We start from the raw sequence: 57671 nt of genomic DNA, 5'->3' as shown, positions 1-57671 counted from the left end.
AAACATGGGCAATACGTCACCCCGCGTTGCTTTTTAACGACGGCGGGTGCGGACTTAGCGATAAGTCCGCACCCGCCGTCGTCCTTTAACCCTCACTCACACCCCACCCCCTACCACCCAACCCTCACTCACATCCCCTTGACGCTTCGATATTCACCGATATATCGTTAAGTATCGCCGATACTCCATTGGTGAAAACTATCGAAAGGACGATGCTGTTATGAAAGGCATCCACAATCACGAAGAACATCCCTTCCCGGAACACAGCGAAGGACCCCACGCTCACGGTCGCTTCAACCGAGGCAAAGGTCGTCGTGGTCCCGGCGGACATGGCGGGTTCGGACCGGGCCGCGGCCCAGGCTTCGGCCCGGGATTCGGCCCCGGCGGCTTTGGCCCTGGCGGATTCGGCCCCCGCGGCTTCGGCCCCGGCGGCCCGCGCCGCAACCGCGGCGATGTCCGCGCGGCGATCCTCTCGCTGCTCGCCGAAGCTCCATCAAACGGCTATGGACTGATCAAGACCATCGCGGAGAAGACCTCCGGCGCATGGCGGCCCAGCCCCGGATCCGTTTACCCCACCCTGCAGCAGCTGGTTGATGAAGAACTCATCACAGCCGTGGGAGAAGGACGTCGCACGGAATTCACACTGACCGACGACGGCCGCGCCTACGTAGCTGAGCATGAAGAGGAACTCGCCAACGCCTGGAACACCGAGGCTGACGGAAACATGCAGGAATTCCACCAAAGCATCGGCAAGCTGATGGGCGTGATCCACCAGTTCCGTGGCGCGGCAACCGACGAACAACGCCGGGCCGCCATCGAGAAGCTCGACGAGACACGCCGCGCTCTCTACCTGATCCTGGCCGACTAATGGCTCCCGCCTTCCCCTTGACCTTGACGTAACGTCAACCTTTACTGTCGAAGAACAAGCAAAGGGACGGAGGACGGATGGACTGGTCAATCCAGGAAATCGCAAGGATCGCGGGAACCACCAGCCGCACACTGCGTCACTATGACGACATTGGGCTGCTCAAACCGAGCCGGACCGGTCATAACGGCTATCGCTACTATGACGGTCCGGCACTGGTTCAGCTCCAGCGCATCCTCCTGCTCCGCGAACTGGGGCTCGGCCTCCCGGCAATCGCCGAGGTGCTCCACCGCGAGACCGACACCGTCAAAGCCCTGAAAAGCCACTTGGAGTGGCTTGCGCATGAACAGGACCGGCTGGCCCGGCAAATCGCCTCTGTTCGGCAAACAATCGACACAATGCAAGGGGATGGAAAGTACATGGCACAGGACATGTTCGATGGCTTCGACCACACGCAGTACAAGGACGAGGTCGAGGAGCGCTGGGGCAAGGACGCCTACGCCGCCGGCGACTCCTGGTGGCGCGGCATGAGCGCCGATGAAAAGCAGCAATGGAAGGAACGCGTCCAGAAGCTGGGCGCCGACTGGATCGCGGCCGCAGAATCCGGCGCCGCCCCTGACAGCGCCGAGGCGCAAGACCTCGCGAAACGTCACGTCGAGTGGCTCCGCGGCATCCCGGGAACGCCGACGGCGGCACCTGGCGGAGACGTCAAAGGTTACGTCACGGGACTCGGCGACATGTACGTGGCGGACCCACGCTTCGCCGCGAATTACGGCGGGAAGTCAGGGGCCACCTTTGTGCGCGACGCCCTGAGGATCTACGCGGAAGGAAACCTCTAGGCAGCCAAGATGCGCTGGCCTTGGTTTGGCAATAGTCTGGCCAAATGGGTACAAGCACCGCTAAAACCGGCGAACAGGCTGACAGGCAAACACGCATTCTCGAAGCGGCCCTGGAACTTCTGTCCCGCCACGGAATCTCGGGCATCAATATGCGTGCAGTGGCCCGCGAAGCCGGCGTTGCACTGGGGCTCGTGAACTACTACTACGAAGACAAACCCAGCCTGATCCGCGCGGTGCTGCACCAAATCGAAGAGCATGACCTCCTGCTGGTGGAGCCGTCCCCCTCCATGGGTCCCGACGAACGACTCCGGGAATCCCTGCGGCGCGTCGCCGACCCCGGCCTCCTGACCACCCCGTACCTCTCCCTTCGCCTCCATTTGTGGGCCCTGGCTCAGGCAAATGAGGAATTCGCAGAAATCAATGCCGCAGCCTTTGACCGGTACCTTCAGGGACTCGCGGCTCTGATCGGGAATGCCGTCCCTGGGCTCTCGCCCGAAGAGTGCAAGGATCGGGCGGCCGACGTCGTGGTCGTGCAAAACGGCATGTGGCTCACCACCCTCCTCGGCATCGACAAGGCAGCCATCGAGCGGGGTATCGCCCGTACGGAACAGATTGCGTTTGGCCAGACACCGGACGGAGACCGCTAAGGCACACCCGGGCCGTTCAAGAGGGCTTTGTCAGAAATTTCAGGCCCTCTGCAACACACTTGGATACTTGGCGGACAAGTACAGGTTATGAACTACCTTTCGAGAGCCCCTGACCGGGCAGAGGCCTTTCGGGCGCTGTACGAGTCCGCGTATTCGGACTTGTTGAAATTCGTTCAGCGACGCAGCGAACCGGGAATAGCCGAGGACGTGGTGGCCGAGGCGTTCCTCACTGTCTGGCGGCGATTTTCCGAAGCGCCGCCGCACGAGGACGATGCCCGCGCCTGGGTTTTTGGCATCACTCGAAACCTCATGTTGAATGCCCGCCGTGGAGAACAACGGCGCCTGGCTCTGGGCGTCCGCTTGGCCGACGCGACTGACGTACCCCACTATCCGTCCCACGCCGATCTGGTCACCAGTCGCGTTGATTTGGGCAGGGCTTGGGCGCTTCTTTCCGAAGTCCACCAGGAAACGCTGGGACTCGCGATCTTCGAGAACCTGTCCGCGCCGCAAGCAGCAACGGTTGTGGGGATTTCTCCAGTCGCCTTCCGCCTCCGCCTGGTCCGTGCGAGGCGATCCCTGCGGCTGCTGCTGGACCACATTCCCCCGAACAAGTCTGCCGTGCCAACAGCAGCTCCTGGAAAGGCCTCCACACCATGAACAGCAACAGGAACCTTGACGCGCTTCTGAGATCCATGGACGCAGCCGGGAAAAGTCCAGCTCCTGCCATGAACCGTGCTCAAAAGGATCTGGAGCGGATCCTCCGTACCCACCCCATGGCAGCTACCACTGACCAACAACTCCCCGCCCCTGGGAATGCCAGACCCGCCCCCAGCCGTCGCCGTCGAACCGTCATCCTGGGAGCCGTGGCCCTGGCAGCCACAGCCGGGTTCCTCGTCGTACCAGCTTTCTCCGGCGGAGATCCTGCCTTCGCCACGTGGACGGCCGCTCCGGCAGAACTGACCGGCGCCGATCGTGACAATGCAGTCTCCGACTGCACCCGCTCCAGTCAACGCGTAGGCAGCGGCATGTACAAAGATGAGCTGGCAAGCGCGGACGTGGCGATTGCAGAGAGGCGTGGCGCGTGGACGACCATAGTCCTGATTGGAAGTGGAGGCTTTACAGCCACTTGCACCACCGATTCCACCGCCCCCTGGTTCAAGAAGGGGTCCTTTGGCTCGGTTGGAAACTCCGAGGCTGGACAGGCGCCCGCAGCCCAGGACATCAGGGCCACGCAACTCGGGACGGGAGTCATTTCAGATAACGCCCTGTCCATGGCGTCCGGCCAGGTTGGCTCGGAAGTCACCGCCGTCACCTACACCAAGGCTGACGGCGAACGGGTCAAGGCCACCGTCTCCAAAGGCCAGTTCGCGTTGTGGTTCCCCGGGGCTGAAATCAGCAATTCTTCCGGCCAAGCCGTTCCCGTTGAAGTGACCTACAGTGACGGGACGTCCGCAATCCGTCATCTCAGCCTCTGACGCGCTGCACTCACTCCACCGTCACCATCACCGACGGCCATCCCGAGGCACCATCCGGCACAGGATCGGCCCGCTTTTCCGTTTGGACTTCGCCGGTGCCATCGGTGGCCCTGGCCTTGACGTAGTGGATGCCGGGCGTGGCGTCCCATTCAAAGGACCACTGGCGCCACGTGATGGTGGACGCTTCGTCGGAGAGGGTTGCTTCCATCCATTCGCCGTCGTCGATCTGGACTTCCACCTTGGTGATGCCCCGCGTTTGCGCCCAAGCGGTGCCGCCGACGGCAACCTTCCCGGGAGGGAACTTCGCGAAGGATTTCGGGACATCCACGCGCGCCATGGTCTTGATGGGGCCGCGTTCGGACCAACCGCGTTCAGTCCAGTAGGCCTTGGCGTCCGCGAAGCGGGTGACCTCGAGTTCCACCACCCATTTGGTGGCTGAGACGAACCCGTACAGCCCGGGAACCACCATGCGCACTGGGTAGCCGTGCTCCACAGGGAGCGGCTCACCGTTCATGCCGATTGCCAGCATGGCGTCGCGGTCATCCTGCAGGACTTCAAGCGGCGTGGAGGCGCTGAAGCCGTCGATGGACTTGGAGAGCACCATGTCGGCCCCCTCCTTCGGCTTGGCCTTGGCAAGGACTTCCCGGATGGGCAGGCCGAGCCATTTGGCGTTGCCCGCCAGTTTTCCACCCACCGGGTTGGACACGCAGGTGAGGGTCACGTGCGACTCGATCAGCTCGGCGTCGAGAAGGTCCTGGAAGTTCATGGTGACTTCCTGCTCAACCATGCCGTGCACGCGCAGTTCCCAGTCGTTGACGTTGATTTCGGGGACGCTGAGGGCCGTGTCAATGCGGTAGAACTCGCTGTTCGGCGTCAGCCAGGGAAAGACGCCCGGCACAGGAGACTGGACGCCCGCCGGTACGGGGGCCGCCGCCTTCACGGGGGAGGGCAAGCGGAGCGCATCCCTTGCCTGGGCCACGTTGTTTCGCGCCGAACTCAGCAGCCGCCCACCAGTTGCCGCGATTCCCGCGGCCACCGCAGTAATGCCGGCAGCAGCAAAAAAACGACGGCGGCTGGTACCAACAGTTCCGGCGTCGGCGCTCCCGAGGTGGTCGCCGGCGTCGGCCGCTTGATCGGCGGGAGCCTCAGGCCATGGCTTCAGCCCCCACAACGGAACCATCAGGCGGCGCAGGACGAACAAGCCGGCAAGGGTTCCCAAAATGGACGGGATGGCGTTGAGGGGTCCCACGCCGGCACGGGTCAGGACGCAGGCCACAATCACCGCACCCATGAAGAGCACGCCCAGCACGCCCAAAGCCCATTTGCGGTAGGCCACGATGCCCAGTACGCAGGCAAGAACGGCGATCGTCACGCCCATCCCGACAAACAGGGCAGCTTTGTCGTTGGTACCGAACGTCGCGATCGCAAAGTCCTTCAGCCACGGCGGCGTGAAGTCGATGAACGTCGATCCCAGCGCAAAAAAGGGCGTTGCCCTGGCAGTAAAGAACGCGCCGATCAGCTCCGCTACGGCGAGCACGACGCCTGCCGACACCACTCCTGCCAGCGCCGCCATGCTGTGGGTACCTCTGGTCCGGGATCCAAGCTTTTCCATGCAACTGATTCGGAGCCGCCGGGAGCAGGGATGGGTGCCACACGTCCGCCACATAAAGCGAGATTTGAACATCTGTTCATAATTTTCCTTGAACAGATGTTCAAGATGAACTACTCTGCTTCGTATGACCCAAGCCACATTTTCCGACTCCGCTGCCACGCTTTTCATCAACGGCTCCTGGGAGCCGTCCGCGTCCGGCACGGTCCGCCACATCCACAACCCGGCCGACGGCGAGCTGGTCGCCACAGTGTCCGAGGCCGGCCCAGAGGACGCCGAACGCGCCATCGCCGCTGCCCGCGCAGCCTTCGACTCCGGCGTATGGGCCTCGGTGCCTGCGCCCGAGCGTGGCGCGTTCCTGCTCAAGGTTGCCGCCGGGCTGCGTGAACGCCGCGAGAAGTTCGCCCGCGCAGAATCCCTCGACACCGGCAAGCGCATCGTCGAAAGCCGGATCGACATCGACGACATCGCCGCCTGCTTCGAATACTTCGGCAGGCTCGCAGGCCAGCAACCGGGCCGCGTCGTCGACGCCGGCAACCCCGACGTCGTCAGCCGTATCGTCTACGAACCCGTTGGCGTTTGCGGCCTCATCACCCCGTGGAACTACCCGCTGCTGCAGGCAGCCTGGAAGATCGCCCCCGCACTGGCCGCAGGCTGCTCCTTCGTCCTCAAACCCGCCGAGCTGACACCATCCACCGCCATCCTCGCGATGCAGCTCCTGAAGGATCTCGGCCTGCCCGACGGCGTCGCGAACCTTCTCACCGGCCCCGGCCGGAAGGTGGGCGCACCGCTCACGGAACATCCCGACGTCGACCTCGTCTCCTTCACCGGCGGCCTGGAAACCGGCAAGAGCATCGCGGCAGCCGCTGCCGCCACCGTCAAGAAGGTGGCGCTGGAACTGGGCGGCAAGAACCCCAACGTTATCTTCGCCGACGCCGACTTCGATGCCGCCGTCGACAACGCCCTCAACGGCGCCTTCCTCCACTCCGGCCAGGTCTGCTCGGCAGGTGCCCGCCTTGTGGTGGAGGAGTCCATCGCCGAGCGTTTCGTCGATGAGCTGGTCCGCCGCGCCGAAGCCATCCGCCTGGGCGGCCCCTTCGATGAGGACGCCGAAACCGGCCCGCTGATCTCCGCAGAGCACCGCGCCAAGGTCCACGAGTACGTCCAGCGCGGCATCGCCGAGGGCGCGCGACTGCGGACCGGCGGTTCGGCACCTGAAGGCGGAAAGTACGACGCCGGCTTCTACTACCAGCCGACCATCCTGGACCGCGTCACCCGCGGGATGTCCGTGGTCACCGACGAGGCCTTCGGTCCGGTGGTGACGGTGGAAACGTTCAGCACCGAGGACGAAGCCGTGGCCATTGCCAACGACACCATCTACGGCCTGGCCGGAGCTGTCTGGACCCAGGACGCAGGCAAGGCACAGCGCGTGGCGGGCCGGCTCCGCCACGGCACCATCTGGATCAACGACTACCACCCCTACCTCCCGCAGGCGGAGTGGGGCGGGTTCGGCGCATCGGGAGTGGGCCGGGAGCTCGGCCCCACAGGACTGGCCGAGTACCAGGAAGCCAAGCACATCTACCAGAACACCAACCCCCAGGTCACTGGTTGGTTCGCTGACCACGGCAAGGAGAACTAGATGCACTTCGACAACATTGAGGACCTCGGCGAGCGCGCCTTCGACTACGTCGTCATTGGCGGCGGGTCCGCGGGCGCAGCCGTAGCCGCCCGGTTGAGCGAGGATCCGGATGTCACGGTCGCGCTCGTTGAAGCAGGCCCGGATGACCGCAACCTGCCCGAAATCCTGCAGCTGGACCGCTGGATGGAACTGCTGGAATCCGGCTACGACTGGGACTACCCCATCGAACCGCAGGAAAACGGCAATTCCTTCATGCGTCACGCCCGCGCAAAAGTCATGGGCGGCTGCTCCAGCCACAACTCCTGCATTGCCTTCTGGGCGCCCCGTGAGGACCTGGACGAGTGGGAATCAAAGTACGGTGCAGCAGGATGGAACGCCGATGCCGCCTGGCCGCTGTACAAGCGTCTGGAGACCAACGAAGACGCCGGCCCGGACGCTCCGCACCATGGCGACTCGGGTCCCGTGCACCTCATGAACGTGCCCCCGGCCGACCCCGCCGGCGTCGCACTGCTGGACGCCTGCGAACAGTCGGGCATTCCGCGGGCGAAGTTCAACACGGGCACCACGGTTGTCAATGGCGCGAACTTCTTCCAGATCAACCGGCGCGCGGACGGCACCCGTTCCTCCAGCTCGGTGTCCTACATCCACCCCATCGTTGATCGCCCGAACTTCACGCTCCTGACGGGCCTGAGGGCCCGCCAACTGGTGTTCGACGCCGACAAACGCTGCACCGGCGTCGACGTCGTCGATTCGGCCTTCGGCCGCACCCACCGCCTGTCCGCCCGCCACGAGGTCATCCTCTCCACGGGCGCCATCGATTCGCCGAAGCTGCTCATGCTGTCCGGCATCGGCCCGGCAGCCCACCTCGCGGAGCACGGCATCGAGGCGATTGTCGACTCACCCGGCGTGGGTGAGAACCTGCAGGACCACCCCGAGGGCGTGGTGCAGTTCGAGGCCAAGCAGCCGATGGTCCAGTCATCCACCCAGTGGTGGGAGATCGGCATCTTCACCCCCACCGAGGACGGCCTGGACCGCCCGGACCTGATGATGCACTACGGCTCGGTCCCCTTCGACATGAACACGCTCCGGCACGGCTACCCCACCACCGAGAACGGCTTCAGCCTCACGCCGAACGTCACGCACGCCCGCTCCCGGGGCACGGTGCGCCTGCGCAGCCGCGACTTCCGCGACAAGCCCATGGTGGACCCGCGCTACTTCACGGATCCGGAGGGCCACGACATGCGCGTCATGGTGGCAGGCATCCGCAAGGCCCGCGAGATCGCCGCACAACCTGCCATGGCTGAGTGGACGGGCCGGGAGCTCTCCCCCGGCATCGAGGCCCAGACGGACGAAGAACTGCGGGAGTACATCCGCAAAACCCACAACACGGTCTACCACCCGGTGGGAACAGTCCGGATGGGAGCGCTCGACGACGGGATGTCGCCTTTGGATCCGGAGTTGCGGGTCAAGGGAGTCACCGGCCTGCGGGTCGCCGATGCGTCCGTCATGCCGGAGCACGTCACGGTCAACCCGAACATCACTGTCATGATGATCGGTGAGCGTTGCGCTGACCTCATCCGCGCCAGCCGTCAGGAAGAGACCACGACGGCGGATGCGGACTTCAGCTTGTCGCTTGCCTGAGCCGTAACACCGGAAACTTTTGAACATTTGTTCATGCAAACTCTTGAACGGCTGTTCAAACTGAACTAACCTGCTTTTCATGACCCACGCCACACCTACAGGGTGCTGGCCTGGCGGACCTGGCCCGGGCGCCGACTACATCGAGCGCCCGGCCAGCCACGCAACATCAACGGGGGAAACAGCCGGAGGCACACCGTGGTGCCCGGCCTTTTGATTCGACTGCGACCAATGGTGGCCGCAAGTCATCACCATTCGTGCATGTCTGAGTTAGGAGTTCGAATGTCAGAACCCAGCAAATCAGGACCCAGCAAGAGCGATACGAGCGGAATGGACGAGTTTGGCTATGCCCAAACCCTCGACCGCAGCATCGGTAAGTTTGCCAGCTTCGCGGCCGGCGTCAGCTACATCTCCATCCTCACCGGCGTTTTTCAACTGTTTTACTTCGGCTTCTCCACGGCCGGCCCTGCGTATGCGTGGTCCTGGCCCATTGTCTTTGTCGGCCAGCTGATGGTCGCGCTGTGTTTTGCGGAACTCGCAGGACGCTACCCGGTGGCCGGTTCGGTCTACAACTGGGCCAAGCGACTCTCCACGGGAACGTGGGCATGGCTGGCGGGATGGCTGTTGCTGCTGTCCTCCATCATGGCCCTGGGCTCCGTGGCCCTGGCCCTCCAGATCACCCTGCCGCAGATTTGGAGCGGCTTCCAAATGGTTGGCGATGGAACTGGTCCATACGACTTCGCCGTCAACGGCGTCATCCTGGCCAGCATCATGATCGCCATCTCCACCCTCATCAACGCTTTCGGCGTGAAGCTCATGACCATGATCAACAGCGTGGGCGTTTTCGTCGAACTGGTTGCGGCCGTCCTGCTCATCGTGGCACTCATTTGGCACGCAGTGCGCGGACCGGAAGTCCTCCTGGATACCGCAGGCTTCGGCGAAGGACACCCACTCGGCTTCTTCGGCGTCTTCCTCATCGCCGCCATGGCCTCCGGCTACGTCATGTACGGGTTCGACACCGCAAGCTCTCTGGGGGAAGAAACCAAGGACCCCAAGCGCACAGCTCCCAAGGCGATCCTGCGTGCAGTGACAGCGTCCTTCCTGCTGGGCGGCCTGCTCCTGCTGGGCGGAATCCTGGCCGCTCCGGACCTGTCCGATCCCAAAATCGGAGCTGCCGACGGCGGGCTGCAGTACATCGTGCTCTCCGTACTCGGCGGACCCTTCGGCAAGGCCTTCCTGGTCTGCATCGTGGTGGCCGTCGTCGTCTGCACCCTGGCCGTCCACGCGGCCGCCATCCGCATGATGTTTGCCATGGCGAGGGACAACAACCTTCCTTTCAGCCGCCAGCTCAGCAAAGTGCACCCCACCCGGAAAACGCCCACGGTGGCCGCAATCGTCATCGGCGTCGTCGCTGTCATTCCACTCATCGTCAACATCTCCCAGCCTGCAATCTTCACCATCCTCTCCAGCATCAGCATCGTGTTGATCTACCTCTCCTACCTGCTGGTCACGGTACCGATGCTGCGGCGCCGGTTCCTCAAGAAGTGGCCCCTGAAGGACGACGGCTCCGAAGCCGGATTCAGCCTTGGCAAGTGGGGCCTGCCCATCAACATCCTTGCGGTCCTCTGGGGCGGAGCCATGACACTGAACCTGGTGTGGCCACGGCCGGAGATCTACAACTCCGTCCCGCCGTTCGAGTGGTACCTGCAGTGGGGTGGCGTGATCTTTGTTGCCGCCGTCGTGGTGGGTGGCACGCTGCTCTACCGCCTGCGCATCAGGCACAACACAGGAGTACTCGCCGAACACGCTGCAGCACCTGCTCCGTCCGCCACCGCGGAACCGGCCGACCCCAGCACCTCGGCACCAGGGCCATCCGGTTCCACCCTGTCTGCGGCCCGAATTTCCTAGCGAAGGCCCTTCGGGTACAGGCACGACCATTGAGGGCATCCTCCCGCCAACGCACTACCGGCGCGGGGATGCCCTCAGCCATTTAAGGAAAAGATCGTGCGGCGTCGACGGTAAGGCATGGCAGAACCAACGCGGCCCATCGCTCGCGTACAGGCTCCGGCTGGTCCAGGGGCGCCGCCGAAATGAGCATGTAGATATCAGTGACACTGAGATCCCGACGGACCTGTCCGGCTGCTATGCCCATGTCGATGAGCTCGGACAACGCCGCCGCCGCGCGTGTTTCGTCAATGTCCGCGGCCGCGCCGAGGGCAGGAGCCGCAGATTTCGCGGCGGCATTCAGCGCGGAAATCCGAATGACCTCGCGCAGGAACGAGACCAAAACCGCCAAAGGAGATCCGCCCCCTTCCCTGGCATGGTCCCGGGCCGACTCAGCCTCAACAGTTATTTGCTCGACATACTCAGCCAGCACGGCACCCACGAGATCTGTCTTCGTCGGAAAATGCCGGTACAAAGTACCGACGGCAACACCGGCAGTACCGGCGATAACCTCCATCCCCACGTCAGGCCCGTGTTCCGCGATTTCCGTCCGGGCGGCCTCAAGGATCTTCGCCCGATTCCGGATGGCGTCGGCGCGCATGGGGCGCTGGTTAGTCACCAAAAAGTTTCTCCTGCCACGACTTGCACGAAAGTGAATGCTGGTTCATGCTTTAAGTGAACCACTATTCATCTTACGGCAGGAGAACAGCCATGACTACCAAAACCGCGCTCGTCACAGGGGCTTCTTCCGGAATCGGGGAAGCTACCGCCAGAAAACTCCAAGCCCTGGGTTTTACCGTTTACGGCGCTGCACGGCGCACCGATCGCCTCCAGAGCCTGGCCGCCGACGGCATCCGCACGTTGGCCATGGACGTCACCGATGACGACTCCATGCGGGCCGGCATCGACCACATCATCGCCGACACCGGACGGATCGATGTCCTGGTGAACAACGCCGGCTACGGCTCCTACGGCGCCTTGGAAGACGTCGACATCGATGAAGGTCGCCGCCAGTTCGAGGTGAACGTTTTCGGCGCCATGCGACTGGCCCAGCTGGCCTTGCCCCACATGCGCGCCCAACGCTCGGGAACCATTGTGAACATCACGTCCATGGGCGGAAAGATCTACACGCCATTGGGCGGCTGGTACCACGGCACCAAATTCGCCCTCGAAGCACTGAGCGACTGCCTTCGGCTGGAGGTCAAGCCCTTCGGCATCGACGTCGTTGTCATCGAGCCCGGCGGCATCGCGACGGAGTGGGGCGGGATCGCGGCAGACTTCGTTGAAGAGACCTCCGGAAACGGCGCCTATGCCGCCCAGGCGCACGCAGTTGCCAAGTCGCTGAGGTCCGAGGCGAACGTCAACCGCAACTCTCCGCCGTCGGTCGTCGCCGATGCCGTCGCAAAGGCGGTGACGGCGTCGAAACCGAAGACACGTTACGCCGTCGGGTTCGGAGCCCAACCGCTCATCGCGGCCCGAGGGTTGCTGACCGACCGTCAGTTCGACGCGCTCATCAGCCGGGCCATCGGCATACCCAGCTCTTAGACGAACGCCGACTTTCCCGTCACGGCCCTGGCCACGATCATCGAATTGATCTCGTAGCTGCCCTCATACGTGTAGAGGATTTCGGCGTCTCCGAAGAGCTTGCCCATCTCGTAATCGGTGGTGATCCCGTTTCCGCCAAGGAGGGAGCGGCCCATCGCCACGGAGGAGCGCGCCAAGCGGGTGGTGGTGGCCTTGCACATGGCGGCCTGGACCATCTCAAGCTTGCCTGCCTGCTGGATGCGCGCCAATTCAACCATCATCGACAAGGACGCATTGGCGTTGCCCAGGATATCGGCCAACTGTTGCTGCACCAGCTGGAACCGCGCGAGTTCCCTGCCGAACTGCCGACGCTCCAAGGCGTAGGCCCGGGCAATGTCAAAGGCAGCCAACTGGATGCCCGCAGCCTGCCAGCCAACCCACGCACGGGAATCCCGCAGAAGGTCATTGGCGCGGGAGAACTCAGTTGCGCCGGGCAGCAAATTCGACGCCGGGATGCGGACCTCGTCCAGCACGATGTCGGCATTCTGCATGATGCGAAGGCCGATCTTGTTCGAAATTTTCGTCGCTGAGTAGCCGGGGCGGTCGGATTCCACGATGAAGCCTTTGATATGGCCGTCGGAGAGGTCACGGGCCCATACCAGGGCGAAGTCGGCAATCGTGGCGGCTCCGATCCAGCGCTTGGCACCGTTGATGACCCACTCGCCACCGTCGCGCCGCGCCGTCGTCGAAAGTCCTCCGGCGATGTCGGAACCGTGGTCCGGTTCGGTCAACGCAAAGGCTCCCAGCTGCGTGAAGGCCTCCAGGCCGGGGAGCCACTTGCGCTTCTGCTCCGGGGAGCCGAGCTCGTGGATCATGCCGACGATGAGTTCATTGTGGATACCCACCAAAGCCGAAAGCGAGACATCGGCGCGGGCCACCTCGGTGTACATCAGGCCCTTGAACAGCTGGGACGAGCCGTCGGTTTGCAGCCCACCCAGCCCATGCTCGGCCATTTCCGCGAGCAAGCCGAAGGGGAATTCCTCCCTGTTCCAGTAGGCGATGCTGTCTTTCCGGATCCGCGCCTGCAGGAAGTCCCTCGTCCGCAGATACCGCCCGCGCTCACCCTCGGGCAGCAGATCAACCACGTGCATAAGGTCCGCCTCCGGGTAAGGAGGGAGGACGCGTTCCGTCGCTGGACCGTTGGTAACGGTGGCGGCAGCTTTTTGATCGAGCATTAGACCCCTTCGTCATGTGCCGGGAGGCTCTTCCAAACCCTTGGATGTCCTAGTATATTGCAAGGTGATGTGGATCACTAGGCGGGATGCCAGGGCAATGGTGCCGGTCAACCCGAAGGCGAAAGGCGGACTATGACAGTCACAGAGGACTTCCGTGCGGCCCGTGACAGGCTGCTGGAACTGCGCGAGGACTACGCAACGGCCCACAAGGAATTCCAATGGCCACGCTTCGAGGAGTTCAACTTTGCGCTCGACTGGTTCGACCAGCTGGCAGCGGATCCGGAGAGGGGCGAGCAACCCGCCCTCGTGATCGTCGAACAGGACGGCAGCTCCACGCGGCGCACGTTCAAGGAACTCTCTGAGCGGTCCTCCCAGCTCGCCAACTGGCTGCGGGAACAAGGCGTCCGACGCGGCGACCACATGATCATCATGCTCGGCAACCAGGTGGAGCTGTGGGAACTCATGCTGGCCGGCATCAAGCTGGGCATCGTCATGATCCCCACCACCACGCTCATGGGCGCCCGGGACCTGCAGGACCGGGTTGAGCGCGGCAGCGCGGCCTGGGTGGCGGTCGGCAGCGCCAACATCGGCAAGTTTGCCGCCGTCGAGGGTAACTACCAACTGCTTGAGGTGGGCGCGGAACGCACCAACCCGGACGCCAAACACTACGCAGATTCTTACGACGCCGGCACGGACTTCACGCCCGACGCCCCCACCCGCGCGGATGAGACGCTCCTGCTGTACTTCACCTCCGGCACCACCTCGCGTGCCAAGCTGGTGGAACACACCCACACGTCCTATCCCGTGGGCCACCTGTCCACCATGTACTGGATCGGTCTGGAGCCGGGCGACGTGCACCTGAACGTCGCTTCCCCGGGCTGGGCCAAGCACGCGTGGTCCAACGTCTTCACGCCGTGGATCGCCGAGGCAACCGTCTTCATTTACAACTACGACCGCTTCGACGCAGCCGCCCTCATGGCACAGATGGGCCGCGAAGGCGTCACCAGCTTCTGCGCCCCGCCCACCGTGTGGCGCATGCTCATCCAGGCTGACCTGAAGCAACTGACCAGCCCTCCCCGGAAAGTGGTTTCGGCAGGAGAGCCGCTCAACGCGGAGGTCATCGGCCAAGTGGAGGAAGCCTGGGGCGTGACAATCCGGGACGGTTTCGGCCAGACCGAATCCACGGTACAGATCGCCAACACGCCCGCGCAGCCGGTGAAGATCGGCTCGATGGGGCGGCCGCTCCCCGGGTACGACGTCGTCCTGGTGGACCCGCTCACCGGTGAAGAAGCCGACGACGGCGAACTCTGCTTGCGCTTGGACCCCCGGCCTGTAGGGCTCATGAAGAGCTACTTTGGCGACGAGGCGAAAACCGCCGATGCCTTCCGGAATGGCTACTACCACACAGGCGACATGGCCAGCCGGGACGCAGACGGCGTGATCACCTACGTTGGCCGTGACGACGACGTCTTCAAGTCCTCGGATTACCGCTTGTCACCTTTCGAGCTCGAAAGCGTACTGATCGAACACCCCGCAGTGGCGGAGGCCGCCGTCGTACCTTCGCCTGACGCGGTGAAGCTGTCGGTTCCGAAGGCCTTTGTGGTGCTGGCTGCAGGTTACGAACCCGGTCCTGGCGTGGCCGAAGACATCCTGCGCTACTGCCGCCAACACCTGGCCCCCTTCAAGCGGATCCGGAGGCTCGAATTCGGCGAACTGCCCAAGACCATCTCGGGCAAGATCCGGCGCGTCGAGCTCCGCGGATCTGAAGTCCAGCGGCATGGCGACGGCCCCCTGCCTTCAGGTTTGGGCGTGGAATATACCGAAGAAGAGTTCCCGAATCTGAAAGACTAGGCCCCCGGACAACCGGCACCCGAGCAACCAAGGAGGCCCATGGGCACCCCACTCCCCCGCGATCCCATCGCCGACGCCCAACGCAACTGGGAACGGCACGGTTGGGGTGACGTCGCGGCGCCCATGGCTGCCATCACGGCCATCATGCGCACACAGCAGATCCTGCTGGCCCGCATCGAAACGGTGCTCAAGCCCTTCGGCCTCACCTTCGCCCGCTACGAACTCCTGGCCCTGCTGAGTTTCGCCCGCAGCGGCGCGCTGCCCATGAACAAAGCCAGTGCGCTCCTGCAGGTGCATCCCACCTCGGTGACCAACGCCGTCGACCGCCTGGAAAAGGCCGCGCTCGTTGCCCGCTCCCCGCACCCCACCGACGGGCGCACCACACTGATCGAGCTCACTCCTGAAGGCCGCACCGTGGCAAAGAAGGCGACGGCGGCGCTGAACGCCGAGGTTTTCGGCAAGTCCGGCTTCAGGGACGACGACGTCGATCACCTCATCCGCGTACTCGGCGCCTTCCGGCGGGACGCTGGGGACTTCACGGAGGAGTGAGACGCTAAACGAGCGTTTTACGTTCTGGAGGGGCGGTGTCCGGGAAGGTGTGGGGCCTTTGACTGGTAGCTATGCCCGGTGGGGGTCCTGATTTCCAAGGTGTGGACATCAGCCTGGACAGCTCGGCTAGTCCAACCCGGCTGTTCCTTAGTGTGATTGCACGCCTCACAGAGTCCTGCATCGTTTGCGAAGTTGGTTTTGCCCCCGGAACGCCAGGGCACAATGTGGTCGATGTGCCTGATGGGCGCGTCGCAATAGGGAGTCCGGCAGGTATCGTCGCGGGTTTCGATGAACCGCCGTAGCTGACCAGTAAAGAGCCGCGCCCTGGAATCAGTGGCCAGGAGCTCTCCCGTGGCCGGCGCGGTATAGAGCCGACGAAGCCAAACAGTGAGCTCATTGTCCTGGTTCTGTTCAGGTTGATCCTGTTCTGCTTGCCCCTTGGCAACCACTGATCTGGCCCACTCGGCAGGCACGATTCCGTAGCCGCTGAGGCGTGCTGGTTCGCTATCGCCCTGGAACAGGGTCCGGTCGGTCATAACCAGGTCCAGATTGATCCCTGAGATTCCGCCCGGTGTTCCGGTGACGCGTTCAACGAGCGTGTCAGCCATGATCTGACCGCGGGTGGGGACAACCCCGCCAGACTCCACAGTCCCGGTGGAACGGGCCGAATCTGCAGCGCGGTTCAGCGCGGCGTACACCGCCACTCCTTGGGCGACAGGTAGCAGGGCGGTCAGGTAGGTCATCGTGTCCGGCGCCGGTCGCAGGCTGACGGTCCGCTCGGAGGCAGCCCGGCTGGCCCGTCCAACGACCGACCGCGGATCCCGACGGTACGCGGCAGCTTTGGCCGCCGCAATGACTGCCTTGTCACCTTTGCCTTCGAAGGTTCCGGTGTCCGGCGCGAGTTCCTCATCCACCGCGGCCCGATCCTCCACGCTGAGGCAGGCTGTCTCCTTGACGAGCAGCGTGGCCGTCCATTCGTTTAACTGGCCGGAGTTCAACGCTGCCAAGGTTCGCGGCATCTCCATGACCAAGGCTTTCGCCAAACCAAGCAGTCGCGATCCTCGGTTCGGTGACTCCCGACGCGCCAACGCAACCTGTGCACCAACGCCCTGGCCACGCTCCGAAGCGGGGACACCGGCTTCGGCTTGTTCGGCGCGCTGGGCAAGATCGAAAGCGACAGCAACCCGCGCCTGCAATCCGCAGATGGCCGACTTCATCTCCTCCAAAACACGCAGCTGCTCGATGAGGTCCGCGCTGACGGTGCTGGCTGAACCACTGCTGGAGTGAACGGAATCCATGGCCGTTGGAGGGCGCCCAAGCGCCACTTCTGCGCCCGTTTGCCTCTCCGCGATTAGCTCCATGACCTAACTCTTGCAGCAAGCACCGACAATATAACCTTGGTGATCGCGGGCTGACCCGACCGCCCATGGACGGCACGAAGGAGAACTCCCTGGCCCCCTCCCTGCCACCGGCGCCGATCTGAAGGAAACGGCCGTGGCCATCCACATGCCGGGAACCTAACCAAACCCCTCGGCGCTATCCTCAGGTCCTCGGTGGCGAAGAGCGAGTGGAAGATCCGGACCCGGCTGTACCCCTGCACCCCGCCGGGCGTATCCTGAGATTCCATTGCCGCAATGGGGAGTGGAGCATGGCCAAGGATCCGGAACAACGCCGCAGCGTACTTCTGCGCCGGCTGCTGTTGGCTGCGCTGGGCTCCTCCGCATGGATGATGTGGCTGGCGGGGTCGCCGGCCGCTGCGACGGATGTCGTTCCCTCTGTACCCCCGGCGCCCCTTACGACGCTAACCCAGCCTCTGCAAGCGCCCCCGGTCGTCGCGAGCTCCGACGCTGTGGATTCCGCCCCTGATCAGCTGCCGGGCATTCCGGACGTGCCTGCAGTCCCCGCGCCCCTTGAGGCGCCGCCCGCTCCGGCCATCCCTTCAGCGCCGCTCGTTCCGGATCTCCCGGCAGTGTCCCTCCCGGAGGCGCCGCCCGAGGCCGTGCTTCCCGAACTTCCCGCGATGGAAGATATCCCGGCCCTCCTGCCGGAGGTTCCAGCGCTTCCCGGGATTCCAGCGCTCCCTGAGCTGCCCGCGTTGATCACTGCCCCTCAAATTCTGGTCGACGGCGCTGTTTCACTGGCCGCACCCACGCCTCTGGTGGACGCAGCAGTGCCGGCAAGCGAAGCTTTGCCGACCCCCGCCGTCGTACTCCAGCCGCAACCTGGGGCGCGAGAACTGGCAGGCATCACGCTTCCCGCGCCCTTTTCGTTGCTTGACCCGGGGGTGGTTCCGCCCGCTGCAGTGCCCGGGCCCGTGAACCCGGCTCCGGCGCCGCCCCTGCACCCTGAGGTGACGCCAGCTGCTCCGGGCTCGTCTGAAGCCCGTGGCCCAAGCACTCCCGCTACCGGGTCCTGCGACGTTCCGGATGTCCTCTCCAACCTTCCTCCGCCACGGGACGGACCCGTGACGAACCAGGAGCGAAGACCAGCTTTGCAACCTTCGTTCGATCCCGGATCCCGCCCTGACTGATTCGGTGGTCCCTGCAGCGGCAGGCACCACCACCTGCGACAACCGTCGCAGTCATTTCATCAGTCAGGAGGCACCCATGCTTCGCACGATCCAGTCCCCCGCCCGCAACAACGCAAAGGCATCCGCCAGCCAACGCATCGGCTATTGGCCCGACTTCGTCGGGAACTGGCCGGACCCGATGAACGCGGGAAGGGGTCCCAGGGCCTGCTGAAGGCACGACGCCCACAAAACACCAACGACGCCGGCCGGCCAGTCAACCCGACCGACCGGCCGGCGTCGTACTGTCTGAAGTCCGATGGTGGCTGCTAGGGTGCGGTTCTGAAACTCCAGGAGGAAACACGTGGGCTTTGCCGAAGAACTCAAGCACGACAGCATCAGCAACTGGGACGCAGCGATCAACCATCCGTTTGTGGATGGCTTGCTCGCCGGGACTCTTTCCGACGACGAACTGCGGCGCTACCTTGTTCAGGATTACCAGTTTTGCGATGCGTTCACTGCGCTCCTGGGACAGGCCGTGGCCTCCGCACCATCGTTGTCCTCACGCTTGGTGTTCGCACGGGTCCTGGGAGCCTTCGCTTCGGATGAAAACACCTACTTCCAGGACTGCTTCGATGAACTGGACGTCCCTGAGGCTGACAGGAACGCACCGACCCTCGGACGTGTGACCCGCGACTTCGATGCCCTCATGCGCGCCGCCCTGACCAGCCGCTCCTACCCGGACGTCCTCGCAGTCCTCATTGTTGCCGAGTGGCTTTACGGAGACTGGGCGGCACGGGCCGGGGATCCTGCCTCGTGGCCGGCCGCGCAGAAGCACGCGGAATGGATCCGCCTCCACAACAATCCCGAGTACAACGCCTGGGTGACGTGGCTCCGGGAGGAGTTCAACGCCGTCGAACCCGAATCGCCGGAGATCCGCGCGCGCGTCACAGAGACGTTCCGCGAGGCCGTCCGGCTGGAACTGGCGTTCTTTGGTGCCGCCCAGGACGCGTCGTCCGTTCCGGCCTGAGGCGTGAAAACTACACATCGCGGGAGTGTCTGTTGAGAGGTGTACTGACAGTACCTGTTAGAGGACCACACCCGGCCGTAGCCTAAAAGCCATGGCCAACACGAACGATGTCCGCGAATTCCTCAAGAGCCCACGGCCAGCGGAACGACAGTCACCCTGAGGACCGAATGAAAAAACTTCTCTTGCCCGGATCTGCGCTGCTCTGGGGCCTGCAGCTGGCCTTTCTGAGTCCTGCTCTGGCGCTGATTCTCGTCAACCTCTACGGTGCCACCACAGCTGACCTCGGATGGGTCCTCGGGATCTATAACGCAGGCGGGTTCCTCGCGGCGTTGCTGATACCGGCACGCGCCGACAAGACAAAGGACTACCTGGTACCAATGCTGGTGTGCGGCGGCCTGACGATACTGCTGGCGGGCGTCCTGTCGGCAGTCACGGCCCTGCCCATGGCCACCGTCGCCCTCGTGGTGCTGGGAGGTCCAGCAGGGGTCGGCAGCACGCTGCTGTTCGCGCATCTCCGCCACTCCGGTGGCCGGCCCTCCGATGTCATCAATGCCCGCGCCATCGTTTCCGTGGCATGGGTTGCCGGTCCCCCGCTGGCGACCTTCATCATCGGCTCGCTTGGCACCCGTGCCATCCTCTTGGCCGTCGCCGCGATTGCCGTCTTGAACATCATCACCACAGCGCTCTTGATACGGCAACGCACAGCAACAAGCACCAACGCTGACACAGACCCTCAAACCACACCGCAGTCTTCCGGCCCCGGGGAAACTCCGGTGGGGCTCCGGATGGTTGTACCAGTTACTTTCGCGTTCGTACTCCTGCAGGCCACAAACGCCACGGCCATGACAATCATGACTCTCTTCGTTCCCCAAACCCTGGGGCTGGATGTCATCTGGGCAGGCATCGCCCTCGGAGTTGCCGCAGCACTCGAGATCCCGGCTCTACTGCTATGCGGCCGACTAAGCGAACGGTTTTCCGCGCTCGGCCTGATCACCACCAGCTGCATCGCCGGGATAGCCTACTTTTCAGCATTGATGCTGGTTACTGAGCCCATCGGTCTCTTGGCCATCCAAATTTTCAATGCTTGGTCATTCGCAGGCATCGCCGGGATTGGCATGACTCTTTTTCAAGACATGATCCCCAGACCAGGGTTATCCACCGGGCTTTACATGAACACCAGAAGACTCGGGGCGATCGTTTCAGGACCCATTATCGCGATCGGGTCAATGACAATCTTGGGCCAACGAGGGATCTTCTTTGCCTGTGCCGCCCTCACGCTTGCAGGCCTGGCACTAATTGCTCTCGCGAACCGTGCAAGCAAAAAAATCCAGAAGCGTACCCGTGAGGACCTGACAGTGAGCTAGGCCCCCATGCCTAACCCTAGGCGTTACCGGTGCTTGAACTCCGGCTGGCGCTTCTCGCTGAACGCTGCCATGCCTTCCTTCTGGTCCTCCGTGGCGAAGAGCGAGTGGAAGATCCTGCGTTCAAACAGCACGCCCTGCGCCAGGCCGGTTTCGAAGGCCGCGTTGACCGCTTCCTTGGCCATCATCGCCACGGGCTTGGACTTGGACGCAATGACCTCGGCGGCTTTGACGGCTTCATCGATGACCTCTGCCGCGGGCACAATCCGGGAGACCAGACCGGCGCGCTCAGCCTCTTCAGCATCCATGAACCGGCCGGTGAGCACCATGTCCATGGCCTTGGATTTACCCACAGCCCGGGTGAGACGCTGCGAGCCACCCATGCCGGGGATGACGCCCAGGTTGATTTCGGGCTGGCCGAATTTTGCGTTGTCACCGGCGATGATGAAGTCGGCCATCATCGCCAGCTCACACCCGCCTCCCAGGGCAAATCCTGACACCGCGGCGATCACGGGGATCCGCAGACGGGTCAGGTCCTCCCAGTGCCGGAACCAGTCCGCCGCGTACATCTCCATGTAGCTGTTGGACGACATTTCCTTGATGTCGGCACCGGCCGCGAAAGCCTTGGCAGAGCCGGTGATCACCACAGCCCCAACTTCCGGATCCGTATCCATGGCCCGCACGGCGGCAACGAGTTCATTCATCAGGGCAGTATTGAGCGCATTCAACGCCGACGGCCGGTCCAGGGTCACCAAGCCCACGCGCCCACGCCGTTCCACCTGAATGTTGTTGTACTGCTCCGTCATGTTCTCCCTCTCCACCAAGCTCGTCATCAGTTCAGTTCCAACCTCTCACAGCGATTTATCGCGGATGTCCGTGATGATGCCGGAGAAGTCCCGTCCGGCACCCTCGCCGGCGGCAAAAGCATCGTAGATCCTGGACGCCAACGGCCCCATCTCCGCAGCGACGCCCGTGCTCTCCAGCGCATTCACGGCCAACCGCAGGTCCTTGGCCATCAAGGCTCCGGCAAAGCCGGGCTGGTAGTCACGGTTCGCCGGACTGGTGGGGACCGGCCCGGGAACAGGACAGTTGGTGGTCAACGCCCAGCACTGGCCGGAAGCATTGGAGGCTACGTCGAACAGCGCTTGATGCGTCAGGCCCAGTTTCTCGCCAAGCACGAAGGCCTCCGCAACAGCGATCATGGATACACCCAGGATCATGTTGTTGCAGACCTTCGCCGCCTGCCCGGCACCGTGGTCGCCGCAGTGGACAATCCGTTTGCCCATCAGTTCAAGGATCGGCTTGACGGTCTCGAAGTCTTCCGGCAGCGCCCCCACCATGAACGTGAGGGTGCCGGCTTCGGCTCCCACCACGCCGCCGGAAACAGGCGCGTCCACGGATCGGTGTCCGGCTTCCAACGCTATCTCCGCAGCTTGACGGGCCTCGTCCACATTGATCGTGGAGCAGTCAAGGAACAGGGTGTCCGGCTTGGCTGCGGCGAGCAAGCCCGGCCCGTCCACGCCCCGGTACGCGTCCAGCACATGCTTGCCGCTGGGCAGCATGGTCAGCACGACGGCGGCCTCCGCGGCAGCCTCGTGCGCCGATGACGCCATGGGAATCCCGTGGGCTTTGGCGGCCTCCACGGCGGCCGGAACCGGGTCATAGCCAATGACGTCGTGGCCCGCCTTGATCAAGTTGGCGGCCATGGGCCCACCCATATGGCCCAGGCCGAGGAAAGCGATGAGCCCCGTTGCCGATGCTGCGTTCTCTGTCATGTCGTCTCCTTCAACTCGACTCGACTGGACTTGATTGGACCGGGTTTGCCGAAAGGCCCAGTTCGCGCTCGCCCAGCGGCGCAAAGTAGCCCTCGACGTCGGACGCCGTCACCTCGGCGAGAGTGGCGGGCTTCCACTGCGGGTTCCGGTCCTTGTCCACCACCTGCGCACGGATCCCCTCGCGGAAATCGGGCCCGGACAGGCATCGGAGGCCAACGCGGTACTCCTGGTCCAGGGCTTCCTCCAACGACAGCCCGCGGACACGGCGCAACGACTCCAGGGTGACTTTGACCGACGTCGGGGATTTTGCCGTGATGGTGTCCGCGGCCTCGGCGGCCTCACCCCCGGCGTCGCGCAGGCGGTGCACAATCTCTTCCGCGTCATTGCCCGCGTAGCAGTCGTCGATCCACTCCCGCTGCGCCGCCAGAGCCGAGTCCGGCGCGGCTTGGGCAAAACGCTCGACGGCGGCCTCCGCCGTCGAGCTTTCCAGCGCTTCCGCCAGCGCGGGGAGGCCTTCGGACGGGACGTAGTAGTCCGCGAGCCCGAGGTAAAGGGCGTCCGCACCACCGAGGTGTGCGCCCGTCAGCGCGGCGTGGGTGCCGGCCTCTCCGGGTGCGCGGGACAGCAACAGCGTGCCACCGACGTCGGGTACGAAACCGATGGTCGTTTCGGGCATCCCGCTGCGGGTCCGTTCGGTGACTACGCGGTGGGAACCGTGCGCGGAAATGCCCACCCCACCGCCCAGCACCAGGCCGTCCATGAAAGCGACGTAGGGCTTGGGATAGTTGGCGATCAGGGCATTGAGCCGGTACTCGTCCGCCCAGAAATCCGCGGTCTCCGAGCCACCGTGGAGCATGTCCTTGTAGATGGCCACGATATCGCCACCGGCACACAGGCCCCGGTCCCCGGCGCCCTGCACCAGCACAGTGGCCACGGACTCGTCGTCCGCCCAGGCAAGCAACTGTTCGAGCATGGCCGTGACCATCCCCGCGTTCAGGGCGTTAACCGCTTTCGGTCGGTTGAGCGTCACGATACCCAGGTGGCCGCGGCGCTCGAAAAGAACGTCTGCTGTGTCCAAAGCCCCCATCAGCTGCCCGCCGGCATCACGAAGCTTGCGCCCTGGCGGATGCCGGAGGGCCACCGCGAGGTGACGGTCTTGGTCTTGGTGTAGAAGCGGAAAGCATCGGCGCCGTGCTGGTTGAGGTCACCGAAACCGGAGGCCTTCCAGCCGCCGAAGGTGTAATACGCGATCGGCACGGGAATCGGGACGTTGATGCCCACCATGCCCACTTCGACGCGGCTGGCGAAGTCGCGGGCGGAGTCGCCGTCGCGGGTGAAAATTGCGACGCCGTTGCCAAACTCGTGCTCGCTGCAGAGCCTTAGCGCTTCGTCGTAGTCGGCGGCACGCAGCACGCTGAGGACCGGTCCGAAGATCTCTTCCTTATAGATCTTCATGTCCTTGGTGACGTTGTCGAAGAGCGTGGGACCCACCCAGAAGCCGCCGTCGTAGCCCTCCACGGTCAGCCCGCGGCCGTCAGTGACCAGCGTTGCGCCCTCGTCGACGCCGGACTGGATGTAGCCCTCGATGCGCTCCTTCGCGGACTGCGCCACTACAGGACCGAAATCCGAGTCCTTGTCGAGACTGTGGCCGACTTTGAGTTCCTTGACTCGCTCCGTCAGCTTGGACACCAAGGCGTCTGCGGTTTCCTGGCCCACCGGCACAGCCACTGAGATAGCCATGCAGCGTTCGCCTGCGGAACCGTACCCGGCACCAATCAGGGCGTCGGCGGCCATGTCCAGGTCGGCGTCGGGCATGATTACCATGTGGTTCTTGGCACCGCCAAAGCATTGCGCCCGCTTGCCATGCGCCGCTGCGGTGGCGTAGATGTACTGGGCGATCGGAGTTGAACCGACGAAGCCGATCGCCTTGACGCGCGGGTCCTCCAGCAGGGCATCCACGGCTTCTTTGTCGCCGTTGATGACGTTGAAGACGCCATTGGGCACGCCGGCTTCGCTGTAGAGCTCGGCGAGACGGAGCGGGACGGAAGGGTCCCGTTCTGACGGCTTGAGGATGAACGCATTACCCGCGGCGAGCGCCGGGCCGGACTTCCAGAGCGGAATCATGGCCGGGAAGTTGAACGGGGTGATTCCCGCGACGACGCCCAGGGGCTGCCGCAGGGAATGAACGTCAATACCGGCACCGGCGTTGTCCGAGAACTCGCCCTTGAGCAGGTGCGGCGCTCCCGCGGAGAATTCGACCACCTCAATGCCGCGCTGGATGTCGCCCTTGGCATCGGCGAAGGTCTTGCCGTGCTCCGAGGACAGCAGCTTGGCGAGCTCGTCCATGTTGTCGTTCACCAGGTCCACGAACTTGAGGAGGATCCTGGCTCGCCGCTGCGGGTTCATGGCCGCCCATTCGAGCTGCCCCTTCTCGGCATTTGCGACGGCGTTGCGGACCTCGTCCGCGCTGGCCAACGGAAGCCGGGCCTGGACTTCTCCCGTGCAGGGATCGTAGACGTCGCTGAAGCGGCCGGATGTACCCTCAACCCTTTGGCCGTCTACGTAGTGTGAAAGCTCGCGCACCATGGTGGAAATGCTCCTTTGCATCGTGAATGACTGACCTTCCCGGAGTCCTGGGAATCGGCGGGAACACGTAAGGAACTGTGATCCAGGTCATCTCTAGACCCGAATATACTCGGACTTCCTACTAATTTCCAGAGGGGCGTCAGTGAACCTCTCTCATCCCCTTGTACGCTTCCAATGCCTCGGCGCGCGTCGTCTTGAGGTCAACGATCTCCTCCGGGTATTCGGGGGTGCCGAACTCCGGAATCCAATGGGCGATGTACTTCCCCTGCGGATCGAACTTCACGCGCTGGGCTTCGGGGTTGAAGATCCTGAAGAACGGTGAGGCATCGGCGCCGGACCCGGCCACCCACTGCCAGTTGGCCGGATTTGATGCCGGATCAGCGTCCACGAGCGTGTCCCAGAACCATTGCTCGCCCAGCTGCCAATGGATACCAAGGTTCTTCACCAGGAAGCTGGCTGCAACCATGCGCACACGGTTGTGCATCCAACCTGAATGCCACAGCTGGCGCTGGCCTGCGTCCACCATGGGGAACCCGGTGTTGCCCTTCTGCCAGGCACGCAGTTCTTCGGGGGCGGATTCGTGGCCCGGATGCTGGCCACCCCTTCCGTTGCTGCCGGGCCATGCCCACGGGAAGCGGTCGAATTCCGGGCGAAGGTTGGCCGTGGCCAGGTTCGGGTTGTGGAAGTACTGGTGCCAGCAAAATTCCCGCCACCCCAACTCGGACGCGAAGATCGAGACACTTTCGGATCGCTTCGAACCCAAAGCATGCCATACCTCGAACGGGCTGAGCTCGCCCCAGCGCAAATAGGGAGACAGGCGGCTGCTGCCCTCGGTATCCGGACGGTTCCTGCCCTCGCTGTAGTGGGACAGGCTCCCCGCCACGAACTTCTCCAGCACCCTGTGGCCTGCCGCTGAACCGGGCGTCCAGCTCTCAGCGAGCCCGCCGGACCAGTCCGGCTTGCTGGGCAGCAGATCCCAGGAGTCCAGCTCATCGTAGGCCGGCAGCTTACCGGTGAAGCCATGCCCCTTTTCCGGTACGGCCAAAGGGTCGCGAAATTCCTGCTCCGACACCGCCCGCCAGAAGGGCGTGAACACCTTGTACTGGCCGCCGGTCTTGGTGGTGACTTCCCAAGGCTCATGCAGCAGTGACGCCTGGAAGCTGGCAACGTGCAACCCGGCTTCGCCCGCCCAAGCCTTGATCCCGGCGTCGACCGTCCGCTCAGCCGCACCGTACCGCCGGTTCCAGTACAGCGCGCCCGCACCGAGCGTCGTCGTGGTCTTTCGGACAACGGAACCGGCATCGCCGCGGCGCAACAGCAAGGGGATGCCGAGCGCGGCGAGGTCTTCGCGGAGCGCGGCCAGCGAATGGTGCAGCCACCAGCGGGAAGCTCCGCCGTGGGGGCGGATTCCGGGCGATTCCTCGTCGAGGACGTATAAGGCGACGGCGGCGCCGTCGTCCACCGCGGCACGCAAGGCAGGGTTGTCGGCAACCCTCAGATCATCCCGGAACCACACAATGGACGGCTTCACGTAACCCCTCTCAGACGACGACCCCCGAAAACAGGAACAGCCCATGCCCCTCTTCGCATCCTAGGGGCATGAGCTGAAAAGCTGTTATTGGCCGTGCCGGATCAGCGGGCACGCGGCTTAAGCGATGGCCGCGACTGATTCCTCGTCGTCGCCCAAGAGCGCCGGGGCGGTGGCGTTGGCAGAACCGGTCCACATCGGGACGTTGTTGACAACGTAATCCCTGGCTGCAGGACCCACCATGGCCATACCAGGGTAGATCCGCTGGCCGTTTTCCTTGACAGGCTTCAGTCCATGCAAGGCCAAGGCAGTTTTGAAAGCGGAATCGGGGACTGGGACTTTGCGGCCAAGAACGCACCAACTGATGTACAGGCCATAGAGAGTGTCAAAGTCCAGGCCCTTCTCGGTATCGTCCTCGAACACCACGGAGTCACGCAGAAAAGAGCTGATTTGGGTGTCGGTCATTTTTTTGGGGCCTCTTCTTGCAGAAGTTAGGGCCGCCGGGCTGCATCAGCGAATGTCCTATTCCCTCACTATAGTCCCCTTTACCGTTCCCGGAAGAGAAAACGAGGTTAACTCTCAAAGGTCGCCGGTTGCCTTGCCGGCTCTGGCGCCGGTATGCCTGCGGGCGTACCGTCGTATCCATCCCCACAAGTGGACGGACGCGCGGCGTCCGGCACGGCTCAGGCGCACGGATAAGGAGCATCACGTGGCTGGATGGAATGCTGACACGGCAGCCGGTCCTCTTGGCTCGGGCACGGTGACTTTGATTGAAGGCTCATCCTTCTGTATTTCCGCGGCAAACGGGGACATCCATTCCGACGTACCCCACGGTGTGTTCCACCTCGACACGCGGATCCTGTCCACCTGGGAGCTCACCGTTAACGGACAGGTCATCGAACCCCTGGCAGCAGAAACCAGGGAGCCCTACCGCGCCTTCTTTGTGGGCCGGGTACCCCGCCCCGACGGCCACGCGGACAGCCCTTTACTGGTGGAGAGGCTGCGGGAAGTGGGAAATGGGATCCGCGAAGAAATTACCGTGCGGAATTACTCAAACCAAGTGGCTCAATGCCGCATCCTGCTCTCCGCCGACTCGGATTTTGCCGACCTTTTTGAAGTCAAGGAAGCACGGATTACCCGCCAATGGACCGAAACGCACCTGCCCGACGGCGACTCCATAGAAATCCGGGGAAAATGGGAGGACATCCGGAAAAGCGTCGTCATTCGTGCCGACGGTGCCGGCGCCGGGGCAAAAGCATTGGGTTTCACGGCCAAAATACCCGCCTACGGGAGTTGGAGCACCCGCGCCAGCGTGGTGCCGAAACCGCAAGGCACCGGAGCCGGGGCCACGTTCACCCACCAGGACAAGGGCGGACTCTCCCCCAGCGACCAACGCCGGCAGGATTGGGTGGCGCGGATCCCCGTTGTCCAGCTGAGCAACCGGTCGGTCGAAGACACCCTCCGCCGGAGTTACGAGGACCTGGGAGCACTCCGCATCCAGGACCCGGACCACCCTGAGAGGGTGGTGGTCGCCGCAGGTGCGCCGTGGTTCATGACGTTGTTCGGCCGCGATTCCCTGTGGGCCTCGGAAATGGCGCTGCCTGTGGACCCGTCCCTGGCATTGGGCACCTTGCGCACACTGGCCGACCGCCAGGGCACGGTGGTGGATGAGGCCACCGAGGAAGAACCCGGCAAGATCCTCCACGAAGTCCGGCTCGGCGTCTCCGGAGGCCTGGCCTTGGGCGGAAAGTCCGCGTACTACGGCAGCGTGGACGCCACGCCGCTGTTTGTGGTGGTCCTTGGCTCGGTCAGCCGTTGGGGTTTCGGCAAGGACGCCATTGCGTCCCTGCTCCCCCACGCCGACCGCGCCCTGCAGTGGATCCAGGACTACGGGGACCGCGACGGCGACGGTTTTGTGGAGTACGGCCGGCCCAACGAACACGGGCTCATCAACCAAGGCTGGAAGGACTCCTGGGACGGCATCAACTTCGCGGACGGCACGCTCGCCCAACCACCGCTGGCGCTCTGCGAGGTCCAGGCCTACGTGCACGGCGCCTATGTGGCGCGCGCCTGGATGGCGTACGACGACGGCGACCTCGCCTTGGCGGAAAGCCTGCGGCAACGGGCGGAAGACTTGAAGAGAAAGTTCAACGAGCAGTTCTGGTTGCCGGACAAGGGCTACTACGCGGTGGCCCTCGACCGGGACAAGAGGCCGGTGGACGCGTGCGCCTCCAACATGGGCCACTGTTTGTGGTTTGGTTTGATCGACGAGGACAAGGCGCCTGCTGTGGTGGAGCGGCTGATGTCCCCTGAGATGTTCAGTGGTTGGGGTGTCCGCACCCTGGCCAAAGACATGGGCGCCTATAACCCCGCCAGCTACCACAACGGTTCTGTATGGCCGCACGACAACGCCCTTATTGTTTCCGGGCTGCTGCGGTACGGCTTCGTGGAGGAAGCGCAGCGGATTGCCACGGCGATGCTTGAAGCAGCGGAAATCTCGGGCGACAGGTTGCCTGAGCTCTTCTGCGGTTTCGACCGCTCCCAGTTCCGCGAGCCTGTCCCCTACCCAACGGCCTGCTCGCCCCAGGCATGGGCCGCAACCACCCCCATTCACCTGGTCATGAGCCTGATGCGCTACGACACCCACATCTCCCTGGGCGGCATCTGGCTCGATCCCGTGCTGCCGGCCTCGTTCGGGGACCTGCATATCAGCAACGCCCCCATGGGCAGTGCACGGATCACGATAGACGCCTCCGGTACCGAAGCCTCGGTGACGGGCATCCCCGAGGGCCTGACAGTCCACCACGGGCAACGTCCGTGGATGTCGGAGTTGGTCGAGCGGGCGCATCACAGCAAGGAGCCCGGGAAAACGCCCTCGTGAGGACCCTTTCCCGGGCTATCTGGCGTTGGGAGCCGGCAGTTACTGGATGGCGGCCTTGAGTTCCTTGGCAGCCACTTCGGGATCCGAGGCACCGTAAATTGCGCTGCCTGCCACAGCTACATCGGCCCCGGCCAACTGCACCGCCGAGATGGTGGATGCATTGACGCCACCGGCAACGGAGAACGGCACGCGGGCCTCTTCCCCGGCGTTCAGGAGTCCGCGCAGGTCATAACCAGGCTGTGCTTGCTCATCCAGGCCGGCGTGGAATTCGATGAACTTCGCACCCAGGGCCCTGGCTTCCTTGGCACGGGAAACCTTGTCTGCCACGCCGATCAGGTCCACCACGATGCCCTTGTTGTGGGACTGTGCGGCCTTGACGGCACCGGCGATCGTGGAGTCATCCGCAGTTCCCAGGACAGACACCAGATCGGCGCCGGCCTTGAAGGCGATGTCCGCTTCGAGTTCTCCGGCGTCCATGGTCTTCATGTCTGCGAACACGATCTTGCCGGGGTGGGCTTCCTTGATGGCAGTGACGGCGGCCAGGCCCTCGGCCTTGATCAGGGGCGTCCCCAACTCGATGATGTCCACGTGCTCGGCTACCTTGCCGGCCAGTTCCAGGGCATCGTCGATGGTGAGGAGATCCAGTGCAACCTGCAGTTTCATGGTGTTCTGCTTTCTTTTGTGGTGTGGTCCGTTTTGGTGTCGTTTACAGGGGAAAGACCAAGGGCGCTTACTCGAGGTTGGCGTGTCGCAGCCAAAGCTTTTCGGCCGGTTCGGCCGTGACTTCCCACAGGGCCTGGAAGACCGACTCGGTCACCAGGAAAAGGGACTGTTCAAAAAGGCTGCCGGAGTACTGTCTTGAGACTGCTGAACCGTGGTCGGTCTTCTGCGCGGCAGGGATAACCACCAGAGCATCGGCCAGGGCTGCCAGGGCAGACGAGGGATTGGTGGTCACCGCAGCAACTCCTGCGCCGGCCGCGAGTGCGGTTTCGGCTGCCTTGACCACGCTGGACGTGGTTCCTGAACCGGAGGCCACTACAAGCACGTCACCCTCGGTAATGGCCGGTGTCGTGGTGTCGCCGGCCACGTGGACCGTCAAGCCCAGATGCATCAGCCGCATCGCGGCCATGCGGAGGACAAGCCCGCTCCGGCCGGCTCCTGCCAGGAAGACCCGTTCGGCCGCGCTGACCTTCTCTGCAAGGCGTGCGAGCTGTCCGTAATCCAGGCCGGAGGCGACCCGGGATAGCTCATCGAGGATCAGGGAAGCGTTGTCGGCAACGCTGTCGCTTGAGGTTGTGGATGGTTCTGCGATGACGTGCAACTCTCACTCCTTTGCGGTAGGTATTCCGGGCATCAGCGGCAATACGACAATTCTTCCGACCGGGAAGGGTAGGCGTAACGCCAAAAAAGTGCAGTCTTGGCCATCCTTTTGGGTAGGCAGTGATGGAGTTCTCCCCTTAGGCTTGGATGCATGTCGCAGCCATCCGCCACCCCATGGCACCTCCTGGACGCCATTGCGGACCTCTCCCAGGCACCGCTGTCACGAATAGCCGACAGCCTGCGGACCGCTCTTTCGCCATACGCAGGCACCAGCGCACTGGTCATCTTCACCGAAGACTGCACGGGCAGGCCGCAAAAGAAGGCCGGTGCCGAGGACATCGTCAGCCGCGTGTCCATCCCCGAACTGGACGACGTCCGGGCTGCCATTGACGGGAAAGGGCCGTGGCGTACCCGCGCCGTGATCGCCGGACAGGAACGCGACATCCTGGCCCTCACCTACCCGCCCAGCAACGCCCTCTTGGTTTTGACGGATCCCGAGCCAGCGGACGACGAAGCGCTGCGGGTCCTCACCTACCTTTGGGAACTCACAGCGGCCCGAATCCAAGAGAAGGTCAGTGACGCACCGCCGTCGTATCTTTTGGAATCCCGGGCCGCGTCAGCGGAACGGATCCGCGTGACGGCCGAACTGGTGGACCAGCACTCCACCACCCTCGAAACAGTCCTTGCAGCATTGCGCTCCAACTCCATGGATGACCACGCAGCCCGGACATTCGTCACGGACCTGACCGTCAAGGCGCTGATCAGTCTCCGGACCCTGAACGACCGCACCAGCGACCTGGTGGAAGAACCGGTCAGCTCAGCGTTCGAAAGGCTTCGTGAGGACCTCCGGCCGCTGATGCACTTCAGCAACATCGATATCCAGTTCATAGAGCCGCCAGCCAACGGACGGGCCCTCCCCGGAGAAGTGGCCCACGCAGCCAGGGCCGTGGTGCGTGGCCTGGTCCTGGCAATCGCCGAGCAACCGGACGTACACCGGGTCCGGGCCCAGTGGGACTGCGACGGCGAGAACCTGTTGATCAACGTCCGGGACGACGGCCGGGGCGAGCTGTCGCCCGATGCCACCAACATGGAGCGGCTGCGCCAGAAGGTGCAGGCACTCAACGGCAAGATGAGCATGGACGTCATGCAAGGGTGGGGAGCCGACATCTCCGTGGCGTTGCCACTGGATCCTCCATCTGCGCCGGCCGGGGACGTTGCGGCGTGGGGCTTGGCCTCAAGGGAATTGGAAGTCCTCCAGTCCCTGGCTGCCGGACAACGCAACCGTGCCATCGCCGCAGAGCTGAACATCAGCGAAAACACCGTGAAATTCCACCTCCGGAACCTCTTTCGAAAGCTGGATGTCCGTTCCCGCACCGAAGCCATCGCACTGGCCCACAGTGCGGGCCTCCGCTAAGCCAACCGAACAGCAGAAGAGCGCGTTTCGACGAATCAAAACGCGCTCTTCTGCGACTGGGTTGATGGGGTTTCAGGCGTCGATCACCATGTCCGTGGTTGCCGTGGAGCAGCACGGCAGGAACTTGCCGGCGTCGATTTCCCTTTTCCGGATACCGCCTTGGTGGTTCATCTCAACCTCGCCTGACAGCTTGACCACCTTGCAGGAACCGCACATCCCTTCCTTGCAGTTGGCACCGATCCGGACGCCGGCCCGCTGGGCCACTTCCAGGATGTGCTCGCTTGGGTCGATCCGCACATTAACGCCGGTGCGCAGGAAGGACAGGGTGAGGCTGCCTGTTCCCACGGTGTCGAAACTCGAGGCATCAGGAGTTGCGGCCTCTGGCTCCGGCGAGGCGACCGTACCGGCGTCGGCAGCGGAACCTGACGGTTCGGCGTCGAGCGCTTCGAGCGGCAGTCCTGTGGCTTCCAAGGTTCCGTCGGCGTCGTAGCCGGGCTCGTACAGCCCGAACGCCGCAGGCTGGCTCTCGAAGTAGTCCTCGGCCGAATCGGCAATCTCTTCCGCGATTTCTTCGGCAATGTCGGCGGCCAAGGCCACCTCGGCCGCGTATTCGAGGAGAGTCTGGCGGTCACCCGAGAAGAACTCCATGTAGATCGAGGTGTCGTCCACCCCTACCTTCTTAAGCAGCTCCGTGGCCGTATTCAGGTATCCCTCGGGACCGCAGGCGTAGACCTGGCGCCCGTTGGCGTCCGGCGCCACTTCGTCGATCATGGCCGCGGTCAAACGGCCGCTGAGACCTTCCCAGTCTTCGGGCTTGTTGCGGTCACCCAGGGAGTAGAACACCCGGATGCGCGAATCCACGGAGGCGATGTAGGCCAGCTCGCGGTGGAAGGCGAAGCCGCCTGCCTCCGCCCCGTGGTAGAGGACAACGACGTCGGCGTGCCCGGGCAGCGAGTGGATGGTCCGCACCATGGACATGATGGGCGTGATGCCCGCGCCGGCAGCCAGCAGGAGGTACCGCGCGCGCCGGTCGGCGTCGGGCAGGTGGAAGGCTCCCACCGGCCCGAGCATCTCCAGGACCGTACCGGGCTTGACGTTCTCATGTACCCACGGCGACACCAGGCCGCCGGCGTCGCGCTTGACGCTGATGCTGAAGGTCCAGGGTTCAGTGGGCGAGCTGGACAGCGAGTAGCTGCGGTCCACCGGGTCCTGGTCCTCGCCGTTCACGGGGAAGGCGATGTTGACGTACTGCCCTGCACGGAACGCAAGGGGAGCTCCGTCGCAGCGGCGGAACACGAACGTCATGAGCCCGCCGGCTTCGGGTACGGTCTCCACGCATTCGGCCATGAACTCCTGCGGGTGCCACGGGCCCAGGGCGCGGGCAGCGCGGGCGGGTGCCTCTGTGCTGCCCATGACCCGGTTCCATGGCATCTCAAGGCCGCGGATGCGCTGTGGCTCCTGGATGGCCGTTTCAGTGAGGAGTTCAATCATGCCAAGTGCTCCTGCACGCGCTGCACGTACCAGTTGATGAAGGCTTCCACCTGGTATTCGCTCTTCATGTACGGGCCGGGCTCGTAGGCAGGGCTGCCCGCGCCGGTCTGGCACAGTTCGACGAATGCCTTGTCCTGGATGTTGGTCTGCTTCCAGGTGTAGGTGAGCTTGTCGAGGTCGTAGTCCACGCCTTCAACTGCGTCGTCGGCAACGAGCCAGGTGGTGCGCACCAGGGACTGGTGTTCGTTGATGGGGAAGACGCCGAAGGTGATGACGTGGTCGCCCAGGAAGTGGAACCAGCTGTTGGGCTGCAGGTGCATGGAGCAACGGCCAAGGCGGAAGTCGGGCAGGTCGCCGAGCAACTTCTTGGAGAGGCGGCGGCCGTCGGCGGAGAACGATTCGCCCTCGCCGTCCAGGGATTCGCGTGAGATACGGATTCCGGCGATGCGGGTGTCCAGTTCCTCAACCACCTCGTAGGGCAGGCCGTAGCGGCGGCAGCGCTCTTCCAGGGAGGACTGGGCTTCCTTGTTGCGGTCCCACACCTCTTCAAGGTGTGCCGGGATCAGTCCCTCGGTCAGGCCCCAGGTGGGGAAGAGGGAACAAGCGAGCTCCGGGTGCCCGTCGCAGTGGTAGCACTCACGGTTGTTCTCCATGACGAGCTTCCAGTTGCCCTCTTCGATGATGTTCTGCTGGTAGGCAATCTTCGTCTTGGCGAGATCGTGGGGTGCCAGGTAAGGCTCGAAGATCTTGGAGGTCTCGTCGAAATCGGTGGGCGGCTCGTCCGCGATGCAGACAAAGATAAGTCCGGCAACCTCACGGCTGTGGGCGCGCTTGAGGGCGAAGCAGTTCTTGTCGAACTTGGCTTCTCCCGGGGCGGAAGCGTGGATCAGGTTGCCTTCCGGCGAGTAGGTCCAGGAGTGGTAGCCACAGACCAGGTTTCCGGTGGAACCGGCGGCTTCGGTAAGGACGCGCGCACCGCGGTGGCGGCAGACGTTGTGCAGGACGTTGACGTCGCCGTCGTCGTTGCGGAGGACGATCAGCGAGTACGGGCCGTAGTCCACTGTGATGTAGTCGCCCGGCTCCGGCAATTCGGCAACGCTTCCGGCGAAGATCCAGTGCTGGCCGAAGATGGCTTCCATGTCGATCTTGAAGATCGTGGGGTCCGTGTAGAAGGGGGCGTCGAGGGAGTAGCCGGTGCGCCGGAACTCGAACAGTGCGCTGATCTCGGCCAGCTGCTCCGCAGGCAACGTCGAGGCGAGTTTTCCGCGTGAATTCAGGGGCGCGTTCACTTGAGCAGTCATGGGTTTCCTCCCGGGAGGCTGGGTAAATGTCTGATTCGTGGGGACCGCGGATGCATCGTCGCAAGCGGCGTTATCGAAGTCTTCGTAGTAAGAGATTAGGGACGATTGAACTGCAACAAAAGCGCAATATTTAGGAGATAACCCTGCACTTTAGGTGCATGATGTTCTCATGATCGATCAGAGGCTGATTACCCTGCGCGTGTTCGCCCGCTGCGGCACAGTCGGCGCTACAGCCGAACTCACGGGATACTCCCCTTCCGCCGTCTCCGCGCAGCTCCGCGAACTCCAGCGCGTGCTGGGAATGCAGCTGCTCACCAAGGACGGCCGGGGCGTGCGGCTCACGGCCACTGGACGCTTTCTGGTCAACGGTTCTGACAGCCTGATCGCCGAATGGGAGAGCCTTCGGGCAGCGGCCATGGAAGCCGGCGACCAGGTGCAGTCGCACTTCGGCCTGGGTGGATTCTCGACGGCGGCGGCCCAGTTGCTCGCGCCCCTCGCCGCTACGCTGCGCGCCAGCCGCCCTCTTCTGGAGGTGCAGGTTCTGGAGGCAAATCCGTCACGTTGCTTCGACTTGCTGGTGGCAGAGCGCATCGACCTCGCCGTCATAGTTGCCATGCAGTCCGACACATACGGCGAAGACGACCCCCGGTTCGAACAAACCGTCCTGCTCGATGACCCCTTGGATGTCATCATTCCCGGAGACCACCCCTTGGCAGCACGCCAAACCGTGACACTTGAAGAGTTGGCATCGGAGCCCTGGATCACGGAGGCCGCAGGGTCCACCTACCACTCACTGTTCACTGCGGCCTTCACCGCTGTCGGCGTGACACCACGGATCGCGCACGAGGCCGTTGAGTGGGAAACCCAGATCGCCTTCGTGGGGGCAGGGCTCGGCGTCGGCCTGCTGCCGCGGTTGGCGCCGCTGCACAACGCCGAAAATGTGGTCCGGTTACGCATAACCGGCAAAGGAAAACCGGCCCGCCGCATCGTAGCGGCGGTACGCAGGGGCAGCATCGCTTCGCCCCTTATCAAGGAGTCATTGGAGATCCTGCAGAAGAGGGCCCAACGCATCCTCACTGCCAGGCCGGAGGACGAGGCCTGAGTTTGGCAGGTGCGCCGGGGGCTACACCCACACCTCGTACCCCGTGGACTGATCGAAAAGCTTCCGCCGGTCCGCCCCGTGAGCCGCGATCCAGAGGACGGAGTCATCGGCCGCCGCCTGCTCCACCACCCCGGTCATGACCCGGTCGCCCTTCAACCACACTTCGACCACGTGGCCCGTCAGCTGGGCCCAGTCCTTGCGCAAGGCCCGTCCCTCCACGGTCCTGGCCGGCTTTGTCTGTCCAAACACGGCTACCACCCCCGCTCTGCGAGGCGGTGCGGCTGTGGGATGTCGTCGACATTAATGCCGACCATGGCTTCGCCCAGGCCGCGGGAGACCTTGGCGATCACGTCGGGATCGTCGTAGTAGGCAGTGGCCTTGACGACGGCGGCCGCACGCTCTGCGGGGTTGCCGGACTTGAAGATGCCGGAACCGACGAACACGCCATCAGCGCCGAGCTGCATCATCATCGCAGCATCAGCCGGGGTCGCGATGCCACCGGCGGTGAACAGCACCACCGGAAGCTTGCCCGTCGCGGCGACTTCCTTGACCAGTTCGTACGGGGCCTGCAGTTCCTTGGCCGCAACGTAGAGCTCGTCCTCGGGCAGGGCCGAGAGCTTCGCGATCTCAGCACGGATCTTGCGCATGTGACCGGTCGCGTTGGACACATCGCCGGTACCGGCCTCGCCCTTGGAGCGGATCATCGCAGCACCTTCGTTGATGCGGCGCAGCGCCTCACCGAGGTTCGTGGCACCACAAACGAAGGGAACAGTGAAGTTCCACTTGTCGATGTGGTTGATGTAGTCCGCCGGGGTCAACACCTCGGACTCATCGATGTAGTCCACACCGAGGGACTGCAGGACCTGGGCCTCGACGAAGTGGCCGATACGGGCCTTGGCCATTACCGGGATGGACACCGCGGCAATGATCTGATCAATCATGTCGGGATCGGACATGCGGGACACGCCACCCTGGGCGCGGATATCAGCCGGAACACGCTCCAGCGCCATGACAGCCACGGCACCGGCGTCCTCGGCGATGCGGGCCTGCTCGACGTTAACGACGTCCATGATGACGCCGCCCTTGAGCATCTCCGCCATGCCCCGCTTAACGCGGCTGCTGCCCGTGAGCGGAATGTGTTCGAAAAGAGGGTGTCGTGTACTCACGTGATACTCCGGAGACTTGGGGGTGATCGCATCAAAATCGCCGGATCGGACGCTGGCCTGCTGCCAGGGAAGCCCTGATATCCGGGTGATATATTAGTGAGGTCAAGTATGCAATCGCCCCGCGCCGGCGTCAACCATCCCGGCCCTGCGATCCTGCGGCTCGTGGCGGAGTTGTAATACCTAAGCCGCGAACAGCGCCTGACGAACCGCCTGCTCGAATCCGCTGACGTGAACCCGGGCTAGCTCGGCGGCCTCTTCTTCATTGCCGTCGATGACTGCACGCAGCAGGTCCAGGTGCTCGCGCACATGGTGTTCCAGGTTCGGCAAGCGGTCCAGCACCATGCACCAGATACGCGTAGCCAGGTTGTCGTAGCGAATCAGGACGTCCTCAAGATGCGGATTTGCGGCCGCGGCGTAGATACCCTGGTGAACGCTTGCGTCCAGGCGCAACGTCTCGACAACCGAGGCCGCCCTGACGTCGAAGCCCTCGACAGCCCTCATCACGCTTCGCAGGTGTTCCCTGGTGTCAGCGGAAGCGACCCTCGCGGCACGTGCGGCCGCAAGTGGCTCCAGCTGGGCCCGGATTTCGGAGATAAAGGCCAGGTCAGTCACTTCCACCCGGGTAGCGAACGTCCCGCGCCGCGGATAGGTGATCACCAGGCGATCGAGTTCCAAACGCTTCAGCGCCTCGCGGACAGGCGTCCGCCCGACCTCCAGTTCCTTGGCAAGCTGATCGTCATTGAGGATGTCGCCGGGCTTGATGTCAAGCATGAGGAGCCGGTCGCGCAAGCGTTCGTAGGCCACGTCAGCCAGAGATTTCCTGGTGGCATCGCCGATGTTTGCAAGAGTTCCAGTAGCCACAGCGCCAACTCCTTCTTCAAAACCGGGAAATCTATTGACCTGCCCGGGACACCAGTATACGCTGATTTCCAACCCTAATATATCAGTTCACATCCCAGGAATATATCTAGGCAAACTTCTAAGGAGGACACATGACCCTCGTGGCTTCAGACTCACACCTCAGCACTCTTACAGCTGAACGCGGCCAGCTCAATGGCGAGCAGGCGCAGAAGTTCGTACTCACATTGTCGTGCGTCGAACAGCCGGGCATCGTGCAGGCAGTCACCACCTTCCTCTTCGACCGAGGCTTCAACATCGAAGAACACCAGCAGTTCGACGACAGCCTGCGCCAGACGCTGCACCTGCGCACCGCATTTTCAGGTTCCCAGAGCTTCTCCCCGGAGCGGCTGGAGGACGAGTTCGCTTCGATCGCAGAACGCTTCGACATGAAGTTCAGCTTCCACGACGAGACCAAGCCGCGCGTCCTGGTCATGGTCTCCAAGTTCGGGCACTGCCTGAACGACCTCATCTTCCGCTGGCGCGGCGGAAGCCTCGGCGGCGAACTGGTGGCCGTGGTTTCCAACCACGAGACCCACCGCGCCATGGCAGAGGCTGCCGGACTGCCCTTCATCCACGTTCCGGTCACCCCGGACACCAAGGCCGAGGCAGAGCAGAAGCTCTTGGACCTGGTTGACGAATACCAGGCGGACCTGGTGGTCCTGGCCCGCTACATGCAGGTCCTCTCGGACGACCTGTGCCGCAAGCTCGAAGGCCGCGCCATCAACATCCACCACTCCTTCCTTCCCGGCTTCAAGGGTGCCCGCCCCTACCACCAGGCCTACGACCGCGGCGTCAAGCAGGTAGGCGCAACGGCCCACTACGTCACGGCAGACCTGGACGAGGGCCCGATCATCGAGCAGGAAGTCATCCGCGTGGACCACAGCTACGGTCCCACGGCCCTTTCCACCGTTGGCCAGGACGCGGAAGCCCTCGCCCTGTCCCGAGCCGTCCGCTGGCACTGCGAACACCGCGTCCTGCTGGACCAGACCAGCACCGTCGTCTTCCGCTAAGCGCCCCGCACAAGCCCCGCCCGAATCACGCAGGAGAAACTTTCATGGCATCCACGCCCCGCATTGTCATCATCGGAGCCGGGATCGTCGGCACCAACCTCGCCGACGAACTGGTCACCCGTGGCTGGAACAACATCACCGTCCTGGACCAGGGTCCCCTCAACATGCCTGGTGGTTCCACCTCGCACGCACCCGGACTGGTGTTCCAGACCAACCCTTCCAAGTCCATGGCCCTCTTCGCCAAGTACACGGTGGAGAAGCTCCTGTCCCTGACCGAGGACGGCCAGAGCTGCTTCAACCAGGTGGGCGGCCTTGAAGTCGCCACCACGGAAACCCGCCTGGCAGACCTCAAGCGCAAGCTTGGCTACGCCCAGGCGTGGGGCATCGATGGCAAGATCCTCTCCCGGGAAGAGTGCAAGGAGCTCTACCCGCTCATCAACGAGGAAGACATCCTCGGTGGCCTCCACGTACCCACCGATGGCCTGGCCCTGGCTGCCCGTGCGGTCCAGTTGCTCATCAAGCGCACTGAAGCTGCAGGCGTGAAGTACATCGGCAACACCGAGGTGACCGGTATCGAGCAGTCCAACCGCCGCGTCACCGGCGTCGAAACTGCCGACGGCGTGATCCCCGCGGACATCGTGGTGTCCTGCGCCGGTTTCTGGGGCGCAAAGGTGGGCGAATTGATCGGTATGTCCGTTCCGCTGCTCCCGCTGGCGCACCAGTACGTCAAGACCACCCCGGTTCCCGCCCAGAAGGGCAAGAACGAGCTGCCCAACGGCGCCCAGCTGCCCATCCTGCGCCACCAGGACCAGGATCTTTACTACCGCGAGCACGGCGAGCGCTACGGCATCGGTTCCTACGCCCACCGCCCCATGCCCGTTGACCTCGACGAGCTCGGCACCTTCAAGCCGGAGAGCATCAGCGAGCACAACATGCCGTCCCGCCTCGATTTCACCCTGGAAGACTTCCTTCCGGCGTGGGAGGCCACCAAGCAGATCCTCCCGGCACTGCGCGAAAGCGAAATCGAAGACGGCTTCAACGGCATCTTCTCCTTCACCCCGGACGGTGGCTCCCTGGTGGGCGAGTCCAAGGAAGTGGACGGGTTCTTCGTTGCCGAGGCCGTGTGGGTCACTCATTCCGCAGGCATCGCCCGTGCCGTGGCCGAGCTCCTGGTGGACGGCAAGTCCAAGATCGACCTCGGCGACTGCGACATCCACCGCTTCGAAGAGGTCCAGCTGACCCCCGAGTACGTCAGTGAAACTTCCCAGCAGAACTTCGTGGAGATCTACGACGTCCTGCACCCGCTCCAGCCCAAGCTGTCCCCGCGGAACCTTCGCGTCAGCCCGTTCCACGCCCGCCACAAGCAGCTGGGTGGCTACTTCCTTGAAGGTGCCGGTTGGGAACGGCCGTACTGGTTCGAAGCGAATGCCGAACTTCTGAAGGAAATGCCGGACGAGTGGCAGCCGCCGGCCCGTGACTCCTGGTCCGGAATGTTCAGCTCCCCCATCGCGGCGGCAGAGGCCTGGAAGACCCGTACCGCTGTGGCCATGTACGACATGACCCCGCTCAAGCGCCTCGAAGTTTCCGGCCCCGGAGCCCTGAAGCTCCTGCAGGAACTGACCACCGGCGATCTTGCCAAGAAGCCCGGCGCCGTCACCTACACCCTGCTCCTGGACGAGGCCGGTGGCATCCGAAGCGACATCACCGTGGCACGCCTGAGCGAGGATACCTTCCAGCTCGGCGCGAACGGCAATATCGACACCGCCTACTTTGACCGGGCTGCCCGCCACCAGACCGCCAACGGCGGCGCCGAGGACTGGGTCCAGGTCCGCGACACCACCGGCGGCACCTGCTGCATCGGCCTCTGGGGTCCCCTGGCCCGCGATCTTGTCAGCACCATCAGCAATGACGATTTCACCAACGACGGACTCAAATATTTCCGTTCCAAGCAGGTAGTCATCGGCGGCATTCCTGTCACCGCCATGCGCCTGTCCTACGTCGGCGAACTGGGCTGGGAGCTCTACACGAGCGCCGACAACGGCCAGCGCCTGTGGGATGCACTGTGGAAGGCGGGCCAGCCGTTCGGTGTCATCGCCGCCGGCCGCGCAGCCTTCAGCTCGCTTCGCCTCGAAAAGGGCTACCGCTCGTGGGGCACGGACATGACCACGGAGCACGATCCCTACGAATCCGGCCTCGGTTTCGCCGTGAAGATGGCCAAGGAGAGCTTCGTCGGCAAGGCAGCCCTGGAGGGCCGCAGCGAAGAAACCTCCAAGCGCCGCCTGCGCTGCTTGACGGTCGACGACGGCAGGAGCCTCGTGTTGGGCAAGGAACCGGTGTTCTACAAGGACCAGGCGGTGGGTTACGTCACCAGCGCGGCCTACGGTTACACGGTCCGCAAGCCCATCGCCTACGCCTACCTGCCCTCAGCTGTCTCACTGGGAGACTCCGTGGAAATCGAGTACTTCGGCCGCCGTATCCAGGCGACCGTCACCGAGGATCCGCTGTACGACCCCACCATGAGCCGCCTCCGGGGCTAGTCAGTCCTGCTGCCGCAACCGCGGCATCCAAGACACACGGCCCGGACCCCCCTTTCCCTCGCAACCGGGTCCGGGCCGTTGTCTTTCCCCTTATCTTTCTCCAGCCCAGGAAGACACATGATCAGTACAGAAACAGTCAACGATTATCTGGCCAGGCTTGCCGCCCGCCAACCCACACCAGGCGGCGGAGCGGCGGCTGCGTTGCATGCAGCCCAGGGTGCCGCACTGGTTGCCATGGTTGCCCGGTACACCACCGGCGAAAAGTACGCAGAGCATGAAGGACTGGTCTCCCGTATCACCAGCGCAGCCGACCGGCTGGTAGCGGAGGCCTTGGGCCTTGCCGACGCCGATGAGCAGGCCTTCCAGGGCGTCATCGACTCCTACAAACTTCCTTCCGACACCGTGGAGCTCAAGGCCGCGAAGAAGGCGGCCATCGACGCTGCCCTGGTTGAGGCCGCACAAACCCCGGCGCAGCTCATCAAGGTTGCCGGCGAAATCGTGGACCTCGCTGCCGAACTTTTTGACGTCGCCAACCCCAACGTCATCAGCGACGTCGCTGCTGCCGCTGACGCGGCCCGGGCGGCTGCCACTACCGCACGCATCAACATCGACATCAACGTGGTGGCGATCAAGGACCCCGCCGCACGCGCCGGGCTGGCCGGGCAGACGGACGGACTGGAAGACAAAGCAGTGCTCGCGGCCGATTCACTGGTCAAGCGCGTCCGCGAAAGGATCCTCGCATGAGCGCGGAGCTGCTGTCCGGAAAGCCGCTGGCGGACCTGATCAAGCAACGCGCCCAGGAACAGGCCCGCGCCCTCGAAAGCAGCGGACGCCACCCCGTCCTGGCCGTTGTGGTGGCCACGGACGATGAGTCGACGCTCTGGTACGTCCGGTCCATAGAACGCGCCGCCGAACGCCTGGGCATTGGATGCAGGATCGTCGATCTTGGTTCTGAAGCCACCGAACAAGTATTGGCGAGTGTCCTGCGCGACTTGAGCGCCGAACCGTCCGTCAATGGCATCATCCTGCAAACTCCGCTGCCTGCACGGGTTCGCGCAGACAGCCTGGTGGGCCTTATCGCCCCCGAAAAGGACATCGACGGCGCCAACCCCCTCAGCCTCGGCCGCCTGGCCGTCGGCCAGCCGGCGTTCGCTCCGGCCACAGCACGCTCGGTTGTGGAGATCCTGGATCACTATGAGGTGCCGGTAGCGGGACGCAACGTGGCCGTCGTCGGGCGTTCAGCAGTGGTGGGCAAGCCGCTGTCCCTGCTCCTTCTGGAGCGGGACGCCACCGTCACCATCTGCCATTCCAAGTCGGGGCCGCTGGAACGCTACACCCAACCCGCCGACGTCGTGGTGGTTGCTGTCGGCAGGCCCGGGCTGCTCAAGGGCGGGCACCTCTCGCCGGAGACCGTAGTGGTCGACGTCGGAACCAACGTCCTGCCCGACGGCTCACTGGTGGGGGACGTTGACGAAGCCAGCGTCACCGGCGTCGCCGCTGCCTTGACCCCTGTTCCCGGCGGCGTTGGTTCCGTCACCACCGCCCTCTTGCTCCTGCACACCGTGGAAGCCGCGAGCCGGCAGGAACCCGCCCAACTGGCCGCTGCCGCATCCGCGGCCCGGATCTGAAGGGAAACCGCATGGCTACGAAAGCCCCCAACGGAAACATCGACGAGTCAAAGCTGACCGTTACAAAACCCAAGACCAAGGCCGTGGGTATCCCGGCCGTCGCGAACGCGCTGAAGATCTCCCTGGAACAGATGGGTCCGGTGCGCAGCGTTCAGACCCTGCTCGCCGTGAACCAGCTGGACGGCTTCGACTGCATGGGCTGTGCCTGGCCCGAGCATGAAAAGCGCAACGCCGCGGAGTTCTGCGAGAACGGGGCCAAAGCCGTCGCGGAGGAAGCCACCCGCCGCCGCGTCACTCCCGAATTCTTCGCCAAGTACTCCGTCGCAGAGCTGAAAACCCGCGACGACTACTGGCTGGGACAGCAGGGACGCCTGACCCACCCCATGGTCTTGGAAGAAGGGGCCACCCATTACACCCCGATCGAATGGGACGCAGCCTACGATCTGATGGCTGAGGAACTGCGCAGCTTGGAAAGCCCTGACCAGGCCGTGTTCTACACCTCGGGCCGGACCTCCAACGAAGCCGCTTTCGTTTACCAGCTCCTGGTCCGTGGCCTCGGCACGAACAACCTGCCGGACTGCTCCAACATGTGCCATGAGTCCTCCGGCTCGGCGCTGGTGGAAACCATAGGCATCGGCAAAGGTTCCGTCAGCCTGACCGATCTTGAAACGGCGTCGCTGATCTTTGTTGCGGGGCAGAACCCGGGGACCAACCACCCCCGGATGCTCAGTGCACTGGAGAAGGCCAAGAAGAACGGCGCGGTCATCGTGTCCGTGAATCCCCTCCCTGAGGCCGGGCTCCTGCACTTCGAAAACCCGCAGCACGTCCAGGGCGTGGTTTCCGGCGTTAAGCTCACCGACGACTTCCTGCAGATCCGCGCCGGCGGCGACCAGGCCCTCTTCCAGGGCTTGGGCAAATACCTGCTGGAAGCCGAGGCGGAAGGCCGGGCAACTCCCGGCCTGGAGACGGTCCTGGACCACGCGTTCATTAATGACCACACAGTGGGCATCGACGAATACCTGCGCTACCTGGAGAAGGTGGAGTGGGACGACATCGTCGAAGCCACCGGACTCACACTCGAGCAGCTGCACGCGACCGGCGAACGCCTCCTGGCCTCCAATGCCACGATCGTGTGCTGGGCCATGGGACTGACCCAGCACAAGCACTCCGTCCCCACCCTCAGGGATGTTGTGAATGTGCTGCTGCTCCAAGGCAACATCGGAAAGCCCGGTGCCGGCGTGTGTCCGGTTCGCGGCCACTCAAACGTCCAAGGCGACCGCACCATGGGTATCTTCGAAAAGATGCCGGAGACCTTCCACGACCGTCTGGACCAGGAATTCGAGTTCCGCTCACCCCGGGAACACGGCTTTGACACCGTGGCCGCCATCCGTGCAATGCGGGACGGAAATGTCCGCTTCTTCATGGGAATGGGCGGCAACTTCGTCCGGGCGGCCCCTGATTCGGAGGTTACCGAACAGGCCCTTGCCAACACTTTGTTGACGGTGCAGATATCCACCAAGCTCAACCACTCGCACCTGTCCACGGGCCGACGTGCTTTGATCCTGCCGACCCTTGGACGGACCGAGAAGGACACCCAGCGAACGGGCGACCAGCGGGTCACTGTTGAGGACTCCATGAGCGCAGTCCACGCCTCACGGGGCAGGCTCAAGCCCGCAAGTGAGCACCTCCACTCCGAAGTCGCGATCGTCTGCAACCTCGCGGACAGGTTGTTTACCGACGGTCACAGCCGGCTGCCCAACACCCCCAACGCCTCCTGGTTGGCCATGAGGGACGACTACACGTTGATCAGGAAGCACATCGAGGCGGTGTTTGACGGCTTCGAGGATTTCGAGGCCCGGATCCAGCACCCCGGCGGCTTCGTCCTGCCGCATCCCCCACGCGACGCCAGGACGTTCCACACCGCCTCCGGGAAGGCCCACTTCACCGGCAATGAGCTTGAGTACATCAAGGTCCCGCCCGGCAGGCTGGTCCTTCAGACCCTGCGCTCCCACGACCAATACAACACCACCATCTACGGCAAGGACGACCGCTACCGGGGAATCCACGGTGGCCGGCGTGTAGTGCTCATCAACGCCGAGGACATCAAGGAACTCGGCTTTGCCGATGGAGACATGGTTCACCTGATCTCCGAGTTCCAAGGGGTCGATCGCCGCGCTGAGGACTTCCGCATTGTCTCGTACTCGACGCCGAAGGGTTGCGCCGCCGCGTACTACCCCGAGACCAACGTCCTGGTGCCCCTGGATTCCGTCGCTGACACCAGCGGCACGCCTACCTCGAAATCCGTGATCATCCGGCTGGAGAGGGCCTGAATGCATAAAAGAAACGTCCGTTTGTCCGCATAACCAACCGTCCAACGGTCCGTGAATGGTGCTTCGGTGACCTGAAACCTGGGGAGGTATTTCTCATCGAAGCACCGCTTTCGGACCGTTGGGCGGGCAGTTCAACAACAGCAAGGAACAGGGAGTAACCATGTCAGGAAACAAAGCAGTCGCCTACAAGGAACCCGGTGTCGTTGAAATCATCGACACCGACTACCCAACGTTTGAGCTCAAGGATGGGCCCGGCGTCAACCCTGCCAACGTCGGCAGGAAGGTGCCCCACGGCGTCATCCTGCGCACCGTGACCACCAACATCTGCGGATCGGACCAGCACATGGTCCGTGGCCGCACCACCGCACCCAAGAACCTTGTGCTGGGCCATGAAATCACCGGCGAAGTGGTGGAGGTTGGACCCGACGTCGAGTTCATCAAGGTGGGCGACATCGTCTCGGTGCCGTTCAACATTTCCTGTGGCCGCTGCCGGAACTGCAAGGAACGCAAGACCGGCATCTGCCTCAACGTCAACCCTGACCGTCCGGGCAGTGCCTACGGCTACGTGGACATGGGCGGCTGGGTGGGCGGACAGGCCGAGTACGTGCTGGTGCCGTACGCGGACTGGAACCTGCTGCGATTCCCGGACCGCGACCAGGCCCTCGAAAAGATCATGGACCTCACCATGCTCTCCGACATCTTCCCCACCGGCTTCCACGGCGCCGTTACCGCAGGCGTCGGCGTCGGTTCCACCGTCTACGTTGCCGGCGCCGGTCCGGTGGGCATCGCCGCCGCCGTCGGCGCCCAACTGCTGGGTGCCGCCGTCGTTATTGTTGGCGACATGAACGAAGAGCGCCTCGCCCAGGCACGCTCCTTCGGCTGCGAAACCGTCAACGTCTCGCAGGGCGATCCCAAGGACCAGATCGAGCAGATCCTCGGCGTACCGGAAGTGGACAGCGGCATTGACGCCGTAGGCTTCGAGGCCCGCGGACACGGCAAGGACGCCTCGCACGAGGCGCCGGCCACGGTACTGAACTCCCTGATGGACATCACCGCCGCCGGTGGGGCGCTCGGCATCCCGGGCCTCTACGTCACGGGCGACCCGGGCGGAATCGACGAGGCAGCCAAACACGGCTCCCTCTCGCTGTCCCTGGGCACAGGCTGGGCCAAGTCCCTGTCCTTCACCACGGGCCAGTGCCCGGTCATGAAGTACAACCGTCAGCTCATGATGGCCATCCTGCATGACAAGGTCCAGATCGCCAAGGCCGTGAACGCCAAGGCCATCCCGCTCGAGGACGCACCCCGCGGCTACGCGGAGTTCGACGCTGGAGCGGCAACTAAGTTCGTACTGAACCCCAACGGCTACGTGAAAAACTAGTACACCGGGTTAAGTACGTACCCAACAGATGCCGGGGACGGCGCGGCAGAATTACGGGAAGGCCGTGCAGTCCCCGGCATCTTTGCCCCATCACAAAAGCACCACCCAGGAAGCGGACACCCATGCTTGCACACAAGGAGTTACCGGTCCGGCGGGGCCATGCAATCTCGTGGGAAGAGGCGCGGCAACTCGCCTACCGCTGCGCCGTTCCGCTGCCTTCCGCGACAACAAGCCTGGATATGGCCGTCGGCTGTGCCGTGGCCCAGGATGTCATTGCGCGCATGGACCTCCCCCACTACGCGTCGTCGGCCATGGACGGCTGGGCCATCAATGGCACCGGCCCCTGGACCGTCGTCCGGTCCGGACGCCGTTTGTCTGCCGGCGAAGCCAGTGTCATCGCCACCGGCGGCCTCATTCCTGCAGGCGCCACCGGCGTGCTTCGCAAGGAAAGCGGACGGATGGACGACGGCGGACTCCTCACCCTTCTGCCCGACGCCAAACCGGGCGAGACAGTTCCCGGCCGGCACATCCGTCCGGCCGGGGAAGAAGCCACCGCCGGGGACATCCTCATCCCTGCCGGAACAGTACTCAACCCGGCACACCTTGCCCTCGCCGCTGTGGCGGGACACGACAACGTCCTGGTGCAGCGCAAGCCGGGGGTCGCCGTCGTACTGACGGGCTCGGAAGTCATCACCTCAGGTGAGCCAGCGCCGGGACAGGTGCGCGACGCCTTCGGCCCGCAGCTCAATGCCGTCATTCCACAGCTCGGAGGGATTGCGCTGGGGCAGACACGGATCGGTGACTCGTACGACGAATGGCTGGCAGCGCTGGCCGGCGCCGGCGCCGGGCAGCGGCCCGACGTAACGATCACCACCGGCGGAACGGGCAAATCCGGGACGGACCACTTCCGTGCGGCCGTCGAAGCCCTCGGCGGGCGGCTCCTGCTGGACGGCGTTGCCATGCGGCCGGGCCACCCTGCGGTGATGGCCGAGCTTCCCGACGGCCGCTTCATCATCGGGCTGCCAGGCAATCCGCTGGCGGCCATGTTGGCGCTCATGACCCTGGGAGAGCCGCTGCTCGCTGCCCTGGGAAACCGTCCATTCAGGACAGCCACGCCCATGCTCTCCGGCGCCGACATCGAGCCCGTCCCCGGGAAGACGCGCCTCATGCCCTGCAGCATTGTCCACGGCCTCGTATTTCCCGCCTCCCATACGGGCCCCGGGATGATGCGCGGACTCGCGTGGGCCGACGGGTACATGGCAGTGCCGCCGGAGGGAGCAGCCGCCGGCGAACCCGTTCCCGTCCTGCCTCTGCCGTGGACAACACCCGGGCAGCCTGGAGAAGTCCGTCTAGGATGAGGGAGGACGAGGACGCGGGCCGTCCCGGGCTATTAAGCCCAGGGCTGCCTGCCTGGACAACGACACACGAGGCACCATGGCCGCACGCAGCAACCCGGACTTGGACGCGGATTCCCAGGGCGGAGGCGTCCAGTCGGTGGACCGCGCCCTGCAGATCCTGGAAATCCTGGCCCGGGAAGGCGATGCCGGAGTCAGCGAGATCGCCGAGGAAATGGGCGTCCACAAATCCACCGTATCCCGGCTGGTTGGCTCCCTTGTGGGCCGTGATTTGGTCCGGCAGAACAACGAGCGCGGCAAGTACCAGCTGGGTTTCGGCATTCTCCGGTTGGCATCCTCCATACCCGGCAGGCTCAGTGTTGTGCATGAGGCCCGGGAAGTCCTGGAAGCCCTTGCCCACGAATACAAGGAAACGGTCAACCTCGCTGTTTTGAGGTCCAATTACGCGGTCAACGTGGATCAGGCCATGGGACCGTCAACGCTGGCAACCTATGACTGGGTGGGAAGCCTGACGCCGTTGCACGCGACCTCCAGCGGCAAGGTCCTCCTGGCCGCCCTGACGGCCGACGAAAGAACCCAGGTCTTCAAGGCGGTCGGACTGCCGGCCCGGACACCACGCACAGTGACCAACCGCGGGGAATTGGAGAAGCAGCTGCTGGAGGTGGCCCGAAAGGGGTATGCCGTGGTCCACGAAGAGTTTGAAATCGGGCTCACGGCGGTGGCCGTGCCCATTTACAACCACACGGGCAGCGTTATCGCTTCAGTAAGCATCTCGGGTCCGGCGTTCCGTTTTTCGCCAGAGGACCAGCCGGGGCTTGTCGACGGACTGCGTGAGGCCGGGCTGACCATCAGCGCCCGGATGGGGTACAGGCACCGCTAGGCGGTGTCGCAGCTCCGACGCACACGGGCCGTTCCAGGCGCTCACGAAGCGTCCTCAGATGACTGTTGTCCGCCGCCGCCAACTCACTTGCCATGACGTCAGGGCGCAGTCTCCGAAAGTATTCGCGGAACGGATTCTGTAGTGCGCGGCGTCGCCGGACAGAAAGTCAGCGAACTCCGTTTCCGTGATTCGTGCGATCGCTTTGAACTTACCGCCGCTGGTGCTGGCTCTCTCCACGACATAGCCGGAGGCGTCGGCTGCAAGACGCCAGGAAAGCAGTGGCACTCCGCCGACGGTTCTCACCCTGAGCCCTTGGACGGCTTGTAGGGGACCCGCTTTCACTGGAGCCGCCGCGATGGAACTGGACACGCCTGCTCCTGCTGCGTTCATGCCTGCTATCTCATAGGTGTAAACAGAATCGTTCTCCACGTCCAAGTCCAAGTAGGTGGTGCCTTCCACGACTTGTTCGATTGCCGCGTTTGAGTCCCCGGTCTTTCGGCGGATGAGATAACGAACGGCTCCGGGGATTGGATCCCAGCTCAGCTCGAGAAAGTTCGGCGCATTCTTCACCCTGATGTTGCCTGGCGCGGTCATCGTGGGAAGGCCGGGGCGCCGCGATGCCACCCTCGGTTCCTCGGGAGCGGTCATGTGGCCTCTGTCCAGAATTCGATGGTGTAGGCGGGCACTGTGATGTGCAATGCGGTGCCAGAGTCCGTCCCCAAGCCAAGATCGTTGAGGCGGTGGGAATACCGGCTGCCGGTGAACCTTCCTTCGGCCTGTACGTGAAACTCCCGGGGGTTCCCGGACCGGTTTGTCAGCGCAAATGTCCGGCGCCCGTCAGGAGATATCCAAGCCATAATCCGACAGTCCCCGTTCGTCGTGGATTCTTTGACTTCCACGCGTATGGAGTTCCATGGCATGTGCCGCAGGAACCCTGCGAGAGCATTCCAGTGGACCGGGTTGAACGTCCAATGACCTTTTTGGAGGTCTGGAAAGTGGGTGTAGTTGTCGTCATCCCACGGCCTCCAGATTCCCAGGGCGTAGCCCGCAGATTCAGAGTTGTAGGTGGGTTTGAGAGCGTGCAGCCACATCCAGATGGACGCGCCATGGAACACCATCCAGTTCATTATTGATTGGGCGGTGTTCACGGTGTACCAAGGGATCAAGCGCTGGTCCCACTGCAGGTACTCGAATTCATTGTTGTACACCACGCGGTCGGCAGCCTCGTCGCTGAAATTGTTGACGCCGGGAAGTAACTCACTGGAGTCGCGACCGATGTGATGCCAAGTCCACGCGTCCACGAGGGACAAGGTCCGCTCGTCAGCGCGCAGGGCCGCGCCACCGATACCGTGCTGGCCACCAAAGCTGTTGGCGTGTATCCGGATCCAGGGAAAGCGGGCACGTAGCCGTGATGCGGCGGTACGGAAGGTTTTGAAGTACAGCGCATCGTTGTAGCTGCATGATGAATAGACAGTTTCCAGGTCCGGCTCATTCTGAAGGCCCCACCAGCTGACGGGCAGCCCGTGTTCTTGGAGGTAAGCCACATCCCTGACGATCGCCTCGCTGAAATCCGAGAGGAAGCCCTGGTCGGCGCTCCTGAGGGTTCCTCCAACGAACCCCTTGTTGGACTTCCAATGCGGTGCGGGGGACCAATATTCCACCGACAGGCCCTCGACCCGGGCCCCCTCCACCAATTCCCTAAGTTCGTCCATCTGTTCCGGCCAGCGGCCAACGATATTCTTCCGGTCTTCCGTGAGTCCACGAAGAAACAGACCCAAGGCAAGGCGGCAGTAGCGGAAACCTCTTTCGCCGCCGGCCCGAAGCATCTCCCGATAGAACCTCTCGCGTTCGGTCTGCACGAGATCGTGTGGAACCGAAGCGTGGTTCTCCGGCAGCCCGACATTGCCTGAGCCGATCGAGTCGCTTTGAATCTCGAAACCAAGGCCGAGGATGGTTTGGCGGTAGCTGTCCCATTCGATGACGTACGGGTCGAGAGGGGCACGAGCCTGCCGTAGCCGTTTGTCGACAAGCATGACGGAAGCCAGCGATCCGCCAAGAAGCGTACGCCGCCGCAAATGGCCCTTCCCGTGGGCTTCCGTGTAGGGGTACTTCATGTAGTGAACTTACCGGTGTCTGCGGACTGCCACGTCAAGGCCAATTGATATATCAAATTGCCGTCACAGAGCCGAAAAGCCTTGACTTTGCGGTGTGACGCGGCGCACTCTGTTGCTTAGCGCGAATCTTGTTGATTCATGCGGAACGACCCAATCTCCCTTCGAATGCAGGCCGTTAGGGCATTCAACCAAGAAAAACCATGACTCGCCGAGCAAAGGACCCGCTCATGGCTACAAACAGTGACACAAAACCCTTAACACCGGAGGAGTTACCAGCTGACGATCGTCCGGCAGGTAATTCAGCGGCCCACCCCGTCCACGTGGAGGTTCCTGAGGAAATCCCCAGCGCCTCCCCCGATGCAAGCAAGGCAGCAGCCCTCAACGACGAGGACGGAGGCGCAGGAACCCTCCCGGATGCTGAAGAATACGAACAAATCCTGGTGGAACTGCGCCACGCCAAGACCGAGCAGGCCGTCACGGCCCGCCGGAACCAGAAACTTACCCTCGACAAAGTCACCTTCGGGATCACGGGCGCCATCGCCGTCGCCTTCGTGGTCTGGGGCTTTGTCGGTCGCGACAGCCTGTCCGAAACGTCCAAAGGTGCCCTGAACTGGGTAATGGAATACACAGGCTGGCTGTTCATGGTCCTCGCCTCCCTGTTCGTCGTCTTCGTCCTGTGGTTGGCATTGGGCAAATTCGGCAACATCCCGCTGGGCAAGGACGGCGAGAAGCCCGAATTCCGTACTGTTTCCTGGGTAGCCATGATGTTCGCGGCAGGCATGGGTATCGGCCTCATGTTCTACGGTGTGGCCGAGCCGCTCTACCACTACATCTCTCCCCCACCAGGGACAGTTGACGGCCGGACACCTGCCGCCATCCAGACCGCAATGGCCACCTCGATCTTCCACTGGACCCTCCACCCCTGGGCCATGTACGCAGTAGTCGGCATCGCCATGGCCTACGGAACGTACCGTCTGGGCCGGAGGCAGTTGATGTCCGCTGCGTTCACTTCCCTGTTCGGCATCCGCATGGTGGAAGGGCCTGTCGGCAAGTTCATCAACATCCTGGCCATCTTCGCCACGCTCTTCGGCACCGCCGCTTCCCTGGGCCTTGGCGCCCTCCAGATCGGCAGCGGCATGACGTCGAACGGATGGCTCGGCGAGGTCGGCACTCCGGTACTTGTGGTCATCGTAGCCATCTTGACCTTCTGCTTCGTGGCATCGGCCGTCTCCGGCATCAGCCGCGGAATCCAGTGGCTCTCCAACATCAACATGGTGCTTGCCGTGGTACTGGCGCTCATCGTGTTCGTTGCGGGTCCCACCCTGTTCATCCTCAACCTGATCCCCTCCGCGATCGGCGACTATGCCCGCGATCTCGCTGAAATGTCATCCCGGACAGAAGCCGTGGGCGACGAAGCATTGCGCAGCTGGATGACCAGCTGGACCATCTTCTACTGGGCCTGGTGGATTTCATGGACGCCCTTCGTAGGCCTATTCATCGCCCGCATCAGCCGCGGGCGCACCATCCGCCAGTTCGTCACCGGCGTGCTGCTGGTGCCCAGCGTTGTCAGCGTGATCTGGTTCGGAATCTTCGGCGGAGCCGCTTTCAATATCCAGCAGGAAGCTGACAAGGCCGGCACCCCCGGCCTGGTGACCACCACCAACGGCGTACCGTCCGTCAACTTCGACGGCGCGCTCTTCGATCTGGTCAAGAACCTGGGCATGCCCGGTTGGGCTACTGCCGCTGTCATCGTGCTGGCCATGGTGCTCGTGGCAATCTTCTTCATCACCGGTGCCGACGCCGCGTCCATCGTCATGGGATCGCTTAGCTCCAACGGGGCAGAGCACCCGCGCCGCGCCGTCGTCATCTTCTGGGGAAGCCTCACAGGTGCCGTTGCCGCCGTCATGCTCTTGGCCGGTGGTGACGAACCATCAGAAGCCCTGGCCGGATTGCAGAGAGTCACGATTGTTGCGGCACTGCCATTCGTGATCGTGATGCTGCTGCTCTGCTTCGCCCTGGCCAAGGACCTTCGGCGGGATCCGTTGTCGCTGCACAGGCGCCTGGCCACTTCGGTGGTGGACCGCGCCATCCGGACCGGCGTTGAGCAACATGGCGGCGTGCAATTCGACCTCGTCACCAAGCACGAGTGTGCCGGGAAGTGCAACGAATCCGATTGTCCCGGCGGAACGGCTACCGGAACCATCCCGCTGGTGGTCAAACCTCCGCTGGACTCCGGCAGCAAATAGCCAGTCACGAACAGTCCCAATTTCCCAACGCACAGATAGGTCCCCCATGTCCTACGTCACTACCGAAGGAACAGTCCGGCTCAGCAGCCAGTCAAACGATGTGACCCTCACCTTGGACGCTTCCAAACCCATGACGGTCCGCATCCAGCTCGATCACTGCCCCTGCGGGTCCGAACACAGCCGCCCGGGCTCTTATGTCGACAGCGAGCTGAACAGCTAGTCCTTCAACCACAAAGCAGGCGCCGGAATCCCGGCGCCTGCTTTGTCGTGTGCTGCGTGAGGCTGCTGCGTGAGGCCAAGGCCTACTTGGGCATCAGCACGGAGTCGATCAGGTAGACCGTGGCGTTGGCGGTCTTGACGCCACCGCAGATCACGTTTGCGCCGTCGACCGTGAGGGCGTCCTTGGTGCCGGCAACCGTCACTTCGCCACCCTGGACAGTCTTGTGGGTGCCGACGATCTTGTCCGGAGTGATCTGGCCGGGGACTACGTGGTAGGTGAGGATCTTGCTGAGGGTGGCGTCATCGGTCTTCAGCGCCTCGATGGTGGCGGGGTCGATCTTGGCGAAAGCGTCGTCAACCGGTGCGAATACCGTGAACTCGCTGCCGTTAAGGGTGGAGACCAGGTCCACCTTGGGGTTGAGCTTGCCGGAAACAGCGGCGGTCAAGGTCTTGAGCAGCGGGTTGTTGGAGGCCGCAACGGCCACCGGGTCCTGAGCCATGCCCTGTACCGAACCGGCACCGTCCGGAACCTGTGCGGCGTAACCGGCGCAGCCGGGGCCCACAAGGTTGGCGGCCGGATCCATGGCCGCACTGCTCATGGACGACGACGGCGACGGCGCCATCGACGAAGGAGCAGCGGAGGAGCTCATCGGAGCCGGTGCGGACGAAGAGGAAGCCGAGCTGGAGGAGCCGGATCCACCACAGGCAGTGAGCCCGAGAAGGGTGGCTGCAGTGAGGCCAACGAAGGCGAGGGCGGGGCGCTTTGTGGACAACATGTCATTCTCCTTGTTTTCGGAACCAGGGCGTTGGATCCATCGGGTGGTGGGACACGGGCCGTAAGTACCGCTCTTGCTGTACCTCCGGTTTGTGTCTCACCAGCTATTCGGAGGATGGGACGGGGTGGATGGGTGCGGATTGAAAAACTTTTTTTGAACTCCGTGCGACGCGGGGTCACTTATGGCCCATTGAGGGCGTATTTACGGGCCATAAGTGACCCCGCGTTGTTCTAGAACTCTGCGGACACGGTGCGCATCACGCGAGGCGATGATGGTGTGGTTGAAAAGTGCGGGCATGCAGGTCTCCTGTGTTCAGTGGAATGTCTGATGGGTTCATCGATCCACAAGGAGGTGCGCGCGCAGCACCCGCGAAGCGCGTCAGTGGTCGGCCGGGTAGCCGATCCGTGCAGGGCCGCGGCCCGATCCGGTCATCACGCTGGACAGTCTAGCGGAGCGTGTGCGCCGGTGACAGGATGGGCTGATGGCTATCGAAGTCCGTCCCGCCACAGAGTTCGACGACGTCAAAACCATGGTGGGGCCCAAGCGCCCCGACTCCAATGTGTGCTGGTGCCTGAGCTACAGGATCCCGTCCAAGCTGAATCTGAGCCTGCAGCGCCAGGAGCGTGGAAAGTACGTCGAGAAGCTGGTCGCCGAAGACCCACCTCCCGGTGTTTTGGCGTACGACGGCGACGAAGTAGTCGGGTGGGCAGCCGTCCACCCTCGGGCGGACACCAGTTTCGCAACGAACAGGAAGATCCCCCATGCGGACGACTCCGAGGTCTGGTCCGTGTGGTGCATCCGCGTGCGGCCTGGGCACCGTGGAAAGGGGATCTCGCACGCACTCCTGCAAGGCGCCATAGAGTTCGCCAGGAGCCACGGCGCCCCGGCCATCGAGGGCTATCCCGTGGACAACAAGGGCGGGAAGGTCGACCTGACCATGGCGTACGTGGGGACGCGGAGGCTCTTTGAGAAGGCCGGCTTCACCAAGGTCGCCGAAACCACGTCCGTACTTAACGGATTCCCCCGAGTACTGATGCGCCTGAACCTCAGCTAACCCCACCCAACCAGAGGACAGATAACGTTCCACTGAGCCCTCAGTGGAACGTTATCTGTCCCCCAGTTGGGTCAGGGGGACTGCAAGCGGGCTGTCATCCTGTGCGCTTCCTCGAGCAACAGCTTGCCGAGGAACTCCTGGCGATCCGGGCGGAAGCGGGGTTCGATCCCTGTGAGCGAAAGAGCCCACGCCGGTCGTCCCTGGGTGTCGAACACGGCCGCACCCATCCCCCAGCTGCCTTCCAGGATCAACCCGGGATTCACCGAGTAGCCTGCCAGCCGGGTCTTCTCCAGGTTGCCCCGGACGATGTCGGCAGTGTGGCCCGCAGCGAAGTCACCCGCGTGGGCAGCCCAGTCCCCCAGCAGCGACTCCTGCTCCTCCTCCGGCAGGAACGCCATGATCGCCGTGCCGGCGGAGGCTATCCCCAGAGGGAACCGCACCCCCTCATGGAGCACGAAGGAGCGCACCGGGAACGACCCCTCCTCGCGCAGCACACAGACGGTCTCGTTGCCTCTGCGGATGGAAAAGAAGGCGCTCTCCCCTGTCTCAGCAGCCAAGCGCCGCAAGGAGGGCCGGGCAATGTCCTCCATGGGAAAACGCGCCGCCGCCACTGAGCCCAGCAGGAAAACCTCCGGGCCAAGCACCCACTTTCCAGTGCCGGAGTCGTGTTCCAGCAGGCCTTCGGCGGCAAGGGAGCTAAGGAGCCGGTGAACCGTGGGCCTGGTCAGTCCGGACTCCCGCACCAAACCGGCCAACGAGGTCCCCTCGGGCTTGCGACCCACAAGGCGCAGCAGCAATGCCACACGGCCGACCACTTGGGCTCCCTGCACCGTCATGACAGTCCTTCCAACAAGAATTCTTCCACAATATGGACAAGTCCCAGCGTACCGTCCACACCATGAGTAGCCAACGCAACCGGCCATTGACCCCATAAGCCGAAAAATCTACGCTCCAGAGCAGATACAAAGAACGTCCACAAAGTGGATACACACTCAACGAGGAGCCCCACATGTCCAAACTCCACGCGAGCGCAGCCCAAGCGCTCCATGACCTTTTGGCAGATGGCCAGATCATCGCCGTCGGCGGTTTTGGCCTCAGCGGCATCCCCGCCGACCTGATCGACGCCGTCCGCGAGTCGGGCGTCAAGGATCTCACCATCGTCTCGAACAACATGGGCGTCGACGGCAAGGGCTTGGGAGTCCTCATCGAGGCGGGCCAGGTCCGCAAAGTCATCGCCTCTTACGTCGGCGAGAACAAGCTGTTCGCCGAGCAGTACCTGGCCGGCCAGCTGGAGGTCGAGTTCACACCGCAGGGCACCCTCGCTGAACGCCTCCGTGCAGGCGGCGCCGGCATCCCGGCCTTCTACACCCGCACCGGCGTGGGCACCCTGGTTGCCGAAGGCAAGCCCCTGGAAGAGTTCGACGGCGTGACTTACGTCCGCGAGCGCGCCATCACGGCAGATATCGCCCTGGTCCACGCCCACACCGCGGACACCGACGGCAACCTGATCTACCGCTACACGGCCCGCAACTTCAACCCGGTGGTCGCCACGGCGGGCAACGTGACCATCGCCGAGTCGGAGGTCATCGTGGAGCCGGGCCGGCTGGACCCGAACCACATCGTCACCCCGGGCGTCTACGTCCAGCGGTTGGTGCAGGCCACCGACCGCGTCAAGGACATCGAACAGCGCACGGTCCGCCAGCGCCTCGAAACCGCGGCCGTCTAAGCCGCCCTCCAAGCAGAGAATAGGAGCAACACCATGGCATGGACACGTGACCAGATGGCTGCCATCGCGGCCGAAGAACTCAACGACGGCGACTACGTCAACCTCGGCATCGGCATCCCGACGCTCGTTGCAAACAACCTGCCCGACGGCGTGCGGGTGGTCCTCCAGAGCGAGAATGGCCTGCTCGGGATGGGCCCATTCCCCTACGAGGGCGAGGAAGACGCCGACCTCATCAACGCCGG

At 63.7% G+C, this 57671-nt stretch carries 51 protein-coding genes (1 of these 51 only partly in view); 30 read left to right on the top strand and 21 right to left on the bottom strand.

All coding sequences use genetic code 11. The annotated features are described in order from the left end of the window. The first annotated feature begins 220 nt into the window (after window positions 1-220). The 5 genes from PQ627_RS06555 to PQ627_RS06535 all read left to right on the top strand — a co-directional run bounded on the left by PQ627_RS06555 (window position 221) and on the right by PQ627_RS06535 (window position 3826). Window positions 221-868: a PadR family transcriptional regulator gene (locus PQ627_RS06555; RefSeq protein ID WP_144661859.1), complete on the top strand. Its 648-nt coding sequence runs from the start codon at window positions 221-223 to the stop codon at window positions 866-868. A 77-nt stretch (window positions 869-945) separates the two neighbouring features. Then, window positions 946-1704 carry a MerR family transcriptional regulator gene (locus tag PQ627_RS06550; protein WP_274259436.1) on the top strand — a complete coding sequence of 253 codons (759 nt, stop codon included), beginning with the start codon at window positions 946-948 and terminating at the stop codon, window positions 1702-1704. Between the two features lie 44 nt (window positions 1705-1748). Beyond that, window positions 1749-2351 carry a TetR/AcrR family transcriptional regulator gene (locus tag PQ627_RS06545; RefSeq protein ID WP_274259435.1) on the top strand — a complete coding sequence of 201 codons (603 nt, stop codon included), beginning with the start codon at window positions 1749-1751 and terminating at the stop codon, window positions 2349-2351. A gap of 87 nt (window positions 2352-2438) precedes the next feature. Beyond that, window positions 2439-3008 (top strand): RNA polymerase sigma factor, encoded by a 570-nt coding sequence (locus tag PQ627_RS06540; RefSeq protein WP_274259434.1) that lies wholly within the window; start codon window positions 2439-2441, stop codon window positions 3006-3008. 68 nt (window positions 3009-3076) lie between these two features. After that, complete coding sequence (locus PQ627_RS06535; protein WP_274259433.1) at window positions 3077-3826, top strand: hypothetical protein; 750 nt, start codon at window positions 3077-3079, stop codon at window positions 3824-3826. 10 nt (window positions 3827-3836) lie between these two features. On the opposite strand, the gene PQ627_RS06530 is transcribed toward PQ627_RS06535, so the two are convergent. Continuing rightward, entirely contained in the window at window positions 3837-5438 is a 1602-nt protein-coding gene (locus tag PQ627_RS06530; RefSeq protein ID WP_274259432.1) for a molybdopterin-dependent oxidoreductase, read from the bottom strand. 124 nt (window positions 5439-5562) lie between these two features. Between PQ627_RS06530 and PQ627_RS06525 the strand changes: the two genes are divergently transcribed. From PQ627_RS06525 to PQ627_RS06515, 3 genes are all read left to right on the top strand, one after another. Further along, window positions 5563-7074, top strand: a complete 1512-nt coding sequence (locus tag PQ627_RS06525) for an aldehyde dehydrogenase family protein (protein WP_274259431.1) — start codon at window positions 5563-5565, stop codon at window positions 7072-7074. Continuing rightward, window positions 7075-8715: a GMC family oxidoreductase gene (locus tag PQ627_RS06520; protein WP_274259430.1), complete on the top strand. Its 1641-nt coding sequence runs from the start codon at window positions 7075-7077 to the stop codon at window positions 8713-8715. It begins immediately after the preceding gene. Between the two features lie 279 nt (window positions 8716-8994). Then, complete coding sequence (locus PQ627_RS06515) at window positions 8995-10620, top strand: APC family permease (RefSeq protein WP_274259429.1); 1626 nt, start codon at window positions 8995-8997, stop codon at window positions 10618-10620. A gap of 82 nt (window positions 10621-10702) precedes the next feature. On the opposite strand, the gene PQ627_RS06510 is transcribed toward PQ627_RS06515, so the two are convergent. Further along, window positions 10703-11275 (bottom strand): TetR/AcrR family transcriptional regulator, encoded by a 573-nt coding sequence (locus PQ627_RS06510; protein WP_144661852.1) that lies wholly within the window; start codon window positions 11273-11275, stop codon window positions 10703-10705. 92 nt (window positions 11276-11367) lie between these two features. On the opposite strand from PQ627_RS06510, the gene PQ627_RS06505 reads away from it, so the two are divergent. Then, the gene (locus tag PQ627_RS06505) at window positions 11368-12201 is read left to right on the top strand and encodes an oxidoreductase (protein ID WP_144661851.1); all 834 of its coding nucleotides are present in this window, start codon (window positions 11368-11370) and stop codon (window positions 12199-12201) included. Here PQ627_RS06505 and PQ627_RS06500 read toward each other — a convergent pair. Next, a complete protein-coding gene (locus PQ627_RS06500) occupies window positions 12198-13415 on the bottom strand; it encodes an acyl-CoA dehydrogenase family protein (RefSeq protein WP_274259428.1) in 1218 nt (405 codons plus the stop codon). The two genes, PQ627_RS06505 and PQ627_RS06500, sit on opposite strands and share 4 nt — an antisense overlap. Before the next feature lie 132 nt (window positions 13416-13547). On the opposite strand from PQ627_RS06500, the gene PQ627_RS06495 reads away from it, so the two are divergent. Together PQ627_RS06495 and PQ627_RS06490 are read left to right on the top strand one after the other, a co-directional pair. Further along, complete coding sequence (locus PQ627_RS06495) at window positions 13548-15266, top strand: AMP-binding protein (protein WP_274259426.1); 1719 nt, start codon at window positions 13548-13550, stop codon at window positions 15264-15266. A 39-nt stretch (window positions 15267-15305) separates the two neighbouring features. After that, window positions 15306-15815: a MarR family winged helix-turn-helix transcriptional regulator gene (locus PQ627_RS06490; protein ID WP_274259424.1), complete on the top strand. Its 510-nt coding sequence runs from the start codon at window positions 15306-15308 to the stop codon at window positions 15813-15815. Window positions 15816-15832: 17 nt separating this feature from the next. On the opposite strand, the gene PQ627_RS06485 is transcribed toward PQ627_RS06490, so the two are convergent. Further along, window positions 15833-17176: an HNH endonuclease gene (locus tag PQ627_RS06485; protein WP_443192742.1), complete on the bottom strand. Its 1344-nt coding sequence runs from the start codon at window positions 17174-17176 to the stop codon at window positions 15833-15835. Window positions 17177-17463: 287 nt separating this feature from the next. Between PQ627_RS06485 and PQ627_RS06480 the strand changes: the two genes are divergently transcribed. The 3 genes from PQ627_RS06480 (at window position 17464) to PQ627_RS06470 (ending at window position 20715) form a co-directional block, all read left to right on the top strand. Then, the gene (locus tag PQ627_RS06480) at window positions 17464-18345 is read left to right on the top strand and encodes a hypothetical protein (protein WP_274259423.1); all 882 of its coding nucleotides are present in this window, start codon (window positions 17464-17466) and stop codon (window positions 18343-18345) included. A 340-nt stretch (window positions 18346-18685) separates the two neighbouring features. Continuing rightward, window positions 18686-19351 (top strand): TenA family protein, encoded by a 666-nt coding sequence (locus PQ627_RS06475; RefSeq protein ID WP_274259422.1) that lies wholly within the window; start codon window positions 18686-18688, stop codon window positions 19349-19351. Between the two features lie 167 nt (window positions 19352-19518). Beyond that, the gene (locus PQ627_RS06470) at window positions 19519-20715 is read left to right on the top strand and encodes an MFS transporter (RefSeq protein WP_274259421.1); all 1197 of its coding nucleotides are present in this window, start codon (window positions 19519-19521) and stop codon (window positions 20713-20715) included. A 23-nt stretch (window positions 20716-20738) separates the two neighbouring features. Here PQ627_RS06470 and PQ627_RS06465 read toward each other — a convergent pair whose 3' ends face one another. From PQ627_RS06465 to PQ627_RS06440, 6 genes are all read right to left on the bottom strand, one after another. After that, entirely contained in the window at window positions 20739-21518 is a 780-nt protein-coding gene (locus tag PQ627_RS06465) for an enoyl-CoA hydratase (protein ID WP_274259420.1), read from the bottom strand. Between the two features lie 45 nt (window positions 21519-21563). Continuing rightward, window positions 21564-22487, bottom strand: a complete 924-nt coding sequence (mmsB, locus tag PQ627_RS06460) for a 3-hydroxyisobutyrate dehydrogenase (RefSeq protein ID WP_274259419.1) — start codon at window positions 22485-22487, stop codon at window positions 21564-21566. 10 nt (window positions 22488-22497) lie between these two features. Further along, on the bottom strand, window positions 22498-23574 hold the full coding sequence (locus tag PQ627_RS06455; protein ID WP_274259418.1) for an enoyl-CoA hydratase/isomerase family protein: 1077 nt from the start codon (window positions 23572-23574) through the stop codon (window positions 22498-22500). After that, entirely contained in the window at window positions 23574-25073 is a 1500-nt protein-coding gene (locus PQ627_RS06450) for a CoA-acylating methylmalonate-semialdehyde dehydrogenase (RefSeq protein ID WP_274259417.1), read from the bottom strand. The genes PQ627_RS06455 and PQ627_RS06450 overlap by 1 nt, the downstream gene beginning before the upstream one ends. Before the next feature lie 139 nt (window positions 25074-25212). Continuing rightward, window positions 25213-26604 carry a cryptochrome/photolyase family protein gene (locus PQ627_RS06445; protein WP_274259416.1) on the bottom strand — a complete coding sequence of 464 codons (1392 nt, stop codon included), beginning with the start codon at window positions 26602-26604 and terminating at the stop codon, window positions 25213-25215. Window positions 26605-26721: 117 nt separating this feature from the next. Next, the gene (locus PQ627_RS06440; RefSeq protein ID WP_274259415.1) at window positions 26722-27066 is read right to left on the bottom strand and encodes a hypothetical protein; all 345 of its coding nucleotides are present in this window, start codon (window positions 27064-27066) and stop codon (window positions 26722-26724) included. Window positions 27067-27310: 244 nt separating this feature from the next. Here PQ627_RS06440 and PQ627_RS06435 point away from each other — a divergent pair, with 244 nt between their 5' ends. Further along, window positions 27311-29482, top strand: coding sequence for an amylo-alpha-1,6-glucosidase (locus PQ627_RS06435; RefSeq protein ID WP_274259414.1), 2172 nt, complete (start codon window positions 27311-27313; stop codon window positions 29480-29482). Window positions 29483-29521: 39 nt separating this feature from the next. Here PQ627_RS06435 and hxlA read toward each other — a convergent pair whose 3' ends face one another. After that, entirely contained in the window at window positions 29522-30145 is a 624-nt protein-coding gene (hxlA, locus tag PQ627_RS06430) for a 3-hexulose-6-phosphate synthase (protein WP_274259413.1), read from the bottom strand. 67 nt (window positions 30146-30212) lie between these two features. After that, on the bottom strand, window positions 30213-30803 hold the full coding sequence (gene hxlB, locus PQ627_RS06425) for a 6-phospho-3-hexuloisomerase (protein WP_274259412.1): 591 nt from the start codon (window positions 30801-30803) through the stop codon (window positions 30213-30215). Between the two features lie 150 nt (window positions 30804-30953). Here hxlB and PQ627_RS06420 point away from each other — a divergent pair, with 150 nt between their 5' ends. Further along, on the top strand, window positions 30954-32216 hold the full coding sequence (locus tag PQ627_RS06420) for a helix-turn-helix transcriptional regulator (protein WP_274259410.1): 1263 nt from the start codon (window positions 30954-30956) through the stop codon (window positions 32214-32216). Window positions 32217-32288: 72 nt separating this feature from the next. Here the strand turns inward: PQ627_RS06420 and PQ627_RS06415 are convergent, their stop codons facing one another. Continuing rightward, window positions 32289-33707 (bottom strand): ferredoxin reductase, encoded by a 1419-nt coding sequence (locus PQ627_RS06415; RefSeq protein ID WP_274259408.1) that lies wholly within the window; start codon window positions 33705-33707, stop codon window positions 32289-32291. Further along, window positions 33704-35008 (bottom strand): aromatic ring-hydroxylating oxygenase subunit alpha, encoded by a 1305-nt coding sequence (locus PQ627_RS06410; protein ID WP_144661832.1) that lies wholly within the window; start codon window positions 35006-35008, stop codon window positions 33704-33706. The genes PQ627_RS06415 and PQ627_RS06410 overlap by 4 nt, the downstream gene beginning before the upstream one ends. Window positions 35009-35177: 169 nt before the next feature. Here PQ627_RS06410 and PQ627_RS06405 point away from each other — a divergent pair, with 169 nt between their 5' ends. After that, window positions 35178-36110, top strand: coding sequence for a LysR family transcriptional regulator (locus PQ627_RS06405; protein ID WP_274259407.1), 933 nt, complete (start codon window positions 35178-35180; stop codon window positions 36108-36110). 21 nt (window positions 36111-36131) lie between these two features. Here PQ627_RS06405 and PQ627_RS06400 read toward each other — a convergent pair whose 3' ends face one another. From PQ627_RS06400 to PQ627_RS06390, 3 genes are all read right to left on the bottom strand, one after another. Next, entirely contained in the window at window positions 36132-36359 is a 228-nt protein-coding gene (locus PQ627_RS06400) for a hypothetical protein (protein WP_144661830.1), read from the bottom strand. A 2-nt stretch (window positions 36360-36361) separates the two neighbouring features. After that, a complete protein-coding gene (gene pdxS / locus PQ627_RS06395; RefSeq protein WP_274259406.1) occupies window positions 36362-37276 on the bottom strand; it encodes a pyridoxal 5'-phosphate synthase lyase subunit PdxS in 915 nt (304 codons plus the stop codon). A gap of 180 nt (window positions 37277-37456) precedes the next feature. Then, complete coding sequence (locus PQ627_RS06390; RefSeq protein WP_274259405.1) at window positions 37457-38137, bottom strand: GntR family transcriptional regulator; 681 nt, start codon at window positions 38135-38137, stop codon at window positions 37457-37459. 131 nt (window positions 38138-38268) lie between these two features. Here PQ627_RS06390 and purU point away from each other — a divergent pair, with 131 nt between their 5' ends. From purU to PQ627_RS06350, 8 genes are all read left to right on the top strand, one after another. Further along, window positions 38269-39186, top strand: coding sequence for a formyltetrahydrofolate deformylase (gene purU / locus PQ627_RS06385; RefSeq protein WP_274259404.1), 918 nt, complete (start codon window positions 38269-38271; stop codon window positions 39184-39186). Between the two features lie 44 nt (window positions 39187-39230). Further along, complete coding sequence (locus PQ627_RS06380; RefSeq protein WP_144661826.1) at window positions 39231-41723, top strand: GcvT family protein; 2493 nt, start codon at window positions 39231-39233, stop codon at window positions 41721-41723. A 117-nt stretch (window positions 41724-41840) separates the two neighbouring features. After that, a complete protein-coding gene (locus PQ627_RS06375; protein WP_274259403.1) occupies window positions 41841-42467 on the top strand; it encodes a cyclodeaminase/cyclohydrolase family protein in 627 nt (208 codons plus the stop codon). Next, the gene (locus PQ627_RS06370) at window positions 42464-43351 is read left to right on the top strand and encodes a bifunctional 5,10-methylenetetrahydrofolate dehydrogenase/5,10-methenyltetrahydrofolate cyclohydrolase (RefSeq protein ID WP_274259401.1); all 888 of its coding nucleotides are present in this window, start codon (window positions 42464-42466) and stop codon (window positions 43349-43351) included. Before PQ627_RS06375 ends, PQ627_RS06370 begins: the two co-directional genes overlap by 4 nt. Window positions 43352-43362: 11 nt before the next feature. After that, the gene (locus PQ627_RS06365) at window positions 43363-45681 is read left to right on the top strand and encodes an FdhF/YdeP family oxidoreductase (protein WP_274259399.1); all 2319 of its coding nucleotides are present in this window, start codon (window positions 43363-43365) and stop codon (window positions 45679-45681) included. 160 nt (window positions 45682-45841) lie between these two features. After that, complete coding sequence (gene fdhA, locus PQ627_RS06360) at window positions 45842-47059, top strand: formaldehyde dehydrogenase, glutathione-independent (protein ID WP_274259397.1); 1218 nt, start codon at window positions 45842-45844, stop codon at window positions 47057-47059. A 122-nt stretch (window positions 47060-47181) separates the two neighbouring features. Then, entirely contained in the window at window positions 47182-48417 is a 1236-nt protein-coding gene (locus PQ627_RS06355; RefSeq protein WP_274259395.1) for a molybdopterin molybdotransferase MoeA, read from the top strand. A 76-nt stretch (window positions 48418-48493) separates the two neighbouring features. After that, complete coding sequence (locus PQ627_RS06350; protein ID WP_274259393.1) at window positions 48494-49294, top strand: IclR family transcriptional regulator; 801 nt, start codon at window positions 48494-48496, stop codon at window positions 49292-49294. Between the two features lie 54 nt (window positions 49295-49348). Here PQ627_RS06350 and PQ627_RS06345 read toward each other — a convergent pair whose 3' ends face one another. Next, window positions 49349-49942, bottom strand: a complete 594-nt coding sequence (locus PQ627_RS06345) for a hypothetical protein (protein ID WP_274259391.1) — start codon at window positions 49940-49942, stop codon at window positions 49349-49351. After that, a complete protein-coding gene (locus PQ627_RS06340) occupies window positions 49939-51408 on the bottom strand; it encodes a glycoside hydrolase family 30 beta sandwich domain-containing protein (protein ID WP_274259389.1) in 1470 nt (489 codons plus the stop codon). The genes PQ627_RS06345 and PQ627_RS06340 overlap by 4 nt, the downstream gene beginning before the upstream one ends. Window positions 51409-51635: 227 nt before the next feature. Here PQ627_RS06340 and PQ627_RS06335 point away from each other — a divergent pair, with 227 nt between their 5' ends. Both PQ627_RS06335 and PQ627_RS06330 read left to right on the top strand, forming a co-directional pair. After that, entirely contained in the window at window positions 51636-53654 is a 2019-nt protein-coding gene (locus PQ627_RS06335; RefSeq protein WP_274259387.1) for a BCCT family transporter, read from the top strand. Between the two features lie 46 nt (window positions 53655-53700). Next, complete coding sequence (locus tag PQ627_RS06330; protein WP_186313620.1) at window positions 53701-53874, top strand: hypothetical protein; 174 nt, start codon at window positions 53701-53703, stop codon at window positions 53872-53874. Window positions 53875-53956: 82 nt separating this feature from the next. Here the strand turns inward: PQ627_RS06330 and PQ627_RS06325 are convergent, their stop codons facing one another. After that, entirely contained in the window at window positions 53957-54649 is a 693-nt protein-coding gene (locus tag PQ627_RS06325; RefSeq protein WP_274259384.1) for a fasciclin domain-containing protein, read from the bottom strand. 481 nt (window positions 54650-55130) lie between these two features. Between PQ627_RS06325 and PQ627_RS06320 the strand changes: the two genes are divergently transcribed. Beyond that, the gene (locus PQ627_RS06320) at window positions 55131-55703 is read left to right on the top strand and encodes a GNAT family N-acetyltransferase (protein WP_274259383.1); all 573 of its coding nucleotides are present in this window, start codon (window positions 55131-55133) and stop codon (window positions 55701-55703) included. Window positions 55704-55774: 71 nt separating this feature from the next. On the opposite strand, the gene PQ627_RS06315 is transcribed toward PQ627_RS06320, so the two are convergent. Next, window positions 55775-56539 carry an IclR family transcriptional regulator gene (locus PQ627_RS06315; RefSeq protein ID WP_274259381.1) on the bottom strand — a complete coding sequence of 255 codons (765 nt, stop codon included), beginning with the start codon at window positions 56537-56539 and terminating at the stop codon, window positions 55775-55777. 173 nt (window positions 56540-56712) lie between these two features. Between PQ627_RS06315 and PQ627_RS06310 the strand changes: the two genes are divergently transcribed. Both PQ627_RS06310 and PQ627_RS06305 read left to right on the top strand, forming a co-directional pair. Beyond that, on the top strand, window positions 56713-57429 hold the full coding sequence (locus PQ627_RS06310; RefSeq protein WP_274259379.1) for a CoA transferase subunit A: 717 nt from the start codon (window positions 56713-56715) through the stop codon (window positions 57427-57429). A gap of 33 nt (window positions 57430-57462) precedes the next feature. Beyond that, window positions 57463-57671, top strand: the 5' end (the start) of a protein-coding gene (locus tag PQ627_RS06305) for a CoA transferase subunit B (protein ID WP_274259377.1). Its footprint extends 496 nt past the window's final position; 209 of the gene's 705 nt are visible here — the first part of the coding sequence; the start codon lies at window positions 57463-57465; the stop codon falls past the right edge of the window.

Origin of the sequence: Paenarthrobacter sp. AB444, from assembly GCF_028736865.1 — a bacterium.
Taxonomy (GTDB): domain Bacteria; phylum Actinomycetota; class Actinomycetes; order Actinomycetales; family Micrococcaceae; genus Arthrobacter; species Arthrobacter nicotinovorans_B.
The sequence above is the reverse complement of the archived record's forward strand: the minus strand, read 5'-3'. Positions and strand labels throughout refer to the sequence as shown.

What these genes read in the sequence shown, in the direction of transcription:
- PQ627_RS06470 (WP_274259421.1), top strand. Translation starts at nt 19,519, where the DNA reads ATGAAAAAACTTCTCTTGCCCGGATCTGCGCTGCTCTGGGGCCTGCAG.
- PQ627_RS06370 (WP_274259401.1), top strand. Translation starts at nt 42,464, where the DNA reads ATGAGCGCGGAGCTGCTGTCCGGAAAGCCGCTGGCGGACCTGATCAAG.
- PQ627_RS06405 (WP_274259407.1), top strand. Translation starts at nt 35,178, where the DNA reads ATGATCGATCAGAGGCTGATTACCCTGCGCGTGTTCGCCCGCTGCGGC.
- PQ627_RS06525 (WP_274259431.1), top strand. Translation starts at nt 5,563, where the DNA reads ATGACCCAAGCCACATTTTCCGACTCCGCTGCCACGCTTTTCATCAAC.
- PQ627_RS06355 (WP_274259395.1), top strand. Translation starts at nt 47,182, where the DNA reads ATGCTTGCACACAAGGAGTTACCGGTCCGGCGGGGCCATGCAATCTCG.
- PQ627_RS06380 (WP_144661826.1), top strand. Translation starts at nt 39,231, where the DNA reads ATGGCATCCACGCCCCGCATTGTCATCATCGGAGCCGGGATCGTCGGC.
- PQ627_RS06545 (WP_274259435.1), top strand. Translation starts at nt 1,749, where the DNA reads ATGGGTACAAGCACCGCTAAAACCGGCGAACAGGCTGACAGGCAAACA.
- PQ627_RS06350 (WP_274259393.1), top strand. Translation starts at nt 48,494, where the DNA reads ATGGCCGCACGCAGCAACCCGGACTTGGACGCGGATTCCCAGGGCGGA.
- PQ627_RS06505 (WP_144661851.1), top strand. Translation starts at nt 11,368, where the DNA reads ATGACTACCAAAACCGCGCTCGTCACAGGGGCTTCTTCCGGAATCGGG.
- PQ627_RS06345 (WP_274259391.1), bottom strand. Translation starts at nt 49,942, where the DNA reads ATGACCGCTCCCGAGGAACCGAGGGTGGCATCGCGGCGCCCCGGCCTT.
- PQ627_RS06530 (WP_274259432.1), bottom strand. Translation starts at nt 5,438, where the DNA reads ATGGAAAAGCTTGGATCCCGGACCAGAGGTACCCACAGCATGGCGGCG.
- PQ627_RS06340 (WP_274259389.1), bottom strand. Translation starts at nt 51,408, where the DNA reads ATGAAGTACCCCTACACGGAAGCCCACGGGAAGGGCCATTTGCGGCGG.
- PQ627_RS06455 (WP_274259418.1), bottom strand. Translation starts at nt 23,574, where the DNA reads ATGGGGGCTTTGGACACAGCAGACGTTCTTTTCGAGCGCCGCGGCCAC.
- PQ627_RS06410 (WP_144661832.1), bottom strand. Translation starts at nt 35,008, where the DNA reads ATGACTGCTCAAGTGAACGCGCCCCTGAATTCACGCGGAAAACTCGCC.
- PQ627_RS06465 (WP_274259420.1), bottom strand. Translation starts at nt 21,518, where the DNA reads ATGACGGAGCAGTACAACAACATTCAGGTGGAACGGCGTGGGCGCGTG.
- PQ627_RS06420 (WP_274259410.1), top strand. Translation starts at nt 30,954, where the DNA reads ATGTCGCAGCCATCCGCCACCCCATGGCACCTCCTGGACGCCATTGCG.
- PQ627_RS06495 (WP_274259426.1), top strand. Translation starts at nt 13,548, where the DNA reads ATGACAGTCACAGAGGACTTCCGTGCGGCCCGTGACAGGCTGCTGGAA.
- PQ627_RS06325 (WP_274259384.1), bottom strand. Translation starts at nt 54,649, where the DNA reads ATGTTGTCCACAAAGCGCCCCGCCCTCGCCTTCGTTGGCCTCACTGCA.
- purU (WP_274259404.1), top strand. Translation starts at nt 38,269, where the DNA reads ATGACCCTCGTGGCTTCAGACTCACACCTCAGCACTCTTACAGCTGAA.
- PQ627_RS06315 (WP_274259381.1), bottom strand. Translation starts at nt 56,539, where the DNA reads ATGACGGTGCAGGGAGCCCAAGTGGTCGGCCGTGTGGCATTGCTGCTG.
- PQ627_RS06555 (WP_144661859.1), top strand. Translation starts at nt 221, where the DNA reads ATGAAAGGCATCCACAATCACGAAGAACATCCCTTCCCGGAACACAGC.
- fdhA (WP_274259397.1), top strand. Translation starts at nt 45,842, where the DNA reads ATGTCAGGAAACAAAGCAGTCGCCTACAAGGAACCCGGTGTCGTTGAA.
- PQ627_RS06330 (WP_186313620.1), top strand. Translation starts at nt 53,701, where the DNA reads ATGTCCTACGTCACTACCGAAGGAACAGTCCGGCTCAGCAGCCAGTCA.
- PQ627_RS06520 (WP_274259430.1), top strand. Translation starts at nt 7,075, where the DNA reads ATGCACTTCGACAACATTGAGGACCTCGGCGAGCGCGCCTTCGACTAC.
- PQ627_RS06485 (WP_443192742.1), bottom strand. Translation starts at nt 17,176, where the DNA reads ATGGAGCTAATCGCGGAGAGGCAAACGGGCGCAGAAGTGGCGCTTGGG.
- hxlA (WP_274259413.1), bottom strand. Translation starts at nt 30,145, where the DNA reads ATGAAACTGCAGGTTGCACTGGATCTCCTCACCATCGACGATGCCCTG.
- PQ627_RS06320 (WP_274259383.1), top strand. Translation starts at nt 55,131, where the DNA reads ATGGCTATCGAAGTCCGTCCCGCCACAGAGTTCGACGACGTCAAAACC.
- PQ627_RS06335 (WP_274259387.1), top strand. Translation starts at nt 51,636, where the DNA reads ATGGCTACAAACAGTGACACAAAACCCTTAACACCGGAGGAGTTACCA.
- PQ627_RS06535 (WP_274259433.1), top strand. Translation starts at nt 3,077, where the DNA reads ATGAACCGTGCTCAAAAGGATCTGGAGCGGATCCTCCGTACCCACCCC.
- PQ627_RS06415 (WP_274259408.1), bottom strand. Translation starts at nt 33,707, where the DNA reads ATGATTGAACTCCTCACTGAAACGGCCATCCAGGAGCCACAGCGCATC.
- PQ627_RS06365 (WP_274259399.1), top strand. Translation starts at nt 43,363, where the DNA reads ATGGCTACGAAAGCCCCCAACGGAAACATCGACGAGTCAAAGCTGACC.
- PQ627_RS06310 (WP_274259379.1), top strand. Translation starts at nt 56,713, where the DNA reads ATGTCCAAACTCCACGCGAGCGCAGCCCAAGCGCTCCATGACCTTTTG.
- PQ627_RS06450 (WP_274259417.1), bottom strand. Translation starts at nt 25,073, where the DNA reads ATGGTGCGCGAGCTTTCACACTACGTAGACGGCCAAAGGGTTGAGGGT.
- PQ627_RS06550 (WP_274259436.1), top strand. Translation starts at nt 946, where the DNA reads ATGGACTGGTCAATCCAGGAAATCGCAAGGATCGCGGGAACCACCAGC.
- PQ627_RS06540 (WP_274259434.1), top strand. Translation starts at nt 2,439, where the DNA reads ATGAACTACCTTTCGAGAGCCCCTGACCGGGCAGAGGCCTTTCGGGCG.
- mmsB (WP_274259419.1), bottom strand. Translation starts at nt 22,487, where the DNA reads ATGACAGAGAACGCAGCATCGGCAACGGGGCTCATCGCTTTCCTCGGC.
- PQ627_RS06440 (WP_274259415.1), bottom strand. Translation starts at nt 27,066, where the DNA reads ATGACCGACACCCAAATCAGCTCTTTTCTGCGTGACTCCGTGGTGTTC.
- PQ627_RS06375 (WP_274259403.1), top strand. Translation starts at nt 41,841, where the DNA reads ATGATCAGTACAGAAACAGTCAACGATTATCTGGCCAGGCTTGCCGCC.
- PQ627_RS06490 (WP_274259424.1), top strand. Translation starts at nt 15,306, where the DNA reads ATGGGCACCCCACTCCCCCGCGATCCCATCGCCGACGCCCAACGCAAC.
- PQ627_RS06500 (WP_274259428.1), bottom strand. Translation starts at nt 13,415, where the DNA reads ATGCTCGATCAAAAAGCTGCCGCCACCGTTACCAACGGTCCAGCGACG.
- PQ627_RS06480 (WP_274259423.1), top strand. Translation starts at nt 17,464, where the DNA reads ATGGCCAAGGATCCGGAACAACGCCGCAGCGTACTTCTGCGCCGGCTG.
- PQ627_RS06515 (WP_274259429.1), top strand. Translation starts at nt 8,995, where the DNA reads ATGTCAGAACCCAGCAAATCAGGACCCAGCAAGAGCGATACGAGCGGA.